We start from the raw sequence: 57,671 nt of genomic DNA, 5'->3' as shown, positions 1-57,671 counted from the left end.
TCATCTGGATAAACCCTCTCAAGCAATTCGGCATAGCTCGGTTCGCTTTGAGTCGGCTCGAATCCCCAGTGGTGAAACGTAGTTTCTGACCAAATAATTTTTTGGCTTTCTAGATCAAATTCCCAGCTACCAACTTGGGCAACTTTTTGAGCCATTGCTAAATGAGCTTCACTCTGGCGCAGAGCTTCTTCTATTTGTTTTTGGGCAGTAATATCCAAATCTATGCCTATCATCCGCATCGGTTTACCATTTTCATCGCGGTAGACACGCGCCTTGGATACCAACCAACGCACTGTGCCATCTGCCCAGAGACTTCGGTACTCAATGCTGTAGTCATTCTCGCCTGCGATCGCACCCTGTACTGAGCGATCAACTCGTTCGCGATCATCTGGATGCACTGCATTAAGGAAAATCTCATAAGTTATCTCGATATCAGCAGTTAGCCCAAACATGGTGTGACTGCCATCTGAGCATACAGTCTGCCCAGAGACAAGATCCCAATCCCACATTATTAAGCCAGCTCCTTCCACAGCCAAGCGCAATCGCTCTTCACTTTCTCGCAATTTTAATTCGATACGCTTGCGTTCAGTGATATCACGCAAAAAAACATTTAACCCATCTCTAGATGGATAGGCATGAATTTCCAACCAAGTATTGAGAGGTTGACAAGGAACTTCAAAATGGACTGGTACTTGCTCGGCAACAGCACGACGGTATTCTTGTTCTACTTGCGTTCCAGCCAGCCAATGCCAGTGTTCCCAATGATTTTTACCAATAATTTCCTCTGGCGTTTGTCCGTTTTTTCTGGCAGCTTTTTGATTGATATATACGATCCGCCAATCTTTATCTAATGCGACAAAAGAATCTGTAATACTTTCGAGGATGGAGTGAAGTTTGTCACGTGTGGCTGTGCTTAGTTGTCGTAACTGTTGCTCATACTCTGTGGCTTGTTGACGAAGTGCCGAGGTTTCGGTGCGTTTGTGTTCTTGTTCATAGACACGAGCATTGGCGATCGCATTTTTGATTTCTGTGGCGATTAACTCAAAAAAGTCCCAGTCATCTTTATCTAAGACACGTTTATTATTAACCCCTACTACCAAAATTCCAGTTAGTTGGTTTTGCCCAGGCTGTGCTATTGGTAAAGTAACAGCCGTCCAATTTCCGGGTGGTGAACAATTCCATTGATTAGGCAGATTATCGATTCTTATAGGCTGTCTTGTTTCGACTACTTCAGCAAAACGCCATATTAAATTATCTGTTAAATTTATTACTTCTATATCACCAAGATTTTCTGCTTTACAACCTACTGTTTCTATCAGTCGTGCTTGCTTGTTAGGTTCTATTAAGTACAATAATGCAAAAGGTATATCAGTAGTGTTACTACCTAAGCTTGCCATGAGCAAACGGCAGGCATCCCTGACTGTATTGGCATTACTGCCTTTCGCTGCTAAATCTCTTATAGTTTGCCAGCGACGTTGAGCGATCGCAGCTTGGGTTTTCTCGCTACAGCTAATAAAAATACCTGCTACCAAGCCGTTCTCATCACAAATTGGACTGTAGGAGAAGTTTATATATACTTCCTCCAGATACCCGTTGCGATTTACGAAAATTTGTATATCTTCTGAAGTACCCCCCTCCCCTGTATCTATGACTTTTTGAAGCACAGGTGCGATTGCAAGCCAAAGTTCGGGACACGCCTGGGGTATTGTTTGCCCAAGTGCGTAGGGATGCTTATCTCCAAGCAAGGGTATGTAAGCATCGTTGTAGAACAGGAGAAACTCAGAACCCCAAGCAATGACTATAGGATAGTGGGAATTAAGTAAAATACTGACAGATGTACGCAAGCTTGGCGGCCATTTTTCTACAGAACCAACAGAAGTGCTTGCCCAGTCAAAGCAATGCATTAGGGTACCCATCTGTCCACCACCAGCAAATATGCCTCCCAGGGAATTTGCTTGCTTTTGACTCATTTCAAGCACTCCTACTTGAACAAGAATACGATTACAAGGAATTGAGCACAATTTTGTTTCTGGAGCAGTGTGTCATTAATTTTTGCCATTGCTATTATAAGTTTTCCCTTCTATTAATATTTGGAAAGGTTATCCTCAAATTAATGGCCAATTCCCCATCAGTAAGTTCTAACTCCATATTTTGATTAGAGCTTATCTATAACTTTGGGCATAATGCCGTGAATATCTTGTCGTGCTGGTTTGAGACTTCCCCAAAAGAGAGTATTTAATTTCCCACTTTTAACATCTTCCCATAGAGAGGTTATCTTATTCTCTAAACAAAATCACATCTCTCAAAAGATATAAAGTAGAAACCTAGAACTGCTAAATACAGCATCTGAACTCTGAATTTTAACTCTTGTTGCTTTAGTAGCAATTAATTATGAATAGATTCTCAATTATTGCTCATAGCAACAAAAATTAATCTATGTTATTGGACTAGTACTACAAATTTAAAAATAGATAAATTTAAATCAAGTTTTCTATTATACAACATAAATATTTAGTTTAGGTATTTATAATTGCAGCATAAACTATCATGATAAAGGTCGATTAACATGACTGAACATACTCACAACACAACAGTAGCAGACCACAGTGTAGGTAACATAATTATTATTTCCCTTCTCGCATTGTGTGGTTTGACATTCATTTTTTTGTTAGGAATTTTTTAGTTAGGACTCAACAATTTGATATTGGCTAAACTTTTTATTAAACAGCAGTCCAGACATTTCAAACCGTGGACTGCTGTTTCATTTTGTAGACTAAGTAGAAGCTATATAAAAAAATAAATAGGAACTAATGCTCTGAAAAGGTAATCTGAGACAGTGAAAGAAGTATTTTTTAATTAATTCTGAACTCTAAATCAATCTGAAAAAGCAAAAAGCGCCGAGGAGTGTTGCCGTGTTTCCACCCTTAGCGCTTTTCGATTTACACTTGCTCCTCACACACAACTAAACAATATCACTGCTTCAAGACTATTACAAGTATCTAATATGAAGATTCAAGACCATTACAGGTATTTAATATAAAGATTGTGTAAACTATATAACCTCAAAATTAAAAAGCGCTTAAGAGTGTTGCCGTGTTTCCACTCCAAGCGCTTTTTGCTTCAAACTTACTCCTCACACAATCAAACATTAGCATCGGTTCTAAATCTCTACTTGCAGATTAGTGACACTTTAGCGAGTGTACTAAGTAAGGCAGAAGGCAGTCCCGATGAAAAAATTTTACCGCCAGGTATGAAAATGTTTTTCTCCTACACTCCTATACCCTTACACCCGCATTTAATGTAAAAAGTGACGTACACCAGTAAATACCATGACTAAACCTAGCTCGTTTGCAGCTTGAATGGAATCTTGATCCCGCAAGCTTCCACCTGGCTGAACAATTGCAGTAATTCCGGCAGCAGCAGCAGTTTTGACGGAATCATCAAAGGGGAAAAATCCATCACTGGCAACAAAGGCTCCTTTAGCTTTTTCCTGGGCTTGTTCGAGAGCTATTTTTACCGAACCAACACGATTCATTTGCCCTGCACCTACACCTAAAGTTGTGCGATCGCCACTCACAACAATGGCATTCGATTTGACGTGTTTGCAAACTTTCCAGGCAAATAACAATTCTTCTAATTCGGTTGGGGTGGGTTGTCGTTCGGTGACGACTTGCCATTTACTAGTATCAGCAACAATGTCATCTGCGGCTTGAACAAGAAAACCACCTGCTATAGTCTTCACTGCATCTTTAGAACCGCTACTCAAATCTGGTAGGATTAGTACTCGCACTTTTGACTTGGCTGCTAGAATTTCTTTGGCATCCTCTTCACATCCTGGAGCCACTACACATTCTAAGAATGTCTTTGTTAATTCAGTTGCAGTAGCGCTATCGATGGGATGGTTGAGTGCAACAATGCCACCAAAGGCAGACACGGGATCGGCATTCAATGCTTTTTGATAAGCTTCTAAAATAGTGTTTCCTAGCGCCGTGCCACAGGGATTAGTGTGTTTGATAATAGTTGCTGCGGGAGTGTCGGTGAATTCTGCAATAATCCGACGGGCTGCTTCTAAATCAACTAAGTTATTGTAACTAAGTTCTTTGCCTTGGAGTTTGGTAGCGGCTGCCCATCCGCTTGAAGTTGTGCCAGTTTGATACCAAGCCGCACTTTGATGGGGGTTTTCACCATAACGCAGAGATTGCAGTTGTTGCCCGGCAAGCATAAACTGTGACGGTAGCGTTGATTCTGAAGCAGACTGCTCGCTCAAATAAGATGCGATCGCTTGATCGTAACTAGAAGTATGCAAAAATCCTTTCAACGCACACTTTTGTCGAAATGCCAGCGAAGTTTCGCCGCCATGTTGCCTTAATTCTTCTAAATATTCGCCATATTGGGCGGGATCGCACAATACTGTCAGATGAGCAAAGTTTTTCGATGCTGCTCTTAGCATAGCAGGGCCGCCAATATCAATTTGTTCTATTGCCTCAGCTAAAGTCACACCCTCTTTAGCAATAGTAGCTTCAAAAGGATAGAGATTCACTACCACTAAATCAAGCGGACGAATTTGGTTATTTTCCAAATCTGTCATGTCTTGCGGTATATCTCTTCGCGCTAAAATACCGCCGTGAATGCGAGGATGCAGTGTTTTGACTCGCCCACCTAATATTTCGGGAGAGCCTGTGTAATCGGCAACTTTTGTAACTGGTAATCCTGCATCTTTCAGAGTTTGGGCAGTGCCACCACTACTGATAATTTCAAAGTCAAATTCTTCTACCAATCTTTGGGCAAGGTCAATTAAACCTGTTTTATTAGATACACTCAATAGTGCAAGGCGCGCCATAATTCCCCAGTTTTTTTAATCAAGATCATCAAGAGCAAATGAATATTGTATAAAACTTGGTGGTAAGGAAGCGCAAAACTTTTAAGACTGGCTTGAAATTATTGTTATTTTAGTTTTTGAGAGACTTTAGTAACTGTATGGGACGTACATTTCTCACATTTAGATAAAGCTTTGGATGGTGGATTAACATATAGTGCTCATATTCGTACCAATGCATTTCCCCTTTTTCTTTGTTACATCTTTGACAAATAACCCATAAGTTCTTGAATTCCATTGCCAACCAAGGATATTGCGATCGGGGTAACTTGTGATCGATTGTTTTGCCATCTCTTTGAGAGTATCTTTCCTCGCAGATTGGACATAACCAATCTGAATTTTCTCTTACCCAGTCTTTACTTTCTTGAGTTGTTCCACACTCACTATCACCATTTATATAACGCCACTTGTCAAATTTTCGATAATCTTCAAAATCTTGACGAGTTAGTTTGTGATATCGCTTTTTACCAATTTTGTTTGCGAGTTTAAATAATTCCTCAAGCTCTTTGTCTTCTAAATTCACAGTATCTCTCACTAAAATTTAACAGTTCGATATGACTTTTGATTGCGTTTCTTTCGAGAGTTATTGCTAATTTTTTTACTGAAGTCAATAACTTCTATTTCAGTGTCAGGAAACTGCCTATCTATCTCTTCCGCAATCTCATTAACTTCTTGAGCTAACTTTTGATTAAATTCTTCTCTTTCTTGAGCAGTAAGATATTTATTCCCAATGCGATCGGCTTCTATAAATAATTCTTCAAGAGTTAAATCTTCAAATGGATATCTGTCTACAATCTCTTCAATCTTTTGGTAGAGATTAATAATATTATCCCAACCAACATTTCTGTAACCATTATCTTTTAACCACTGCTTGTCTTCTTTGTGAAGCTTGTTGCGATTCTTGGAGTTAGCACCTTGAACCTTGCAATAACTCATTCCTTTAAAGGTTCTTTTTTGAGGTTTTTTGTTTGTCATTGCTTTAGCTCCTTAACCCAATGTCCAGCTGAACAACCTAATTAGCGCTTTTTTAATTTCACTGTCTTCATATTTAAGGAGCAATTTTGTATCTCTTGCTAATCTAAGCCTAATTTGATCGACTATATTTTTCAAGTCTTTGTTATCTTTTTTAAGCTGTTCATTTGCATCAATTAATTCATCATTTTGAGAAGTTAGGTTTTGAACTTTAGAAGCTAGAGAATTATTTTCAAGTGACAAGCTTTTGATGTCGGCTTCAAGTTCTATTCTTTCATTCTCTAATTGTTTTTTCTTGTTTTCAAGTTCTTGCTTAGAATCTTCTAAAGTTTTGATAGATTTCTCTAAATCTTGATGCTCCTTTTGTAAAGATTCTAATTTTTTCTCTGCCTGACTACGCATCCTTGAGAAATATGCGTTATTTTTCCCTAAATTAGAATTTTTCTGAGCAAAAGATTCAATAAGTTTTACTGTACTGGGTTCATGATTGAGAACATCAAGTAACCTTTCACATTCTTCCTTTGCTAGTGATTGACTGATATTCTTATTAATACCGTATTTTTCTTTTAAACTATTTTGAAGCTCATCCTTTGATGCCATTTAGCTACCGTCCAAAAATCAATTAACAGGCTGAGAAAATTGCTTTATAAAGACAAACAAACAGGTGTTTGTAACATTCACCACTTACCCTGACACTAAGCGAGTGATTTAGGTTCCTAAAGATATACGCTCGCGTCTTGTCCGTTAACAGGTAGAATTTTTAATTAAGCGATCGCTTCCTCAACAGCTTCTACTAACTGTCCAGGATTTTCAGGCGTGATGAGGACGCTTTTTTCTGTTACACGCTCGATCAGTACAAAGTTATCGAGTTGTGAAATATAGAACTCTAAAAAACCTCGACGATACGTCCACAGCCAACCGAAGCCGCCCCACAATCCTCCCACACCGATACGCATAGCCCAGCCAAACTCCTGTTGAAAAGCATCGTTGCTGATAATGCGGATACTGGATACATCTTGCATGGGGATCTTGCGCCGCCAGCCAGGAAACACAATCTCCACATAGTTGCGGTAAACTACAAAGTAAGATGGTCGGCACCATAACCATACGACCCCATAAAGAGTTATGAGGAATAGAAATACGATGCCTGCAATTAGCTGCCGCGATACAAGCGCAAATATGCCAAAGAAAAGCGGCAATGCCCAGAGTGCGATCGTAAGTCCTCTGATCAAAGGCGACATTGGTGCAAGTTTAAAGTAGCGACTCAAGCGAAGAATCTCTCTAAAGCGTGTATTATAAGTTCATTATATTATGCAGTTATTTATGTATATTTACTGAAAAATTGCTTGGATAAGTCTATATCTAACAATCGCTTTTTATCTTACCAATTGGCTGATGTAATACTTTCAATTCCCCAGTTTCTATTGAACGAAGTTGTCTGTGATTCTGTGGGTTCTGATTTAAGTATCCACATATGAGAATTTGAGCAACATCACCGTGAGTGACAAAAATAATTTGCTTATCTTTGTATAGACTGTCAATTTCTCTCACCGCAGATGTTGCACGTTCTAATACTTCATAGGTGCTTTCAACCCACCATTTTTTATGACATGGATTCTGGTAGTCTTCTAGCCAAACTTTTTGGTAATTGATATTTTCTGTGAGTTCCCATTCACCAAAAAAACGTTCTCGCAGACGACTATCGTAATAAATCTCCTTAGCTAAGAGAATTTCTGCAACCAACGATGAAGTTTGAACTGTTCTCAGAAATGGAGAACTATAGATAATATATTCACTTTCAGTATGAGTAGTTGCAATTAATTGATAAATACTATCTTTAATTTCTTGAATACCTTTTGCTGAAAGACCAAAATTTGTGATGCCATTCTTAATATCACTGACAATCAATCCTTGCTCGTTAGCTTCACTATGCCCATGCCGAAGAATATATAGAGTATTGGAGGAATTGTGTATAACTCCTAGATGGTTGTACATCCTCCAATTCAAGCAAGTCATACAACCTTTATGGTTGAGATAATTGTCGCTGTCTGCCAAGCACATAGGCATTTAGTCGATGTTAATCAACATTGCGTTTCCTAGATTCGCTGCATGGTTACAAAACTCTTTGACATATAGTCTTCGCCGAGGTATGTAAAGGATGTGAAAAAAAAGATAATTTATATATTTTGAACTATGGGGATTGAGGTGATCGCAGTTTAGTTTATCATTCCATTGTTCTTGTTTACTCAGTGTGATGAAGTTTTTCTCTAAGCAGAGTTTCTACCTTATTCTCTGGATTCTCAAGATCGAAAGGATAAGGTTGCTGTGTAGCGGGATCGCGACGACTCATCAAAACTTGCAACGCTGCCCAAATACTTCCTCGTCATTTCTATGTTCTGAAAGAAACCGCTTTAACTCAATATTAGTCATCTGGTTTAAGTCCTGAATCATAGAACAAAGTTCCAATTTCTATCTGGATCAATTATGACTGCAATTTCATCATTCATACCAGCCTGAATATAGAGCGTTTTCAGCTTTTGATCATAGCGGAAAACTTGAATAGACTGATACAGATTGAAGTTAATTTACATACTACTATCGATGTGCGATCGCACTCCACCAACCACAAGTCAATTTAGAACTTTACCACTTTTTGTATGGTAAAAATTTGCCAGACATAATAACTTTGACGCGATCGCCTTTTGGATCTTTTTCTTTCTCTACATCCAAAGTAAAATCAATTGCACTCATGATCCCATCGCCAAATTTTTCGTGAATTACCGCTTTCAAAGGCATTCCATACACTTGCATAATTTCGTAGAATCGATAAATGAGGGGATCGGTAGGAACAATAGGGCCTAATCCTTTAATCGGGTATTCAGTCAACTCTTCAATATAACTTGCATCTAACCCTAATGCCTCAACTAGTAACTTTGCCTCTTCGGGTGAAGCACTGGCTTGACGGTAGATAACAGCTGCAATCCATACCTCATCACGTCCTAGAATCTTTTCTAAATCAGCAAAAGAAAGTCCTTTTTCTTTTTTAGATGCTAAAAGCTTTTGAGCGATTTCGGGAATAGACATTGAAAACCTCAGAAAGTGATAGTTGTAATGAAAGCAACTGGCTGACCTTTGCAAGAAGTTTACTGGTTCGTTGTGGTGTAATGCAAGTTTTCTCAAGCGCCAGCATTAGAATTAAAAGGCAGGCTCATAACCACGATCAAATCTTGGTATCATATCAAGCCCGGCTAATCAATTACGATTAAAATTTCTCCGCGTCTTTTTGTCTCCGTGTCCCCGTGTCAACCTTAATGATAAGTCTTTAAGCGGACACAATGTCATCCTGCAACTCAAGCTATTAAGTTCATCAAGATGTCGGGGCTGTCAAAATCTTTGCAGTAGTATACTCTATATACGCAAAGACGCCCATAGGGCGTCTACAGCACTTTCTAGTTAATTTCTACTATCCCATGCCATCAACCACTGGATGGAAGTAGAAAGCAAATCCCAAGACTGTGTAGGCAGCTAACAGTAAAGTACCTTCTAGCCAGTTTGATTTGCCATCAGAACTAATGGTGTTAGCAATCAAAACCGAGACAGCTACAGCAACTAATTCAAAGGGGTTAAAATCCAAATCCATCGGTTGTCCGAGCAATCGCCCCGCAATCACTAACACAGGTGCGACAAACAAGGCAATCTGCATACTCGATCCCACTGCAACCGAAAGAGAAAGATCCATCTTATCTTTCATTGCCACGGTGACGGCTGTGGCGTGTTCAGCAGCATTACCTATGATCGGCACGATGATCACCCCTGTAAACAATGCTGTTAAACCGAGTTGGGAGGTGGCAACTTCCAAAGAATCCACGAGTAATTCTGACTCGAATGCCACCAGAAGTGTACATACTAACAACACCCCAACCCATAACGAAACATTGGGTTTTTCATGAGAAGTTTCTAGAGCCTCTGTTTCTGCTACTCCCACTTCGTAAAGATAAGAATGGGTTTTCATAGAAAACAGCAGAGTCAAGGCATAGACGAGGATTAATACTACAGCCACTGCTAAGGACAAATTTTGCAGTGTTTTTTCATCAATTCCTGGCGAAGTAAAATCCATCGCTGTTGGCAACAAAATAGCAACCACAGCCAAATTCATTGCAGCAGCATTCATTCGTGCCACAATCGGCTGAAATGTCTGTTCTTTGTAACGCAGTCCCCCCAACAGCATCGATAGTCCCATTACCAGTAGTAAGTTACCTATAATCGAACCGGTAATACTAGCTTTGACTACATTCACATATCCAGCTTTTAAAGCAATGAGAGCAATAATTAATTCTGTTGCATTACCAAAAGTAGCATTTAAGAATCCCCCTAGTGTAGGGCCAACTACTACAGCTATTTCTTCTGTGGCTGTACCCATCCAAGCTGCCAAGGGTAGAATTGCCAACCCAGCTGTGATGAAAACTATTAAATCTCCCCATTCTAAAAAGTGAGCCGCCAAGGAAATGGGGATAAACAGTAACAAAATTAAAAAGAGAAGATTTTTACCTGACATTTGCCATTTCAATTTGAGGGTATCAGTCACAGATGTACCTACAACCAAAAGTCCAAAGCTGTTGGCTGTTAACTATGGACAACCTTAACGCAGAATTTCAAAAATTCAATAGGTGAGTCTGATTGCAGACTCCAGAATACTCTTAAATAGGGGTTTAGTCATTCAAAAATTTTCTTATTTCAGTATTGACAGCAAGGTTTATAAAATTAGGTTGCTTTTTACTGAGCATTTGTAACTTTTTGTTATAAAAGTTTTTATTTTTCCGGGAATCTTACACCAGAAAATATGCTTAATATATTAAAAGACAATTAAATTTTGTAGCACTGCCAATGAAAAACTCATTCAATTATGGACTTTTTCAATGGCTTGTTATTGCCTAGTTTCGGGGAAAAAGGCTGCTTGTTAATCTAGACTATCTCCAATACTCAGATAGCTTTTTTTCCAAATTGCATCTGTCCTTATAGATTTTATCTAAGCTAACATTTGTAGGATGCCGCTATAAAAGGTAGATGGATGGTTGTTTGTCGGCACAACTGCAAGTATTCTTGATTTTGGATAACACTACATGACTTCTGCTGCTGAACTGCCAGCTGGTGCTGGCACAAATTTGACATCGCAAGAAAATATTAAACCCACGAAAATGCCTGAAAACAGGAAACTGGCTACGGGTGTTTACGTTACTGTCCACGGTCATTTTTACCAGCCACCACGGGAAAATCCTTATTTGGATGCGATTGAGCGCCAAGGAGGAGCAGCACCTTTCCATGACTGGAATGAGCGAATTCACCACGAGTGCTATCGCCCTAATGCCTTTGCTAGGGTGTTAAACGATCGAGGAGAAGTACTGGGGATCGTAAATAATTACGAGTATTTGAGCTTTAATATCGGCCCAACACTGATGTCATGGCTAGAACGCCACGATGTCGAAGTTTATCAGCGAATCTTGGAGGCGGATCGCAAAAGCTGCGATCGCTTGAATGGACATGGCAATGCGATCGCGCAGGTATACAACCATATCATCATGCCTCTTGCCAACGAGCGTGACAAATACACGCAGATTCGCTGGGGCAAAGCAGACTTCCGATCCCGATTTGGACGTGATCCCGAAGGAATGTGGTTGGCGGAAACTGCTGTAGACTACCCGACTTTAGAAGCTTTAGTCAAAGAAGGCATTCGCTTTATTGTTCTGGCACCTTCGCAAGCCCAGCGTTGCCGTCTCCTACCTACCCATGAAAATCCTCATCCAGAATGGCACGAAGTTGGTGGTAGTCAAATTGATCCCACACGTCCTTATCGTTGCTATCTCAAACCTACACTCAGCACTGCATCCTCACCATTAAGTGCGGTTTCTTTGTCTGCCAGGGATGAAGATGACGAGATCCCATCGCTCCCCGCGTCTGAAGAATCTCCATACATAGACATATTCTTCTATGATGGCCCGATCTCACGTGACATGGGATTTAGCGACGTCTTATTCAATTCCCATCACTTAATGGGGCGGGTTGGTGCAGCAGTACGTGGGGATCATCGCCCCGCCCAATTAATTTCTGTGGCGACAGATGGAGAAACCTTTGGACACCACAAGGGAGGAACCGAAAAAACTTTAGCTTACGCTTTTATAGAAGAGTTTCCCCGTCAGGGCTGGAAAGTTACGAATTTTGCCCACTATCTCAGCTTAAATCCTCCCACTTGGGAAGTGGAATTAAAACCAGTCACTGCTTGGAGTTGCGCCCACGGTGTTGATAGATGGCAAGATAACTGCGGTTGCGGTGGCGGCGGCGAGTGGCATCAACTATGGCGTCGCCCGTTAAGAAATACTTTAAATTGGCTGCGGGATCAACTTATAGAAGTATATGAAGAACATGGCAAACTGTTTTTTAACGATCCCTGGCAAGCACGAGATGAATATATAGAAGTAATTCGCGATCGCTCTCCTGCCAATGTTCACCGCTTCCTCTGTCGCCATCAAAACCACAAATTATCGGATGCAGAACGAGTAGATGCTTTGCGCTTATTGGAAATGCAGCGTCACGCGTTACTGATGTTCACTAGTTGCGGCTGGTTTTTTGAAGAAATCTCACGCCCAGAAGGAACGCAGATTCTACGTTATGCGGCTCGTGCCTTGGAACTAGCAGGAGATGTGGCAGGAGTGCAATTAGAAAAAGGTTTTCTCAAGCGCCTCACTCTTGCTCCCAGTAATGTCGATCTGTTCAAACACGGTGGCGAAGTATATCGCCAACTAGTGATGACTTCGCAGATTACCTTTAAGCAAGTTGCCGCTCACTATGCGATCGCTTCATTGTTTAACAATCACAAAGCCGAAACCCGTAATGAAGTAGCGGCAAACAATGGTGCCGTAAAACATCACCACCTCTATCAAAAGCGCGTCTATTGCTACAATCTTCACGAGCAAGATTACCAGCTACAACGCTTGGGATCGTTAACAATGGCAATAGGCCATTTGAAATTGGTGTCAGAAATTACTTGGGAAAGCGAACATTTGGTGTTTGCAGTTCTACATTTAGGAGGGTGGGATTTTCACTGTTGCATTCAACCATTTCAGGGAAGACGTGCTTACAGTCAACTCAAAGAAAAACTGTTAGCGTCTATGCAACAAGCTAGTGCAGCTCGCACGATTGCAGTCATGATGCAGTTGTTTGGGGATCAGGCATTTGGCCTAGAAAATCTCTTTGCTGAGGAACGTTACCGCCTGATGCAACTGCTCAGTCAGGAAACTCTGTCTCGTTTAGATCAGCTTTACACACAAACATATCGAGACAATTATGGTGTGTTAATGGCGTTCCACCGGGATGGGCTAGAAGCACCGCAAGAGTTGCAGGTAGCAGCAGAAATTGCCTTGGGTTATCGCTGTATGACAACATTGCGATCGCTAGAGCAAGAGCTAACCGAACTGCAATTAAGCATGAATTATATAGTGGAATTAGAAGCGATCGCGAACGAAGCAAAACATTTGCGCTGTCGGTTAAATAACCTCCAAGGCAAGCAGATGTTAGAGCAGATCATTTTGCGATTGCTTTGGCAACTGTTACACGATGCTAACGGTACCTTTGATGCAGATTTGTTGCGGTTGGAAAGGTTGATTGATGTAGCGTATCAGCTGAATATCGGCATTTCCTTAGCTCGCTCTCAAGAACTTTATTGGAATTGTCTGCACAATCAAATTCCATCCCAGTACAACTTGGAAATTGGCAAAAATGAGGATCTAACTAGATGCCGTCAATTGTTGAAGTTAGGACAAAAGTTAGGCGTTGATGTTGGTTGTTATTTGAATCAGTTGGGCTGATATTTTCTTAAATTGGGCTGACGTCTGTAGGCGTTAGCCTTTCCTTTACTTAAAATTGACACGTATCTATATCAAACTTTAGTTGAATAATATTTATTTCTACCTTACTCCTTGAGATTGCAAAAGCTCACTAACCCAATTCCAACTTTCTTGTGAAAGAGCAGGTATAGGTTGTTGAGTATAATCAATCACTAAATCATAATTTCCTTCGTAGTACAAATCATTAATTAAAGGTTGTATTTCTAACAATGGTTCTGAATCATCTTCGCGTAAAGGTAAGAAGAAAGAAGGGATAGGATTTTGTAAATTAAATGGATATAAATCTGCTTTGGGACGCTTGGATGCACAACTAACTAAAATCCGATAGTCAGTTTGGATATAATTTGGTAGTTTCTCAATTGGTTTACCATCTCGCAGTAAATCAATTTCGACTAAATTTGTATTAGTTGCTAGAATCTGCAACCGTTTTTTAATATAGGAATTTCGTCCTTCCCCAGGACGTTTATTTTTAGGAGAAAGAATTTCAATTACAGTCACAACTTCTTGTGTGGCTATATCTCGCACTTCTAAGAAAGTTTCTTTGACTGTTTGTGGCATTGTCAAATCAACAGTCACAGCTTCGACTATCGGAGATGCGATCGCAATATTAGCTGATGGTGTTAATTGTTGTTTTTGCAGACTTTCAACAGCCACATCTGCAACACCGACTAAAAGCGAATCATCATCTATTGTTTGGTATACTCTTTTTTCGATGGCAACTTTATATTTTGGACGCAATTGAGGATTAAGTTTACGAAAAATTGCAGCGATGAGCAGATTATGAACTTCCGACCAAAATAAGGGATTTTCTAAATAAGGGTTCATCCCCGGAAACAATGAAGTCATTACAGCACCTCAAAAAGTTACAGCCTACCAACCGTCTGTAGTGGTGCTAGGGTAATAGCTAAATTATATCGTCGTAAAGCGATCGCCTCACGGTGAGCCAGTTCATTTCCATATGCGATACGGGGATATGAACTCTAGCTTTAATGCTCTATTGCAGTTGAGCAGTCTTGGCCCGGAAGATAAAATTAGGATTGATCCCTGGTGGAGTGTCTACTGTGCCGAAGGCGTATCTGGTTGCGATTAGTAAACGATCGCTCTTTGCTGATTGCTGCTCCCAATATACATTCACTGCGATCGCAATGCCTGTACCGGATCGAGTTGACTGGCTCGCAGTGCCGGGGGAAATCCGGCTCCCACACCAACTACTAATGCCGAACCCAAAGCTAGAGCCGCAATCCTGACTTCAAACTGATAGGGTAAATCGAAGATCTCGGTGACGTTTGCCGCTACGACATGGACTACTCCCAACGCTACAGTACCGCCAACTAGGCTCAGAAGCGCCGCCTCCAAAACAAATTGGAGCGCTATATCGTGTTGAGTCGCTCCTACAGCTCGGCGAATGCCAATTTCAGATGTGCGTTCGGTAACGGAGGCAATCATAATGTTAGCAATGCCCACACCTCCTACTAACAGAGCGATCGCTCCTACTACCATCAGCCCTCTTGTTGCCAACTCAAGAGTTTTTTGCTGCTGGATTAGGTCTTCTACATTGTTCCAAGCCCAGAAGCTAAAACCAGGATAGCGTTGTTCTAACAATTCTACAGCGCGATCGCTCAAGTCTTCTAAATCTTCGAGTCTGTAAGGACGAATTTGAATGCTGCCAATGTCTTGTTTGCCGCGCAGAGCATTATAAACCGCCATCGGGACAAGAATTTGACTTTCGGGAGGAGAATCATCGTCTGGACGCATTTCTAGCACTCCTACAACCACGTAAACTCTGCGCCCAACTACAATTTGCTCTCCCACCGGATTGCGATCGCCAAACAGTTCTTTGACCAAAAATTCATCAATTACTGCTACAGGACGATAGTTGGCAAAATCGGTAGCAGTAAAAAACCGTCCCCTCACCAAATTTTTTCCCGAAGTTAATAAATAATCTTGGGTTACAGGCGACATTGAGGGCAGATATTCTTGATCTTGAAAGACTGTAGGCATCTGTCCTGCCCAATTCAGGGCGCTCATTGCCTGAACCCCGGTGAGTCGCTGGCGCAAAAATTCCATGTCCTCCAAGCGGAGTTGCAGGACAATGCGATCCGGTTTCCACTGGGGATAGAGCGTGATTTGAGGAGCGCCTCGTTCTGCTAATTGTCGGGCAATGACAGCGCGACTGATGCTGCCAGCTTGTAGCGTCGCACTCACCGCCGCTACTCCCATAAATACCCCCAACATTGATAAAGTAGAGCGCAAAGGATGACTGCGCAGGGAGCGGTAGGCAAGATTGAGTAAATCGAATGGTGAAATGCCCATGAATTTATACTCTACTGAGCAACTACAGGTGTTCCTGGCTCTAAATCGGACTCGGAGGTTGGTATAATTACGCGATCGCCTAAGTCTAAGCCAGAGGTGACTTCAACGTTTGTTAACCCTTCCAATCCCAGTTTCACCAAGCGTTTTTGGGCGTTGCCTTGGCTGTCTCGCACCCAAACAAATGGTTCAGACTCCTCGCGTTGAATGGCTTCAGTCGGCAATACGACTACGTTTTGCCGTTGTTTGAGCAGGATCTCGACATTGACGCGGCTACCTGGAATCAGCGTGCGAGTGGGAGTATCTAGCAGCACGATCGCTGGCACTGCTGGTTGCTCCGAGCTGCTCGACTTGCTCGTTTTTTGCGAGCCGCCCGATGGTTCTGCTTCCTCTGCCTTCACTGCTTGAGGATACAAACTTTGAATTCTACCTGTAAATGTCTGGCGATCGCTACCAATTGCCCTAACACGAGCCAATTGGTTCGGGCGGACTTGGGTAGCGTTGAGGGTGGAAAGTTGAAGTTTCACCAAGACTTGCCTGGGATCGCCGACAGTAAGTAGATTTGTGCGGAATTCAACTCCATCTCCATTTTTGACATTAACCCCTAGCACAACACCATCAATTGGTGCAGTCACAATCGAGTCTTGCACTTCTTGCTGAATCCGTTTGCGTTCCAACTGGAGTGCCTCTAGTTCGAGGGCAGCAGTACGCGCATCTGCTTGGGCATCGCGCAATTTAGCCCGTGTCTCGCGGAGTTTATCTTCTTGTTCGTAGACTTGTACTCGCGAGATCGCCCCCTCTTTTGCCCCAGCAACCAAAGGACGGAGTTTTAATTCATCTGCTCGAATTTGCTCTTTTGCTTCAGCAATTTGCAGGCGGTGACGTTCTAAAATTCGTCGCTGCTGTTGAATTTTTACCTCCTGATTGGCGAGGGCTGTTTGTCGCTCTGGGTAGCGCAGAGTAATCAGCGTTTGTCCAGCTTGAATGCGATCGCCAGGTTGTACCAAGACTCTTTCCACCGCTCCTTCTGTGGGCGAGGTGAGAATTTGCTGATCGCGCAGTTCCACTACACCACTTTCGTTGATTGTGGATTCTACAGTACCTCGCTTGACTGGGAGCAAGCGGACTGCCACTGGTTCTTCTCGGTTCAAGACAAGATTGGAAATTTGCCAACCGCCCACCCCAATCACAGCCAGTATAACTGCGCCAACCAGCCATTGACTGTTGAATTTAAATTTGCCGATTTTTACGTTGCCCTTACCGAGCATCGCCTTCCTCCTTTGCTGCTCCCAACAATGCGAGCTGGATTCCCAGCCACGATTGCATTGGCTGGTACTGTAAAATCAACTACCGCACCTGCACCGACAATTGCACCATCCCCAATCCAAGCACCCTGCAACAAGACTGCCCGCATACCAATCCAAACATCGTTGCCGATCGCTATACTAGTGAGTGGCTCGGACGGTTGAGCAGGCGTAGCAGCGAAAGTATCTGCAATCACCACTTCGCGGGAAATCAACACGTAATTACCAATCGTGACGCGGTTATTAGTAGCAATAATTGCTCCGGCAATCGTGCAGTAATCGCCAATTTCGACCTCACCACAAGGGCCAAGGTCGAAGAAAGTGTCAATATATATACCCGTATTATTGCCAACACGGAGACCACAGGGGCGTTGACTGCGATAGTGCAGAAATACATAAGCGCTGTGCAACCAACTGCGATCGCCAATTGATACATTGGGCGGCAGCGATCGCCCAAACCAGTCGTGGGATAGCCACAGCGAACTCATCGCCTCACCTCTCTAGCAGGATTGCCCGCCATAAACGCCCCAGCAGGCACGTTAGAAGTAACAACCGACCCTGCTCCAATCCGCGCCCCCGCCGCAATTTGCACGCCTTTGAGGATAATTGCGCCAATACCGATTTGGACGTCATCTGCAATTACTACCGGCTCTGTCACTAAGGGCGGGCGCTGGGTGTGATCGCCATTTGGGGCAATCGCGATCGCATCTAGTCGCCGCAAATCTGGATCGCGGGGATGGAAGTCGCTATCGGCGATCGTCACATTGTAGGAAATCAGGACGCGCCTGCCGACCGTAATCGATTCCGCGCACCAAAATACCGCCCCGACGAGGGTAGAATCATTTCCAACGACAATTTTGCCTTCTGGCTCTACCGAGAACACCGTCCAAGTATAAACTTGTACGTTTTTGCCCAGAATTAAACCCGGATTTTGTTGACTGCGAAACGGCTGAAAACTCTCTTTCCGCTCCAGATAGCAACCAGGCTCGATCCAAATATTATCAGGCAAGGTGCTGTAGTCCCACTCTCCCGTAAACTCGCGGGTGTCCATCTAGACCTCCTACTCAATTTGTTCCAAAATCTCCCCCAGTACCAAGCGGGAGTCAAACCAAGTTCGCGCCAATTCCCGTGCTGCCTGCTGGTGGCTGTTGTAGTCCCCTTCAACCATCGCGATCGCCTCTACTGCCTGATTAAGGTCAGTAAATGCCAACAGCCCCAGTTCTGTGGGAATATACTTAGTAAACCCCGTATCCTGTACTACTACAGGGCGACCAGCTGCTAAATAGCAGACCGAACGGCAACTAAACCAGCCGCAACGAGTAGCAACATAAACGTTTTTTGCCACTCCGAACTCCCCGCGAGACTGTTCTATATATGTGCGGTAAGTGGCAGCGGCAGCGGAGGTGGCTGTAGCATCGACTACCGACCAGCCTAGCGATCGCCAGCGCTCTAGGGGTGCTTCACCATTGACATTGATCGTCACCTCGAAGGATGCTGGCAAGCGTGCGGGAAGTGCCTCAATCCGCTCGAACTCTAACTCTTTGGAGCCGTATTTGACACCATTGTGAATAATCGGCTGCTGATAATGATTCCAAGTCATGACCGTTGTCCATTGCTGGGCGGGCGGTTGAGGATGCCAACAATCTAAGACAACTGGGGGGCGCGTCGGTTGCCAAGGAATGCCAAATGTCGGCAACGGACAATCTGCTTGCCCCAGGCGCAGGGCGTAAGTAAAAAAGCGATCGTGAGCGCGCCAACCCCAACGCTGCTGCTCAATTGGCTGCTTGTCCCATTGGGGAAAAATCACAAAGTGATTCCAGCCTGGATCGGTGTCGATTAATATTTTGTTGGCACAGTGCAGGTATTCATCCCGCAGCAAACTACCGCCAGAAACGTTGAGTAACAAAGCTGCTTCCGCCGCTACCTCTGCCATCGTCGCGGCATCTAACCCGTAGGTTTGCCCATCGACAGCGCGATAGTGCCAGCGTTGTGCCAGTGTGGGAGAAAGCAGGGCGAGCGATCGCACCAGAAATTCAATTCCATAACTGGGATCTTCTTCATACATTCCCGTTTCTGGGTTGTAGCTGTAGGAAGGGATACCAGGATCTTCCAGATAGTACACCTCAAATCCCAGTTGTTCTAACCCTAGCGCGTACTGTCCGTAATCCCAAGCCACACCGCCTACAGGGCTGGTAACAATCATACCAGTAACGATCGCTTTCATCGCCGCACCTCCAGCACTTGACGATAGAGCGATTCGTAGTCATCTACCATGCGGCGGTAGTCAAAACGGGCGATCGCTCCTCGGACGCGGTGGCGATCTAAAGCTAGTGTATCGGGGATGAGTGCAGCCAGTGTATCGACGTCGGCGGCGTAATATCCCGTTACCCCTGGTTCCACAATCTCGGCAACCGCACAGCGATTGATGGCAGCAACGGGTGTTCCACAGGCCATTGCTTCCACCATGACTAGACCGAAGGCTTCAGAGGCATTGATGGGAAACAGTAGCGCCGCCGCTTCTGCTAGTAGTTTGTTCCGTTCTGGCACGCCGACAAATCCAATATATTCCACTTGCTTGCCGTCTACCCAAGGTTTGACTTCCGTATGGAAGTAATCCCCTGCCTGTCCTGCCATCACCAGCCGCATTCCCACCTGCTGCGCGATTTGAATTGCTTCTAAAGCTCCTTTTTGGTGAGTTAAGTGTCCCAAAAAGACCAGGTAATCGCCACTTTTAGCTTGAAAGGGAAAAGCATCGATGTCAACACCGTTGTAAATAACGGGGACGCGATCAAGGGCGGCAAACTTGCTGCGGTGATACTGGGAGACTGCGACAACTTGGGTTTCAGGATAGCGACTGTAACAGCGAATAATATCTTTCGTAGGGTTGATATGGTAAGTGTGGACAACGGGTGTGTGTACCAATCGAGTGAATGGCAGGGCGTGATGGTAGGCGTGGCTGTGAATGATGTCAAAGCGATCTGCTTGCTCGAAGACATCTGCTACGTGCATAATTTCGTGGAACTCGTAGTAAGTCCACAACATCGAGTCTTCCTTGTAGCCACGGGGGTAGACAGCGTGCAGTGTCGCAGCAGTTTGGGAATCCCCCGTAGCAAATAGCGTCACATCGTGTCCTCGCTGCGTCAATTCTGCTGCCAGCAAAGACACGATTTGTTCGATTGAACTACCGATGTCAGGTCGAGTCGGAAGGGCGATCGGTGATACCAAGGCAATTCGTAAGCGATCGCTCATGGTTTTCCTCCTTATCTAGCCAGTACCAACGGTCGGCAATTTTGTCAAGTAAATCTTCGACACACGCAGTATTCCGACGGGGTGCGAGGCACCAGCGCAGATACCACAGTGTTTTGAGAATTTCGCAACCAGCCAGCGTCCGGTCGAAACTGGGGCGATCAAGTGGAGGGGCGTGTCGGGCAAACTCATCCAGGTAAACGGCAAGCAAGCGCGGCTTCTCTGCTCCCCAGCCTGCTAATAACCTCACCACATCCCACGCTGGTACGCCAATTGCTGCCCATTCCCAATCAATCGGTCGAATACCTACTTCCGGCTGAACGATCAGGTTATGGCAGGACATATCGCCATGTACCAGCGTGTGCGGTTGTTCTTCCAACTCCGCAATTAATTCATCCAATCGCGACATGAGAGAGTCGAAACGAGCGATCGCCTGCGGTTGATACTCTTGTATGCTTTGACGCGCCATCTCAGCCAGATAACGATAAAAAACGGCTTTGTGTTCAACTAAACAATCGAACTCGCGCAACTGCGCATCTCGACGGTAGTAGGTGGCGTGCATCCGCGCCAGCCAGCGAAAAGCAGCGAACCATTCCTCGACATCGCAGTATTCCAACTTCCATTCGCCCACATCTTCCAAAAACAGCCAGTAGCGATGGTTCGATTCGTCGTAGAGCGAGGCGTACAATGCAGGTGTACCGAGATGCCGATTGGCAAGCAATCGTTCGTAGATCCAGACTTCTTTACCGCAATGGCGGATGTGGCGATCGCATTTGAGTTGCAACTGTTTGAAAATGACACTCAACTGCTGATTGTCATCCAACGTCACTGTCAACCGTTCGATCGGATGAGTGCTGAAACTGTAGAGCGGCTGAGACTGAATCGCCACAATTTGTAGCGCTCGCCCCAAATAGCGACTCAACCCCTGTTCCAGTATAGCCGTGGGAGCAAGTAAATTTTCGTCGATTTGGGTTGCACTCATTGCGATCGCTCCTGCGTTGCGGTGGGATTGTGAGTCAGATTAACCAAGTGTCCGTGCTCGATTGCCAACCGCAGATCGCAGTTTTCCAAGGTACTGAGTCGATGGGCGATCGTCAAAGTCGTGCGTTTGTCCATCAGTCGCTCCATTGCCTCCATAATTGCAGCTTCAGTTTTGACATCAACCGAACTGGTTGGTTCGTCCAAAATCAATATTGGTGCATCCTTAAGAAACGCCCTGGCAAGGGAAATTCGCTGTCGTTCGCCCCCGGAAAGCCGCATTCCCCGTTCTCCCACCCGCGTCTCGTAACCGTGGGGCAAATCCAAAATAAACTGATGGGCGTTTGCTGCCTGGGCGGCGGCGACAATCTCCCCATGACTTGCCCCCGGACGGGCATAGGCGATATTTTCCGCAATACTGGTGGAAAATAGTACGGGTTCTTGCAGCATGATGGCAAATTGATTGCGTAAATCTTGCAGCTTGTAGTCCCGCAAATCTACCCCATCCAACAAAATCCGCCCTGCTGTTGGATCGTAAAAGCGAGTCAGCAAACTGACGAGGGTTGTTTTCCCCGCTCCCGTCGTGCCGGCAATTCCTACTCGCGCCCCAGGGGGAATGCTAAAGCTAATCTGATGCAGCACTTGGGTGTCGCCGTCATAGCTAAATGAGACGCGCTCGAAGACTACTGCACCCTTGGCTCGCTGCAACGGTTTGGCGTCGGTTTTTTCCAAGACATCTGGTGCTTGATTGAGTAAAGTAAAGGCACGCTCTGCACCGATCAAAGACCCTTGCAAGCTGGCGACATTCTTACTCATCGATTCGAGCGGTTTGTACAACTGTGACAGGTAGCCCAGCACTAGCAGTAGATTCCCCAAAGATAGCTCTTGACTTTGCACCAGCCGCACTCCCACATACAGCACTGCTGCCGTACCTACTGCTGTAGTTAAGGCAATCAGCACGCCCAAACTGCCCTCGATAAAATTGAGCCGCAGTTTCGCCCACAACGCATCCTGGGCGCGGCGGACAAAGCGATGCTGTTCTCTATCTTCTTGTGCAAATGCCTTGACGACGCGCATTGCTGCCAATACTTCCTGAACCACTGAGAAGGCAGCACTTTCCAGCTTTTTGGCTCCCCGCCACTGCTGGCGCAACCTTTGTCCGTACAGCCGCGAGAGGAAGTACAACAAAGGCGAAATCAGCAGCGCAATCATAGCAAGTTGTAGGTGAATGCGAGCGCTGACATAGAGCATACTGAAGAAAGTGGCGGCGGAGGTGACGAGGGGAATCACACCGTCAACCGCAATCCATTGCAGCGCGGGCGCATCGTGTTGTACCCGATAGTTAGTGTCGTGGGTTCCCTTGGAGTCGTGATAGGAAAGCGATAGCTTTTGAGCGTGGCGAAACAGCCGCGCCCGAAAATTTAAAACTAGCTTTGCACCCGTATAGGTTTGCAGCATCGATCGCCCTAGCCCCAACAGCTTGCCGCCGACGACGATCGCTACCGACAAAACTACGGCGAAAATCAAGACTGCCTGGTTTGAGCCAGTTATTGCTGCGGGGAGAATAACTTGCAAAAAGTAAGGCAATGGCTGCGCACCCAAAACACTATCAACAATGATCGCCACTGGTAGCGGTTGCAGGAGCGTGAACGGAATTGATAATAAACTCAAAAGCAACATCGCTCCCAGATGCCAGCGAAACGGTTGCACCTCGCGCCAGATTCGCCGATAGAGCTTGCGGTTGCTCTCAGGAATTGCTCCCACTATTCGCCTCCAACTGTCTTCACCTGTTCGATCGCCTCTAAAACAACAGCGGAGGCAACCGCACACTCGTAAAGTGATCGCACCAGCAACAACAATGCGATCGCCCCCAACTTAGCAACTGCACTCCAAACTTGATCGAGCGACGCTCCGACAGTAAGTCCGACAAACAGTAAAACCAGCATCCAACCGAGTCTCGACCACCTCGACCAAGTCCGCAACCGTACCAACTGTTGTCCGCCGCCGTGTTCTTCAATTGCCATCAACAGGCGAGTACTACCAAACAACCCACCTGGTACTTCCAAATCCCAACGATCAAAGTTACCGCCACGCTGAATGCGGTGTCCGGCAGATTGGATCGCCGTCTCAATTGCAGTCAGCCATCCTTCAGGCGCACGCCAACTTGTACTCCAAAGTGTTGATATTCTTTGTATGGGCAGCACTAAATTCGCCATCCCATACCAGCGCCAAGGTTGCAATCCGTAGCGGAACCGCCCTTTGAGACGAGCCAAGGGTTGCAGTAGATAAAGCACTGCAGTCAAGCTATAACGCCGCCAGCGATCGCACCGGGATTTCGGCTGACTGGGGAACGTGGCGCGTGCGGCACAGCGCCCAGCTTGCACTAGCGTTACCACCACTGCAACCACAGTAAGGGGCAATACTAACCACAAAGGAGTCCAGAAAAACCCCAGCAAGCTCAATCCCACTAATGCCAATACAACCAGATACCATTCCGGCATCAACAGCAATGTTCTTAGCATCCCTGGTACTGGCTGATAAATAGATTGAAACAGCGCCGAACCCCAAATGCCGTAGAATACCCGCTCCTGCACGCTCAGGGCGTACATGACACTCGGCCCGTAGATGCGTCCCGACCAGGTCAGATGTCCCAGGATGTTATATTTATCAGGCCATTTCTGCTCTAGGAGAGCTTCGGCTTTACCATAGCCCTGTTGTTGTTTCCAGTAACGCCAAACTGAGTTGCGGCGATGATGCCAAACCACAGCTGCCGGACTAAATCCAATCGTCCAGCCTTGGTTTTGCAATCGCCAGCAAATGTCAACGTCATCACCCGCCGTCCGAAACTGAGGATCGAACCCAGCGATCGCCTCCAGGCAAGATTTGCGAAATGCCATATTACAACCAGGAATATGCTCCGCCTCTTGGTCAGAAAGGAGGACGTGAGATGGGCCTCCTGGCGCATTGGCGACACACTGGGCTACCCAACCATCTTCTGGTGGGGGCAAATTGGGGCCGCCCACCCCTGCATGGGAGGTTTGCATAAAAGTGATAGCCAGATAAGTTAACCAATGCGGATCGGGATAGGCATCGTCGTCAATGTATGCTATAATATCCCCTTGTGCTGCTTGCATTCCCACGTTACGGGCATTGCTCAAGCCGCCCTGAGGAATGCGGATCAGCCGGACATCGTACTCGCTGGCGATCGCTGCTGTTTTATCTGTGGAGCCATCATCAACCACAATAGTTTCATAGCGTGGATACTCCAGTTCTGCCAGCCTTGCCAGACATTCGCGAATTGTGCGGGAGCCGTTGTAGCTGCACACCACCACCGAAATCTTGGGAAAGGACAAATCTGCTGGCAACGGCACTTGTGCAAATGCCTGACGCACAGCAGTCAAAGCAGGTTTAGGGCGGCGCTGACGGTCGGTGAGTCCAAAATCCCAGTCCTCAATGTCGTAGCCACCTCGATACCATTCATCCGTCCAAGCAAAAACAAACGCCCCCGCACAGCCCGATCCAAAAGTCGTGCGGATCTGCCAATCGAGGATTTCTGCCTGCTTTTGTTTACCATTGCGGCGGCTGTCCAAGCCTAGCTCCGCAATTAGTAAGGGGCGATCGCCTGCCAGATTTTGCAAGCGAGCAATATAAGCAGCCAAACGACTCTGTTGCTCCAGGTAGACATTGAAACAAACAAAGTCAACAAACCGCAGTTGTAAATACTCTGTAGTCGGATAATTGACGTAGGTAGTCAAGCTATCGGGATCTTCGCGTTTAACAATCTCATACAGGCGCTCTAAAAATTGCTCGACGCGGTGACGACTGTACCAACGCACGATTCCAGCCGGAATTTCGTTGCCGATCGCGTAACATAATAGGGCTGGATGCCCCGCACAACTACGTACGCTAGCACGAATACGCTGTTCGAGCGATCGCACCCGTTTTCGGTCGTCTAAAAACGCAATATGCTGCTCCCACGGCAGTCCTATCATTACCCAAAGACCGTACTTTGCTGCTAGATCGAGCAACCAAAGCGGCGGTACAGTGTAAGTCCGCACCGCGTTAATCTTATTCGTTACCATAGCAGCAAAATCGTCAGCGACGATATCGGGACTGGGATATAAATTGCCTGCTGCATCTGGGTGAAACGTACCGTAGGTCACACCTCGGATGTAGAGCTTTTCACTCCCCACAAAAATAAATTTACCCCGAACTTGTGGTCGCACTATTGGTGCTGCGACACCTGATGAGCTTGAGTAACCAGGAGAGGTTGCCAGTTGAGCAGGTATGCTGTTTGTTACCTTCTCGAACCGCATAAGGAAAATCAGTTGGCAAATAAACCCTAAATAACTAGGTTATGAGTCAAACCTTGAGAAAACCTTAAATCTACCTTCAAATTGGCTTAAGGTTTTCTTTACTCCTGCTCCTTGTCCCCACCTCCGGTGTGTCCTCTTTCAATCTGGTAAAGAGAATTAAGAGCCTCTGGCTCTTGTTGATCATGGAACAATAGAACCTACTCATAAACATTTAGCCATTGTTCAACATGAATAAAATCGCTATATTCTTTTCCTGTTCCCTTATTTATTTCCCGAATGCAACGGTAGCTCAACTCTGAAACACGCACCGCCCATTGGCTGATTAAACGCCACAATTATACCACCGTGGGCTTCCACGATCGCTTTGGCAATTGCCAAACCTAGTCCCGTGCCTCGCTGCTGCCCGCTATGAAAGCGTTCAAAGATGTGTTGGAGGAGATCGCTCGGAATGCCCCGTCCTGTATCCGCAATTTCAATCCATGCCATATCTCCAACGACTTTGAGCCGCAGATCGATGCGTGTCCCTTCGGGAGTATGGCGGATGGCATTATCCAAAATGTTTGACAAGACTTGTTCGAGCCGATCTGGATCGCCCCGCACCACGACTTTCTTGGCAATAGTCGTCTGAAAAACGCGCTGCCCCATCATCAGGCGAAACTGGGCGGCAACCTCAGTACATAACTCCGATAGCTCGACAGCTTGCAGATCAAAAGTTGCCGAGCGATCACTTCGTACCAGTAATAATAGATCTCTGACTAGCCGCTCGGTACGGTTGAGTTCGCGGCGCATCGTCCGCAGCAAGCGCGTGTTTTCTTCAGGAGTTGTTGCTACTCCTCGCAGCAGGAGATCGGCATAGCCGCCAATTACTGTCAGTGGTGTGCGGATCTCGTGTGATACATCCGCCAAAAACTGACGTAATCTGTCTTCCGATTGCGTTTTGACTGCTAGGGCGCTTTGCAGCCGCTCAACCATCTCATCAAACGAGCGAGCTAACCGACCAATTTCATTTGTACCTGGTTTTAGGTCGCTCCGTTGTGACAAATCGCCCTGGGCAATCCGATCAGCAACAGCAGTCATGGACTCCAGTGGGCGCAGGTTGGTGCGTACCATGAAAAAGATTGCCACAGTCGCGATCGCCAACAAAATCAGGCAAGATAAAATCGTCGAAAGCAAGTGTTGGCGTACCAATCGGTAGCTGCTCTCTAGCGAAGTACTTAGCACCACTACACCTCGCGGTGCTTGGCGGGGAGGAATTGGTACAAGCGCCACCAGGATATTGTGACCATGTCTATCATTGATAATGTAGTTTTGCTCCAATTTGCCTGCTAAAGCTGGCGCGTACCAATCTTTAGGTAACTCAGGCGGTGCTGGTTCGCCAATTGTACTATTGTGGCGACCAATTACTCGCCCGTAGCGATCAACAATTAACGCTCCTGTGTCAATTGAGGTGAGATCTATGGCAAGTTGGTTGGCAAGTGATCGAAGTTTTTCATCATTGACTGTCTGATTTAATAATTCTGCATCAATAATCGGCTTTGCCTGTGCTCGCAGACGGATACTCTCGCGCTCAATCAAAAAGTTACGCAAGTTGTAGTAGTCATGAGTCAGCAAGAACAATAGCAAAGGAGCAACCAACGCCAGAGTACTTAGCGTTAAGCGCCAGCGCAGTTTCATAAGCTGGTTTGGTTGTCTGAATGAATAGCAACTGTACTCGAATTACTTGTAGACGGGACTTTTAACATATAGCCGATACCACGTACAGTTCGAATTAAACCAGGTGGCTCTCGATCTAGCTTGTTCCGTAAATTGCTAATGTAAACTTCGATTACCGTCGTGTCACCGTAATAGTCATAGCCCCAGACGCGATCAAGAATCGTTTGACGCTCTAACACGCGATCAGGATGCAGCATGAGTAGGTGCAGTAGGTTAAACTCTTTTCGAGTCAGTTCCACAGGTATACCCGCACGCCAGACTTCTCGCGTATCAGCATTCAGTGTGATCGTTCCCACAGTTAATATGTTGCTTGTTGGAGCTAGATGTCGTCGCAAAGCGGCACGAATCCGAGCGAGTAATTCGGAAAAATGAAAGGGTTTGGTAAGATAATCATCAGCACCAAGTTCTAAACCCCTAATTTTATCCGTCAACTCGTCGCGTACTGTGAGCATAATAATTAGTACGTCATTATGCTGGCGGATACAGTGACAGACACTAAAACCATCTAAATCGGGCAAATTTCCATCTAAAATTACAAGCTGTGGAGACCAGGCGTTAACCATCTCAATGCCAGCATAACCACTCTGTACTGATCGCACTTCAAATCCTTCGTAGCGCAAACCTAGCTCAATCAAGTCAATAATTGACTGTTCATCGTCTACAATTAATACTCGAATCGGTTGACTGCTTACTTCTGGTTCTGATAAATGTAAATACTTTAGTTGTGAATGATTTGATGCACCTGAGTTATTCATCATTTGGACAGGGATTAGCTAGAGATTCTGGTTAATACAATTTGTGTGTCTGCGTTCATCACAGTTGATTTAATTAACCCGAAACAAACAATTAGCTGTAAGCTCTGGGTTTCAAAGCCCACTAAACAAGCCGAGTATAGTTTCCTCCATGTTACCTAATCCGAATATAAGATTCCTTGTTGTGGACTGACACAGCTAAATTGGTGCATTAGAAAATTTTTTGTGGGATTGGCTTCTAGCCTGTCCTCGTAGCGGGCTTCTAGCCCGCACCACAAAACCATTTATTCCATCATTTTAGTCACCAAAAAAGTCGTGTCACGCCACTACCTTTCTCTTCCCAAAGTGACAAAAGAAAGCTACTTAATATTTACTGTTTTGAAGTACTATTAAATAGGCTGAGGCTGTTTTTGACAGAAAAGATAATCGCAATATACTGCCCAAGCAGCTCCAAATAAACCTGTTAAGGAACCTGCGATCGCTGCTCCTACCACCCATCCCATTGGCCCAAGCCAGTCCGTAATTTCACATAATACAGCTGTGCTAACTTTAGAAACGACATAGGCCGTACCTGCTGCGGCTGCGGTTACTAAACCTAATTCTGCTAGCATTTCCATGACATTCTTGTCGGATAAATCCTCTTGAAAATAGATTTTCCAGATCGAGGTGTACATGGCAATATCAGAAGCAGTTAAAACTACCTGTTTTGGAACTTCAATCCCAGGGGTTGGCGCTGCTGAAGCACCACCACTACCGATCGCGCAAGTGGCGATCACTAAAGCAACTTCTAATCTTTTTTTGCCCAGACTACTCACGGTATTATCTCCTGCGACTTTTGCGGAGGTTTTGAGAGTTGATATAAATGCAACTCTCTACAATCATTTTCTCTAACTAGGGTAGACTATTTCCTGAGCAGGCTTGTAGTTAAAAAGCCAATCGTGAAACTCATAGTTCTTTTCATAATTTTCACAGGCGATCACTATGATTTCTGTTGAGCTATGGCAACGGAAGCGATCGATCGCTCACCCTTTCAGGTGATGTCGTTTATATTTTCTGAACGATATCTTAAAAGCATCTAGAGTTGGTGAACTCTGGAGGCTAATTTTATGAAAAAAATTATTATGGCTAGTGTAGTAGCTTTAGCTACTACTACTGGATTACTTCTGGGCAATCAACCAGCCCAAGCTCATAGGCGTTACCATTATTATCGCCCATATCCTCTGTACCCATTGAGATCCTGCTATCCAGTTACTCAATGGTTTGTTGATGAAGATCCTGCCTATCATCCTCAAGCCTACGCTGATGGTTACCGTCAAGGAAGTCAGAGAGCTAAACAAGGAAAGGCTTATAAACCCCGTACTGCCGGAGGTGAATTTGCCCGTGGTTTTGATGATGGGTTTTACGGAAGGGAATTTGCTGGGCAAAAACAAATCGTTCCTAATGTGTACAAGCCATACACTAGAACAGACTGTGGTTGGTTTTGATTGTTCTTTTAGGTAGGAGTAGGAAGAAAACTATCCTGCTCCTAATTAAATCAAAGGCAGAAGTTTTAAGTTTAATTATGTCCATCTAACTACTAGAGGCAATTGCTTCTTTTTGCTCCTCTTTTTTTACGTTCCGTCTACCCCAGGGCTTGATTACTGAAATAGCAATGATGGCTAAAAGGCACGATGTCTGAATTACTGCACCCACAAGTATTGCTTTTTGGTCAAACACATACAATGGATTTTGCAATGCTTGTAACCTTTGTACGTCTGAAATGGCAGTCATTGCATTTGTCCACGGCCCCAGCCACAATGTACCAAAAACAATGAGTGTTACAGTCGCCACCCACTTCACAATTACCCAGTAGTGTTTGAAAAACCCCCAAATTGTCAACCAGCAGAGCAGCCCACCTGTTAATAATGCCAGATTAGCAGCAGGGATAATCACAAAGTCATCTAGCAGTTTTAAAACTGAGTTGATCGCATACAACTCATCTCCGTTGAGAGTGTTGCGGTTGCTTAAAGCGATCGCAATCATACATAAAGCTGTTCCAAACCAAATTCCTCCAAAGGCAACATGAAAGGACAGCAACCAATTTTTTTGCTTGACACTTAGCTTGTTCATAGTGATTTTATTTTGCTAGTTATAATTAGTTGGCTTATAGTTAGGTACCTAATTAAAATTTACAATAAGCTAGACTCTTTGGCAATAAATAAGCTAATTTAGTTACGGTTCAAGCATTGCAGGAGTTCCAGACTTTAACTTCGCCAATAGTTCAATCAACGTCTTTTTCTCTTTGTCAGTCAGATTCGCCATTAAACCAGTGGTACGGCAAAAATGATCTGGTAACATTTGAGACAGTAGTTGCCGTCCTTTGTCCGTTAATTGCACGCTCAACATCCGCCGATCATCTGGGTAAGGCTGACGTTTAACTAATCCATCTCGTTCTAATCCATCTAAAAGTCCCGTGATAGTTGCTCTTGTTACACCTGCACGTTCTGCACATTCGGATGGTGTTAACCCCTTTTCGTCAACGACAAACAACTGCATTAGTAAAGTAAATTTTCCCATCGAAAGACCATAGCGAGCAAAGTGAACGTCTAAAGCTGCATAAACATCAATAGTAGTAGCAAGAAAAGCTAGACAACTCTCTACAGAAGCTAGATCTAATTCTGGAAAAATATTGGCAAGTTGTTCTAAAGCTTGGCGATTGACAAAGGGGCGTAACGTAACCACAGTCTTGAATCATTTTAATTAGCTGACTAACTATAAGTTAACTTAAAAGATTAATAGACGAGAGCAATTCTTAAAAAGACTCATAAACCACAGAAGCAATTCTCCTCCAGAGAGACTTCGCCAACACCCAAACCAACTAATTTTAATAAGATAATTTCTTATTAAGAGTTAAAATTTTGATCTCTCTCAAGCGATCGCTATGACAATCACCCTTTCCCAGCAAGCCTTTGATGAACTATTTCATGAGATGGTGGAACCTTCCCAACACCCAGATCCAGATGATAAGTTGGACGTAGTATACAAATATCCGCGCCGACTGGGACAAGGTTACTGGCGAAGAATCGAGTTGCGTCAAGGCTTGGAGTTGATCGTTGGCAATGTACAAATGCGCACTCGCATGGTCATCATACAGCCAGAACAGGAACATGAGTTGTTAGAGTATCACTTTCATTTTTCTGGGGAGCATCATGATAAATACAGAACTGTTAGCGGAGGTGAATATAGTTTCCTGGGGAGTGGACTAGATCCAAAGCAAACCAGTTATTGTTCAGATCAAAACTCCTTTCTGGAGATAAGTATCTATATGCAGCCTCAACTACTATATTCTTTTGCTGCCAATTCAGAAGGACAATTACCCCAGGCACTGCAACCGTGGATTCGGCAATCTCATCAAACGTATTACTGCCGTTGTGGAACTGCAACACCTGCAATGCGAACTGTTGCAAAGCAAATTATCCAGTGTCCTTATCAGGGAATTGCCAAGCGCCTGTATTTGGAAGGTAAAGCTTTAGAGTTAATGGGGCTGTTGGTTGCACAGGAGATAGAAATAAAGGATGGTAATAACCACCTACACACTTTGAAGCCAGATGTAGTAGAAAGAATTTACCATGCCAGAGATATTTTGCTAAAACGATTGAATAATCCGCCTTCGTTTATGGAACTGTCAAGGGCAGTGGGTTTAAACGATTATTTGCTTAAACAGGGATTTCGTCAGGTATTTGGCACAACCGCTTTTAATTATTTACATCACTATCGCCTAGAACAAGCCCGTGAACTCCTAGAAACTGGAGATTTGAAAGTGTCAGAAATTTCTAACATGGTTGGGTTTGTTAGCCATAGCTACTTTGCCACAGCCTTTAAGAAAAAATTTGGTCTTTGTCCAAAGCAATATCAAATGCAGCAGAAAAAATCCTTCCAGCGATAAAAAAAAATCCCTCTAGCGATAAAAAAGTCTTCAAATCACACCAAGAAATTAAGTAAGTTTGTTGACAATTAATATCAACTTTGGTGTGAGCAGTGTTGAATTTGTGGCAGCGATCGCTTTTTCTAACAAGTATGTTTTGTGTTCTGGGTGTACAAGCGGTATGGGCAGAGAATGCTAGTGTGGTTGCAAGCGATACCTGCGGCGCGGAATGCCAACGCACAGAGCCGTCAACTGTTGCCACACCAGCACGATTACAACAGAGGCAAATCCCCATCCGTCGAGTCAGAGATTTAGAGAAGGTTTCTAAGCGTGTGGAAGATTTGTTTGCTCAACAGCCAAATACCCCAGCACCCGCACTCATCCAAATCACAGGAGTGAAAGCCAATCCTACCGACAAGGGTGTGGAGGTAATTTTAGAAACAGATCAAGGGCAACAACTGCAAGTCATAAATCGCAGTACGGGTAATAATTTTATTGCTGATATTCCTAACGCACAGTTGCGTTTACCATCGGGCGATGCTTTCACATTTCGCTCAGAAAAACCGCTTACGGATATTACTGAGATAGTAGTTACAAATGTTGATATAAATACTGTTCGCGTGACAGTGGTAGGTGAGAAAGCTTTGCCAACGGTTGAGTTATTTGATGACAATGTAGGGCTGGTTTTTGAGATTACTTCTGCTGCAACAGCAACGCAAAACCCCACCCCGCCTACGGCACCCCTCCCCTTGGTAAGGGGAGGAGAAGGGGAGGGGTTACCACAACCAGAGGAACCAACAGCCCAGGAAGATGAGCCGATTGAGTTGGTGGTGACGGGAGAGCAAAATGGGTATCGCGTACAAGAGTCGACAACGGGAACAAGAACTGATACACCTTTGCGTGACATTCCTCAATCGATTCAGGTAGTACCACAACAAGTTTTGCGCGATCAACAAATTAACCGCTTAGATGATGCGCTCAGAAATGTTCCCGGTGTCACTCAAGATTTTAATTCTGGCCCTTCCCTTACTTATAGAATTCGTGGATTTGAGGCATTGAATAATAACTTGCTCAGAAATGGACAAGTTGACGCGGGGGCTGGGGAAGTGGTTGAACTTTCCAGTGTTGAGCGAGTCGAAGTTCTCAAAGGGCCTGCGTCTGTGTTATTTGGTTTAGGTAATCCAGGTGGAAGCATCAACATAATTACTAAACGTCCTTTGAGTGAACCTTTTTATGCTATTGATGCAACTGTTGGTAACTACAGTTTCTACAGGGGTGCAATTGACTTATCAGGGCCGTTAAATGACTCAAAAACTGTATTGTATCGCTTCAATACAGCCTACAGAAATTCAGGTAGTTTTATTGATTTCTACAATAGTGAACACTTCAATATATCACCTGTCGTCAGTGTGGCGATCAGTGAAAGAACTAACTTGACTTTAGACGGAGACTATATCTATACAAGAGATTCTGGATTCACACCTTTCGTACCCGTCGTTGGCTCTGTACTATCTAACCCCAATGGTAAAATTCCCCGTCATCGCAACGTTGGTGAACCATCCGATGAAATAAACGCATCATTGACAAGGCTGGGATACCAACTAGAACACAAATTTAGCGATAATTGGTCATTACGTAGTGCTTTTCTCTACAATTTTCGTGATTACAGTGACAAAAGAACGCTTCCCGGAGCATTGCAAGCAGATAGCCGTACCCTGAATCGTTCCTACCGAGAATTCGACTTTGAAAGCACGTCTTATAATCTAAGTACAAATGTTGTTGGCAAGTTTTCTACTGGTTCAATTGGGCATCAACTACTATTTGGGGTTGATTTGAATAGTTATGAGAACAAAGTGCCAAGTTTTAGAAGTGCTACGGCTGCACCACTTGATATCTTCAATCCTGTTTACGGTCAATTACCAGGTGAGCTTGGTGATGAATTTATTAACACAACACTCACCAACTCATTAGGAATTTATTTGCAAGATCAAATTTCATTGACAGATAACTTCAAGGTGCTACTGGGTGTGAGATTTGATGCTTTTGATCAAAAATCGGAAGATTTCTCTGCTAACACAGAAAGCAACTTGTCTGATAGTGCATTTAGCCCTCGGTTTGGAATTGTTTATCAACCTATCCCTGCTATTTCGCTGTATGCCAGCTATGTCAGTTCATTTACTCCTGGCAGCGGTGTATTTCTTTTTGGCGGCAGTCTGGACAATAACGTTGAGCCAGAACGCGGTAGACAGTATGAGATTGGGGTGAAAGCAGATTTAAGCGATCGCCTTTCAGCAACACTGGCATTCTATGATTTAACTCGTACTAATGTCTTAACAGATGACCCCGATAATCCAGGGTTTCAAATCCAAACTGGTGAGCAAAATAGCCAAGGTATTGAACTGAGTTTGACGGGTCAAATTTTGCCAGGATGGAATATTTTTGCAGGCTACGCCTATACCGATGCCCGCATTACTGAAGATAATACTTTTGAAGTTGGAAACCAATTGCCCAATACCCCGTATCATTCTTTTAACTTATGGACAACCTACGAAATTCAAATGGGTGAATTACAAGGTTTAGGCTTTGGTTTAGGTTTGTTTTTTGTAGGCGATCGCGCTGGAGATTTGGACAATACTTATGATATACCTAGCTATCTTCGGACTGATGCAGCTATTTTCTATAACCGAGATAGATTTAGAGTAGGACTCAACTTTAGAAACCTATTTGACATAAGCTATTTTGAAAATGGATCTAGTGCTACTCGTGTTAACTATGGGCAACCTTTTACGGTTTTAGGAACAGTTTCCTGGCAGTTTTAATAATTGAGAAATCATGCGATATTTTTTGCGTTGGCTAATATTGGGTATTTTCGGATTTACTTTAGTTACAGCCTATAGTCATCACACATCCCAAAATATATCCTCTCCCTCTAGATTACCAGCCGCACAATGTCGCATGGTTAAACATACAATGGGGAAAACTTGTGTTCCTATTAACCCTCAGCGTGTTGTCACTTTATCTTTAGCTACTTTAGGCAATGTATTGGCACTTGGTGTTAAACCCATCGGTACTACCAACGAAGTTCAGATAGAAAACAACTCTTTGACATACCTTCAAGAAAAAACAGAGGGAATAAAACTCATCGGACTTTCTCAACCGAATTTAGAAGCAACATTACTACTTAAACCAGATTTAATTATAGGTGTAGATTGGTTCAAACCAATTTATCCTTTATTATCCAAAATTGCTCCTACAGTCTTAGGTGAACTTGATTACTCAACTTGGGAAAAACACCTGAGTTTTGTGGCTGAAGTATTAGGAAAGCAAGAAACTGAAAAAGCACTTTGGCAACACTATTATCAGCGCATAGAAGAACTAAAACAAGCTTTAGGTAATCGCTATCAAGACAAAAAAATATCTTTTATATATATTGGGCGCAACCAAATAAACATTGATGCCAAAAACTCTTATGCTGGCTCAATTATTAGTGATGTGCTTTTACAACGTCCAGCCTCACAGAATGTTGACGCACCCTATGGAGCTTTTCCTATTTCTCTAGAGGAATTAAAAAAAGCAGATGGTGATATTTTATTTGTGACAACTTTTTCAATTAATGGCAATGAATTTCTTAAAAAACAACAACAAAAGCCACTTTGGAAAACCCTTAAGGCTGTTCAAGAAAATCACGTTTATTATGTTGATTTTATGTCATGGGCGGCAAGCAATATGCTGGGAACTGATGCAGTAATTGATGACCTCTTCAAATACCTAGTCAACACACACTAAAACTATGTCTAATATCAAGTTCAGTTAATTACTTATAAATCTTTAAGCACCCCACCCAGCTAACGGTACCCTCCCCTTGGTAAGGGGAGGGTTAGGGAGGGGTAACACCAAGGTGGTAATCATAACTAATCATGCGAACTTGATATAAGAAGATATCTGAAGAAGTATTAAATATTTCGCCTGATCCCCTAGCCCCCTTAAAAAGCTACGGTTTACACACAAATGATTTAATCACCCCAAATCCCATTTTTTCTCTTTCCCAGGCTCCAGCCTGGGAAACTATGATTGAGGCTTGGCCTCTTTTTCAGGTAGAGCCTTCCAATTTTCATCACCATGCAGAGCGTGGTAATGAGAAAAATAGACTTGTGTATACACGGTAGCTTACCAAAGGCAGGGTATGTGTATAACTCCAAATGATAAGCACGATAGGCAAAGTTATCTCAGAAGCGATCGCATTCATGCAACTTTAGCCTTTTACGACCAAACTCGTACCAATTTCCGAACTGCAGGCACAAGCGATACATTCCAGAAATTAATTATACGTTACCTAAAATCAGCCAACAGTTATCAATACATCAAAGGAGTCTTCCAGTTTTAATTGAGAAATAGTATCATTAAATCTAAAGCTAGCAAGCACCAGCGATGACGATCACACTCACACCACACGAAGATGAGGAACTTTGGGATGAGGCAGCACAGAATAGTCTGCAACCTTCATTTATAGAACCGTTTGAATCCTATTCAGAAATGCCTAGTTTCTTAGGAAGTGGCTATCGTAAAGAGATTGAACTACATCCCGAACTTTGGCTGACGATTATTGATTGTGAGTTACGCGATGATTATGTGCTCAAACGTCCAAGTTCAAATCATCCCTTGCAATTTGGTGTATTGCTTTCTGGGATCATGAAAGATGATGATTGTGGATGGATTGGGGAAAAAAATACGTTTATTTCTGGGGGTGGAATTCAACGGAAGATGAAGGTAAAGTCTTTTCAATCTTTTCGGATGGTTGGCATTGATATTGAGATGTCCCCCGATTTATTAGCAACTTTTTTCCCTGGTAAAGGTGGAGGGATTCCGCCAGAGTTAAAGTTATTAGCAAAGGAGAATGATTGGCAAACCCTAATTTATCCAGAAATGACTCCATCAGTGAGATTTTTGACACAACAAATATTTAATTGTCCCTATCAAGGAATTACAAAACGAATTTATTTACAAGCGAAAGTATTGGAGTTAACCGCTTTACAAATATCTCCTATCCTTACAGGTGGAGATTTTCCTCAAGCATCACCATTAAAATCGGATACCATTGCCCGGATTCATCACGCTAAACAAATTATTCTTTCTCGCTTAGAAAATCCTCCCTCGTTAATAGAATTAGCTGCATTGGTGGGGGTGAGTGATAGAACTCTCCGCCGAGGATTTCGAGAGTTATTTGGCACAACTGTATTCGGTTATCTCACTCAGATGCGGATGGAGAAAGCCGAGCAATTTTTGCGCGGAACTAATATGACAGTTGCCGAGGTTGCAAATCTGGTGGGTTATACTCACCTTGGACACTTTGCCGCAGCCTTTAAGCGCAGATATGGCATTACGCCCAGAGAATGTTTGTTGGGTAAAAAGTCCGTATCGGGACTGTGATGCCGTTTGAGGATAGACTTGGCTAACTGTACTCTTCTACACTCTGGTTTATTGCAATTAAGAAATATACGCAATAAATAATATTGTTAATTGTGTGGGGAGTGGTATGAAAAGTTGGCGATCGCTCAACGTTTATCTTTGGTTGGTGGTGAGTACAGTAGGAATCATCACTGCTACATTTGCTCAACCTGTGCAAGCATTAGAATTAGGAAAAAAGCAGAACACAATTGTAACGAGAATTAAAAGAGTCAGTGAAACCGAGTTTCCTGCTACTAGCGTCAAAGATTTACTTTCTCAATCACCAACTAACCCCCCTGTTTCCCCCCTTACCAAGGGGGGACGGAAGGGGGGTGTTGTACCAATCACGGGAGTAAAAGCAAATCCCACAGACAAAGGTGTAGAGGTGATTTTACAGACAACTCTTGGAGAGCAACTACAAGTCACAAATCGCAGTACAGGTAATAATTTTATTGCAGAGATATCTGGCGGGCAATTGCGTTTACCATCGGGAGAGGCTTTCACCTTTCGCTCCGAGAAACCCATTGCGGGAATTACCGAGATAACAGTTGCGAATGTTGATGCAAATATTGTTCGAGTGACAGTGATAGGTGAGAAAGCTTTGCCCACAGTTGAGTTATTTGATGATAATGTCGGGCTGGTTTTTGGAATAACTTCACAGACAACGGCACAAAACCCCACCCCACCTGCAGCACCCCTCCCCTTACAAAGGGGAGGGGAAGGGGTGGGGTTAGAGAAACCGGCGGCGCAGCAAGAAGATGAACCGATTGAGTTGGTGGTGACGGGTGAGCAAGATGGATATCGGGTGCCGAATGCGAGTACTGCGACACTGACGGATACACCGATTCGGGATATCCCCCAGTCGATTCAGATTGTACCCCAGGAAGTATTGCGCGATCGCAATGCCCAAACAGTGTTTGAGGCAGTGGAAACCGTTAGTGGTGTTCTTGATGGTTCAAGCAATTATGGCGCGCCTGGTGGAGCTAACATCATCAGAGGATTTAATTCATTTGATTCAGGAAGTTTACGAAACGGTTTTCGAGATTATGATTACTATTCCGTGTCATCAATTGGGACAATTGAGCAGGTAGAAGTACTTAAAGGCCCAGCCTCAGTTCTATTCAGCACTCAGGAACCTGGTGGAGTTATTAATATTGTCACCAAGAAGCCCCTAAGTACACCTTTTTATAATGTCGCATTTGAAGCAGGTAACTATGGTTTCTACCAACCAAGTATCGACTTTTCTGGCCCATTAACAACAGATGGCAATGTGTTGTATAGATTTATCGCCAGCTATCGGGGTGCTGGAAGTTATCAGGATTTCTTTAACTCAAATACAACTACAATTGCACCTTCAATTACCCTGAAATTAGGAGATCGGACAGATCTGAATTTATCTTATGAATATGTTAGATATTTTGCAGATGCACCACAATTTGAAGTTCCGTTACTTAGCGATGGCAGCTTACCACCTCGAAGTTTTTATCCTGCTTATCCTGATTTAGTCTTATCAGATATCACAACCAACAGAATTGGCTACACTTTAAACCACAGATTTAGTGAAAATTGGCAAATTCGTAATAATCTGGCAATTGTTCTGAATCAGAGGGTTCTAAATCGAGTTATTTTTGGCACAGTCGTTGATGAGCGCATTTTAACAGACGCATTTGCTGAAGAATCTAGCTCTTATGCAGACAACTATTTTGGGCAGATTGACTTGCTTGGAAAGTTTAATACTGGATCAATTTCTCACCAACTTTTAGCAGGCTTTGATGTCAACTACCTTGAAGGTGGATTTCGATCTGATGGTGCCACCACAGTACCTGATTTAGATATTTTTAACCCAAACTACGATATTCCGAAACCTGAATATTTACCAGGTTTTGCAGCTGATGATTGGAGTAAAAATTACGGATTCTACCTTCAAGATCAAATTGCTTTTAGCGATAACTTGAAGCTACTAATTGGTGGCCGCTATGATTGGGTATCTTCTGAGTATGAAATACTAAATAATGATATTGATGAGCAAGTAGAAGATAATGGTGCCTTCAGCCCCCGGATTGGCTTAGTGTATCAACCCAGTGACACTGTTTCTCTCTACGCTAGCTACAGTCGCTCCTTCAAACTAAGCCCTGGATATTTAAAAAATCCAGATGGGAGAGGATTTGAACCAAGCAGGGGAACTCAATATGAAGTTGGTGTAAAAACAGACTTTTTAGACCGAAAGCTTTCGGCAACCCTAGCCGCTTATCATATCACCAAAACAAATGTGACTACTCCCGATCCCAACGATCCTAGCTTCTCTATTCAGACTGGAGAAGTTAGGAGTCAAGGAATTGAGTTGGATGTTGCAGGTGAGATTTTGCCCGGTTGGAAAATTATTGCCTCTTATGCCTATACCGATGCAGAAGTCACCAAAGATAACGCTATTCCTGTTGGCAATCAATTGGAGAGTGTACCATTTAATCAAGCCAGCCTTTGGACAACTTATGAAATTCAGAAAGGCAATTTAAGAGGCTTAGGGTTTGGTTTAGGATTATTTTATATTGGCGAGCGACAGGGCGATCTGGCAAATTCATTTGAACTACCCAGTTACTTACGCACCGATGCAGCACTTTACTATCGTCGAGATGGGTTTAATGCAGCGATTAACATTCGCAACTTGTTTGATATAGACTATGTCAGCTATTCCGCCGGAAGGTTCGTTCAGAGGGGTGCGCCGTTTACAATCATTGGCTCAATTGGTTGGACATTCTAACTTTTGGGCAGTCAGATTAAGCATCAGTTCAACATCATGCCCCAAACAGTTTGATTTTATCTGCAACCGAAAAAACGAGCGTGATGAAAAAACAGTCATACCGTCTAATTAAGCCATTTTTACTAATGGCTTTTTCTTTACTTGTAATTACAGCTTGTTACCATCCTGTCATCCAAACACCTCATCTCTCCTGGAAGCCTGCTGTTGAGTGTCGAGTCATCCAGCACAAACTTGGCGAAACCTGTGTTCCATTTAAACCACAGCGTATCATTGCATTAGCTCCTCGCGAAACACTCGATCCCTTGATTGCTCTCGGTATCAAGCCCATCGGTTTTACATCCTACAATAGCGGAGGAAAAGAAGGTCTTTTTGGTGTATCTTTTGAAGAGGTTAAAGGAACTAAGAATGTCGGGGACTCATTGCAGCCTTCATTAGAAAAAATTTTGATGCTCAAACCCGATTTGATTTTATCCTCAGATTTCGGCAACGCTCATCAAAAATATAAGTTATTATCAGCGATCGCACCTACTGTTTCAGTACCAAATGATGCTGACATCCCAGCTATAGATTGGGAAAATAAAGCTTACTTTAAAGAAAATCTTCGATATATTGCTAAATTAATTGGTCAAGAAACAAAAGCAGAGGAAGTTTTAAATAAATACCAAAAACGAACTGAAGAATTGAAGAAACGTTTGGGAAACCAGTTGCAGCAAATAGAGGTTTCCGTACTTTTTTATGGTGAGGGTTATATTTGGACAATGGATAAAAGCGCCACCGTTTCTCATGTTTTAACAGATATTGGACTACGTCATAAATTTGTACCTCGTGGCGAGTGGAATCTCAGCATTGAAACCATCAACGAATACGATGCTGATGTCCTATTTATTGTTGATGTTGACGAGCGATCGCCAAGCTTTTATTTCCAAAACCCCATGTTTAGCGCTCTAAAAGTAGTCAAAAACAATCGAGCTTATATTGTCAGTCAAGAAAATTGGCGAGGCTTCGGTATATCAGGAGCTAATAAGATATTGGATGACTTGTTTAAATACTTGCCGGAAGGCGGATAAAATCTGTTAGTTATCAGTTAACTTTCAAGTCAATCATACTGCTAAAATCAAGCCACTCTAAAATCTCACAAAGCCTCTGTCAGACATTATCATCAGCGAGTCGAAAAACTCAAAGCAGCTTTAGGCGAACGCTACAAAAATCAGGAAATTTCTCTTGTCTTTTTGGCTCCCGGCGTGATATTTAGCGAAGGTAAAAACTCATTTCCAGACTCTATTCTACAGGATGTGGGGTTGCAACGTCCCCAAGCCCAAAATGCGATCGCACCGTATACACAAATTTATTTCTCTCTAGAAGAATTAGAAAAAGCTGACGGTGATATTATGTTTGTGGGAACTTTGACTGATGATGATCAAGAGTATCTTGAAAAACTCAAGCAAAAACCCCTTTGGAAAAAACTTCGCGCCGTTCAACAAAATCATGTTTACCCTATAAATTACCTCACTTGGAGAGCAGGCAATTTACTTGCGGCTGATGCAGTAATCGATGACTTATTTAAATATCTAGTTAACATACCCTAACCCGTATCAAAAAATACCTTATTCGTTTAAAAATCCTGTCATATTATCTAGATGTCAAGGCGATCGCAACTTTAAAAACACCAAGCCAGCTATTATTCCCAGTCGATATGCTTCATCTAAGCAGATACCAAGCGACAAGAAAAGCTAAAGCTGAATAAAAAAGACAATTTTAGTCATTGGTTTTTGATTCTTAACCAATGACCAAAACCTAATCCAACTCTCGCCTTCCTTCCAAAGCTCGTGCTAGCGTTACCTCGTCGGCGTACTCCAAATCTCCACCGACAGGTAAGCCAAAAGCAATCCGCGTCACCTTGGTAAATGGCTTGAGTAGCTGACCGATGTATAGTGTTGTTGTCTCCCCTTCTACACTGGGACTAATTGCCAAAATTACTTCTTGTGGCTTTTGCTGACTGACTCGTTGTATCAGAGGCTGGACAGTGATTTGTTCTGGCCCTATACCATCTATGGGAGAAATTACTCCACCTAATACATGATACTTGCCTTTGTACTCTCTAGTTTTTTCTAAGGCAATTACATCACGAGAATCAGCGACAACACAAATAGTTTTGTTATCACGGCTGGGGTTGCGGCAAATTTCACAAACCGGTTCAGCAGAAAGATGAAAGCACTCTTTACACAAGCCTATTTGTTTTTTGGCTTCTATTAAAGCTTGTGCCAAAGCCTGTACTTCTGTTTCTGGACGTTTCAAGATGTGCAGCGCCAGCCTTTGGGCAGTTTTAGGGCCAACTCCTGGCAAGCGTTGCAATTGCTCGATTAACCGTGCTAAAGGACGTGCGTAAACCGTGGTTTTGTCTCCAGTATGTTCTTACCTTAACTATGATGACATTCTTGCAGGATTTTGGGTGTTGTGCTGAATTTCAGTATTAATCCTAATGTAGAGACGCAATACATCGCGTCTCTACTCAGGCAATTACGCAGGATGAAATTGACACAATAACAACCCAAACCATTGATTTTCGTCAGTCCACACTTTTCGTGGAATCAAGCCTTTAGCTTTCAGATCCTGTTGAATAGAGTTGAGGTTGAATTTGCGGGAAATTTCAGTACGGATAGTTTCATCTGATTCAAAATTTACTTTGAGTTTGAGAGCACTTAAATCGACAGTTTGCGATCGCTCACTTTTTAGATGCATCTCAATTTGATGTGCAGTTTCGTTATAAAATGCCCAGTGGGTAAACTGCGTCGGATCAAAATTGCCTGCAAATCGCCAATTTAGATGCTCAAGCATATTCAGGTTAAAAGCAGCCGTCACTCCTTGAGCGTCGTTATAAGCAGCCTCTAAAATATGTTTTGGCTTTTGCAAGTCTATTCCCAACAGGAAATACTCTCCTGCCTGCAAGGCTGCTGTGATTTGAGACAAGAAAACATTACACTCTTGAGGATGCAGATTACCCAAAGTACTACCGATAAAACAAATCATCCGAGTTGGTAATTGTCTGGGTTCGAGTTGAGAAAGCGCCAACTCATAGGTTCCTGCTAGTGCATAAACTTGGAGTGAAGGATAATCACCTAGCAGTTGTATGGCACTGCTTTCCAGCATACCTGCACTCACATCAATGGGAAGATAGCGCAGAGGTAATCCTTGCTGTTGGTAAGCATCTAACAAAAGACGAGTTTTAGTTGAGCTACCACTACCTAGTTCAACGATTTCACAAGCACCAGTTATTGCAGCAATTTCGCAGGCACAATTTTGTAAAATTTTTGTCTCTGTTCGAGTCAGATAATATTCTGGTAATTCACAGATTTGCTCAAATAACTCAGAACCGCGATCGTCGTAGAAATAACGTGGTGGTAAAGTTTTAGGTGTCTGAGCTAATCCTTGAACCACATCACTTCCAACACCAGAAGAAATAATCAAAGTTGGTTCTAGCAAACGTTGTATTTGTAAGCGGTTTTCTATGCTGTGTTGAGAACTAATACCGCTGTTGCCAGGTTGAGATCTTGTCATTACTCCTCCGTTAGCTTGGTTTGGCAGGATGCTTAAGGATTGCAAACCTCAAACCAGAAATAGTGAAACATAAAGCCATATTTGATAACATCACGCCTGAGCTAGATTTATTCAGCGCTATAGTTAACTTTTCGGATCTTCCAATTAAATAGGCAAAGATTTGTGATTTTCTGCTGGTTAGTAGATTGATGGTTAGTAGTTAGTAGTTAGTAGGGGAGCCAGCGCGTTGCGGAGCCAGTGCGCCCTTGCGGGTTAAGCGCGTTGTAGCACCTGGCGTCGGGTTAAGCGCGTCGAGTGCGACTGCCGTGCGGGTTTTATTGATGATCTTTGGGTTAAAACCGACAATTTATCTTCTAAACTCGCCCATACAGTAGTTAGTGGTTCTCCCCATCTTCCCTATCCCCTATTCCCCATTTTTGGCACAGCGAAACCCTGCCAAAATTTGGCGTACACCAGGATGATACCAGTTACGAAAGCTACCTCGTAGCGCCCAGGGACGGGTTGCCCAACTACCACCTTTTAAAACGCGATGCTGATGGTCAAAATAAACTTGCGAGTAACCAATGTAAGGGTAATACTGAAAGCCTTCGTAGCCATCAAACCAGGTAGCTGTCCACTCCCAGACATTACCTAAAGTATCGTACAAACCATAGGCGCTTTGTCCACTAGAATAAGCATCCACTGACGTAGTTTTACCAATTTCTGTATCATGGTTGCAATATTTAGGTTTTGGTTCTTCATCCCCCCAAGGATAGGTGCGACGATGGTTAGCTTTTGCATCCCAAACTACAGCTTTCTCCCATTCAGCTTCTGTGGGTAAACGCTTACCGACAAATCGTGAGTAGGCTTGTGCTTCGTACCAACTGACACCACAAACTGGATGACTATCAAAGGCTGGATTGTCACACCAATAAAGAGGCTGCATTACTTTCTGTGTTTGCAACCATTCCCAACCAGCTTTTGACCACCATTGTGGATTATTGTAACCTCCTGCTTCCATGAATACTTGATAGTCCGCGCAAGTCACAGGGTAACGGTCAATTAAATAAGTGTCGAGATATACACGATGTGCAGGACGCTCATTATCTAATGCATCTGGCGAGTCGTTACCCATCTCAAATTCACCACTGGGAATTTGGATCATCTCAACGGGAGGGGTGCAAGGGTATAAGAGTGTAGGGGTGTAGGGGAATTGTTTGATACTTGATTGTTGCCTCTTGCACATTTCCAGCACAAAGCAAATAATCTCACTATGCTGGCTTTCATGCTGAAGCAAAAATCGCCAAAGACTTTCTTCTGCTTCTAAATCAGCTATTTCCAGGTAATTTAACACTTTGTCTCTAACTGTGTCTAAGTAATAACGAATTTCCTCTAGATTAGGTAATTTGACACGTTCTGATTTCGGTAAACCATCAGCTGCAAATAGCTTCCGATATTGTGGAAACATACAGGGCAATCTAGCACTGCGTTCTAGTATCCATAAAGACTCTGTGTAAACAATATGTCCTAAGTGCCAACCAACAGGGCTAAAGTCATGATGGGGCTGACAACAGAAGGTTGCTTCGTCCATTGTCTCGAACAAGCTAAGAGTTTTGGTGCGGCACTGAATAAAGGCACGAGTAAATATTTTTTTTAGATCAGATTTGTTCAATTCGGATATCACAGTCTTTTCCTATACTAATCATGCTATTTTCTGGACAAGAATTCCAATTTCCCGCAAACAGAGGTTCTGATGCAATAATGGCGGCATTGGGGAAATTTGAATCGTTAGCTGTCCAATAAAGAGAAGGAACTGGTGACTTTGTACCAAAGCGAGAAGCGACGAGGCGATCGCCATCGCTGATAACTAAATTGGCATAAACATAGGTTTGATAACTTTGTGCCATTTCTGTCAGTTGCAGCAATGTTGCGTGTAAAGCCTGTTCCAGGCTTTTGCCAGGGTTAGCTTGCCACTGAGACAACACTAGAGCAAAAATATGTTCGGAATCAGTGGTTCCACCAAGCCATTGATAAATTTCATCGTTTAACTGATTGCGAATTGGGCGATATAATGTTTGTCGAAATTTATTGATACGACCATTGTGAATGAACAATAGGCTTTGATACTGAAATGGCTGAGAATTACTAAAATCTAAAGCTTGACCTGGTGTAGCACTGCGAATATAAGCAAGTATGCATTTCGACTCCACATAGCGGCTCAGACTGGGCAGGTTAATATCATTCCAAATTGGTAATGTGTTTTTGTAAATAAAAGGTTCAATATCTTTTTGTAGATGATACCAGCCGACACCAAAACCATCAGCATTTACTACCCCAGAAAGCATCTCGCGGGGTTGATAGCTCTGGATAATGAGCGAGTGTTCTGGTTTATATAACAGAGGTTCCAAAGATACGGGTGAACCAAAGTAGGCGAGTAGACGGCACATAGTTAAGGAATTTGCTCCCGAATAGTTTAGATAATAAGCTTGTAGTCTGAGAATTCCCTGAAAATTATATAAATTTACTCATTGTTTGTGCTTGCTTGCTGATTGTTTTTAGAAGTAAAAATAGAAACCTAGTAGCAGTCTCTGTAAAAATCATCTGGGCATAGTAAGCGATCGCATTGATTCTAATTACTGCACTGCTTTTGTTGATGTCATCACTATCCTTTATTAAATCTTTAGCTAATTCACAATGTCATTCCAGTATTCCAGTAGGGGAGCCAGTGCGTTGGGGAGGCAGCGCGCCCTTGGGGGTTCGGTTCCCCCGTTGTAGCACCTGGCGTCGGGTTAAGCGCGTTGTAGCGACTGTCGTAGACACGTAGACACGGTAGATGCAAAGCAGCTACTTGCACCAAGTCGCTACGCGCAAGAGCGTAGGTACGGCGTATCCGTTGGTAGTGGATAAGCGAAAGTAAGGGTTCCCCGACTTGGGGCGACTGCCGTCACCTGGCATTGTGTTACGGCTATGCAAGGACTTGAGAGTTTAAGAATGTGGGAGAATTAGCCGTAACGCACCACAATTGTGCGGACTGCAACCATCTCCACGACTGAAGGCTCAAACTATTGCTCGTATTCATCATGCCAGGGAAATTTTATTGGCACATTTGGAGAATCCGCCCTCATTGCTAGAATTGGCACAAATTGTCGGGGTGAGCGAGCCTCTTTCAGAGGAGCAACGCTTACGCACTTTGCGTTATGGATTTCCAGAATTATTTGGGACAACTGTCTTTGGTTATCTCACTGATAAATGCATGGAACAAGCAAATCAACTTTTGCGCTTTGGGAAGCTGAAGTTGCAAATTTGAGCGGTTATTCTCAGCCAGGAAGTTTTACTACTGTTTTTAAAAGGAAGTTTGGCATTACACCCAGTGAATGCTTGTCAGGAAAAAAGAATATTTTACAAGCATAATGCCAAGGTTTAGCCGTGCTGCTCAAGTCGCTCGGCAATCCATACTTTTATGATTGATTGTCGGGTTACACCTATTCGCGCAGCTTCTCGGTCAAGTGCTTCAATCATCCATATTGGAAAATCAACGTTTACCCGTCGTTGCTCATAACCTGGACGACGAATCGTGTTTAGAGCCAGGTATGCAGTAACGTCCTCGCCTGCATCAAATTTTTCATCAAACTCTTCAGCCTTCATATAATTTTACCTCTTTATCTCTTGCTCGGCGTACTGAAATAATTCGCACTCGCTCTGATCTATATGTGATGACGGCAGCTCAATGCTTTTGGTTTATCTGCCCAATTACGAGAAATCTAGGCTCCTCAACAACACGAGCAGCAATTTCTACCCTGTTAGTATCTAGCCATAACTCTTGTGCCTCAATGAAATCAATACCGTGTTTTACTTTATTTGAGCTACTTTTTCCCTCATCAAATTCAAATCCATAAGAGCAAGAGCATTACAGCCTTTAGTCTAAAAAGGTATATTTAATATACTATTTATATTCTATTTGAGCAAAATTGTCTGATAGATTATTCCCAACCAGGAAGTTTTGCTGCTGTTTTCGCAAGAAAATTTGGCATTACACCCAGTGAGTGCTTGTCAGGGAAAAAGAATATTTTTGGCGGATAGTGCCGTTTTGCAGAGTTTTCTCACAGTCAACTTCATGAGATAATTAAGAATATTTCTTATTTAAAGATGAGATAGTTTTATCTTGTCGCCATTTCTAGCATCTATGCGATCGCTAATGACTGTCACATTTTCACAATCAGGATACAAGGAGCAACCATGAGCATCCTACCCATTATGGGCTTTGCATTCTAGATAATTGCAATAAAGTGCCTTTGTCCTAACCATGTATTAGCTAGATAATGAAATTAATTATCATTAAACTATGACAAACATTTTTACACCAGCACATTGGGATGAACTGTGCCAAAAAACTTTTTATCAATCAAAGGGTTTTGAAGCTATCTATCAAGGGAAGATTCCAGATATTTGTAATTCCTATGACTGGTGTGTACAGTTGCGCGGTGGATTATCTGTTTGTGTATACGAGATAGAGATATTTGATGATCTTGTGTGGATTCGCGATAGGTCGGATGATTATCTATTTGGGTTAAGTTTTTTTCTCTCTGGAAAAGTGAGAATCCAGCGCCACGGTTTAACTGATGAGATTGACGAACCAGTAGGAAAATACTATTCAGAATGTCACTACGACATCAAAGAAACTGAATGGTGGAAAGCTGGAGAGAAATTTTCAAGAATTTATTTGGAAATTGAACCACAGGAATTTTTTCAAAGTTTTGGCGAAGAAGATTTAGAACAAGTACCAATCTTCCTGCGTCAAGCAGTAACTGATAGTAAGGTGCAGCCTTATTATCGTCAAGGGGAAATCACACAGCAAATGTGGCTAGTGTTGTGTAATATTCTACAATGTCCCTATCAAGGCTTGATGAAGCGAATGTATCTGGAAAGTCAGGCAATGGAATTGATTACGCTTTATTTCCAGCAATTTCAAGAGCAGGAAATACACGATCATGGTTTTCCAGGGAGGAAGTTGAGAGATGTTGACAGAATTTACCAAGCTAAGGATATTTTGCTGAGTAATTTAGAGAATCCACCCAGCCTAATAGAGTTAGCACGAGAAGTAGGGCTAAATGAATTTAAATTGAAGCGCGGGTTTCGCCAAGTTTTCGGGACATCTGCGTTCAAATATTTGCACGACTATCGACTGGAAAAAGCCAGACAACTTTTAGCATTAGGAGAAATGAAAGTTGAAGAAGTGGCATTGATGGTGGGTTTTGATAGTCGCAGTTACTTTGCCTTAGCTTTCCGTAAAAAATTTGGCTTGAATCCCAAACAATACTTTCAGCATCGTCAAAAATCCCTCTAGCGTTCAGAAAAAATCCCTCTAGCGTTCAAATAGAAAAACTGATTCCCCTATGATACATACACTGCCAGTTTAGTTAAGAAATTTTCTTAATACTGTAAGTGGTGTGAGGGAGTGAGGGTGGATAAATGAAGTTAGATAAATTGTTTCAAAGCCTGCTGCTGACAAGTGCGATCGCTTTTTTTCTTGGCGCTGCTGCCAAAGGAGAGGGTGTTCCACAGGCCAACAAAAACATTTCCCAACTGAGCGAAATTAAACTTCCTGCGACAAACGCTCAAATGTTGGTACAACAACCCGCACCAACCAACCCACCTGTTACCCCCCTTATGAAGGCAGGTGAAGTTATCGCAATTACGGGAGTGAAAGCCAATCCCACCGAACAGGGTGTAGAGGTAATTTTAGAAACAACCCAAGGAGAGCAACTGCAAGTCACAAATCGCAGTACGGGGAATAATTTTATTGCAGATATACCTGGAGCGCAGTTACGTTTACCGACGGGTGAAGCGTTCACGTTTAAATCAGAAAAACCGATTACGGGAATTACTCAAATCACAGTTACAAATATTGATGCGAACACTGTGCGAGTGACCGTGGTGGGAGAGAAGGCTTTGCCCACGGTTGAGCTATTTGATGATAATGCCGGGCTAGTTTTTGGTGTAGCTTCACAGGCAACAGCACAAAACCCCACCCCGCCTGCGGCACCCCTCCCCTTACCAAGGGGAGGGGAAGGGGAGGGGTCAGAACAACCTGTTGCACAGGAAGATGAGCCGATTGAGTTGTTAGTAACGGGAGAGCAAGATGGATATCGTGTGCCGAATACCTCAGTAGGGACGAGAACCGATACGCCCTTGCGCGATATTCCTGCTTCTATTCAAGTCATCCCTCAACAGGTGCTAGAGGAACAACAAGTTGACAGCCTCAATGAAGCACTCAAAAATGTTCCTGGAGTTATTCAAAATACCCCTAATGACACCCCTATATTTAACTCGTTCACGATTCGAGGATTTTTTGCTGGCGAGGGACAAAACTTCACTAGAAATGGATTAAATTTGCCGTATGCAGATTCGACAACAACTATTTTCTCGAATATTGAACGGGTTGAGGTTCTTAGAGGCCCTGCTTCAGTTTTATTTGGTGGAGGTAACCCTGGTGGTACGATTAACATTGTCACCAAACAACCCCTGCGCGATCCCTTCTACTCGGTTGAAGCGTCTGCTGGTAGCTATAACTTTTATCAAGGTGCGATCGACTTAACGGGGCCGTTGAATGATTCCAAGACAATTCTATACCGACTGAATGCGTCTTATGAATCTGCCGAAAGTTTTGTAGATTTTGTCGAACGGGAAATTCCAGCTATTGCAGGTGCCTTAAAGTTTGAAATTGGCGAAAATACCGAGCTAACGTTCGATGTGCAGTATGTCGCAGCCACTCAAGGTGGAGGTTCTGGTCTTCCCCTTGAAGGAACGATATTACCTAACCCAAATGGACAAATTCCCCGCAATCGGAATCTTTCGGGAGCAGATGGTAGATTTATCCTAAATACTATCATCGTTGGGTACAACCTAGAGCATCGCTTCAGTGAAAACTGGTCGTTGCAAAATGCGTTTTACTTTTCCGACTATGATTATGCAATCAGAGATGCTATCTTTCCTTCTAGCCTCGAACCTGATCTAAGAACTGCACAGCGCTTATCTGATGAGGTTGATGTCGAGGCACAATCCTTCGACCTCAGCACGAATATTGTTGGTAAGTTTTCCACAGGAGCGATTCAGCATCAGCTTCTAATAGGTGCTGATTTAAGACGATTTGATTCTAACTTCTCTACCTCTGGGGTTTTCCGAGCAGCACCCATTGACCTTTTTAACCCAGTTTACAGTACGGAAATATTTGAGCAAACCGATCCCCCTAGCGCAAGCAACGACTTGACTAATTCGTTAGGGATCTATGTTCAAGACCAAGTAGCCATCACAAAAAATCTCAAGTTACTCTTAGGTGGTCGATTTGATACTTTTGAGCGAACGGATCAAGATTTAATTAATGATTCTGAAACATTTCAATCTGGCAATGCTTTTAGTCCCCGTCTGGGCATCGTTTATCAACCCATTGAGCCGATTTCCCTTTATGCCAGCTATAGTCGCTCGTTTATTCCTACTATCGGCAGATCTTTCGATGGTGAGCCATTCAAACCAGGACGGGGGACGCAATATGAGATTGGAGTTAAGGCAGATATTAACGACAAACTCTCTACTACGCTGGCTCTGTACGATCTGACTCGCACAAATGTAAACACTGTTGATCCGAATAATCCTAACTTTGAAATTCAAACCGGTGAACAAAATAGTCAAGGCATTGAACTCAACATTGCCGGAGAAATTTTGCCTGGTTGGAACGTCATTGCAGGCTATGCTTATACCGATGCGCGAATCACGAAAGATAATACCTTCCCAGTGGGAAATCGGATCAATAACGTTCCAAGAAACAGTTTCAATCTCTGGACTAGCTATGAATTTCAGAAAGGCACCCTACGAGGACTTGGGTTTGGCTTGGGGTTTTTCTATGTGGGCGATCGCCAAGGAGACTTAGATAATACCTTTACACTGCCGAGCTACTTTCGCACCGATGCGGCTATCTTCTATAAGCGAGATCGATTTAGGGCATCGCTGAATGTCAATAATTTATTTGATGTCGAGTATTTTGAAAATTCTAATGGTGCTCTGGCTATTTATCCAGCAGATCCGCTCACCGTGCAAGGAACACTGTCATGGGAATTCTGAGAACTAGACAAAACCAACGCGATGAAAGAACAGGCAGATCGTATAACAAAACTAGTTTTACCGCTGGCTTTTTCCCTATTTTTAACGACAGCTTGCCATCAATTTGTCAGTCAAAAATCTCATCCCTCTTTGAAGCCTTCTGTTGAGTGTCGAGTCATTCAGCACGAACTCGGCAAAACCTGTGTCCCAATGAAACCGCAGCGAATTGTAGTATTAGAGCCTGATTTCATACTCAATCCCCTAATCGCGCTCGGTATCAAGCCCATTGGTTATGCTTCTATTAACTTCGAGGGGAAAGAAATTTTTCTGGGGCTATCCCCTGATGATGTCACAGGAGCGACGAATGTTGGAAATTACCAGCAGCCTTCATTAGAGAAAATTTTGATGCTCAAACCGGATTTAATTTTATCAACCGAACACAACCCCTATTCGTTGTTAAACGCGATCGCACCGACTGTTCCAGTGCCTTCTGATACGGCAGTAAGTGGAGCTTTCTTCAAAGAGAATCTACGCTATGTAGCCAACGTCGTTGGCGAACAGACAAAAGCAGAGGAAGTTCTAAGGCAATACCAGAACCGAATTAAAGACTTGAAAAACCGCTTGGGAAACCAGTTGGAGCAAATTGAAGTTTCTGTAATACATTATGGTAATGGTTATGTTTATACACCTGCGACAAATCATGATGCAGTTGGTAATGTTCTAATTGATGCAGGAATACGACATAAACTTCCACCTCCTGGTAAAACCATCAGCCTTGAAACCATAGAAGAATACGATGCTGATATCTTATTTATTATCAACCTTGAACGAAGATCACTAGGCTTTTTTCTTCAGCATCCCATCTTTAGTTGCTTGAAGGCAGTCAAGAATAAGCGAGTTTACCTTGTACCTTCAGAAAGATGGGACGTAAGAGGTATGTTAGGAGCGAATAAAATATTGGATGACTTGTTTAAATACTTGCCACATTAGTAGAACTCTTCACAATTATCGTAGGTAATTTCTCAACTGGTGATGGTGAGTCATTCAAGCCAAAGACGGGGTATGCAATATGAGATAGGTGTCATGGGAATTCTGAGAACTAGACAAAACCAACGCGATGAAAAAACAGGCATACTTTATCACTAAACTAGTTTTACCGCTGGCTTTTTCCCCATTTTTAACGACAGCTTGCCATCAATCTGTCAGTCAAAAATCTCATCCCTCTTTGAAGCCTTCTGTTGAGTGTCGAGTTATTCAGCACGAATTTGGCCAAACCTGCGTCCCACTCAAACCAAAGCGGATTGTTGCGTTAAGCCCTGACAGAAACCTCGATCCCCTAATCGCTCTCGGTATCAAGCCAATTGGTTACACAGCTGATAACGTGGGGGGAAAAGAAATTATTGGTAGCGTCTCACTTGATGACGTTAAAGGAGCTACGAATGTTGGGAAGTCAGATCAGCCTTCATTAGAGAAAATTTTTGTACTCAAACCGGATTTGATTTTAGCAACAAAGTACCATCCATACAAATTATTATCTGCGATCGCACCCACTGTCTCAGTACCCCATGATGAGTCAGTGAATGAAGCATTATTTAAGCAGGATCTTCGATATGTCGCCAAAGTCCTTGGTGAAGAAGCAAAGGCAGAGGAAGTTTTAAGTCGATACCACAGACGAATTGAAGACTTTAAGAAACGCTTAGGAAACCAGTTGGAACAAATGGAAGTTTCCGTAATTTATTATTCTGCTGGTTATGTTTATATGCCTATGAAAAACGGTGATGCAAGTGCTGACGTTCTTATTGATACAGGACTACGCTACAGACGTGCAGTTCCTGGCAAGACCTCCAGTATTGAAACTATTGAAGACTACAATACTGATGTTTTATTCATCATAAATCTTGAACGAAAACCACTCAGCTTTTTTCTTCAACATCCTCTATTTAGTCGCCTCAAAGTATTCCAAAACAATCGATTTTATCTTGTGGATTTGGAAAGATGGGACACAAGAGGTATTCTAGGAGCGAATAAAGTATTGGATGATTTGGAAAAATATCTCGTTAGCCTCCCTTAATCTCATGACTAAACCAACTCTTTTCATCTGTCAATCTTGCTGTTTTTCTGAAGATCGCCCTGAAGGGCAACCTGCCGACGGTGCCATCCTCCTCCAACAACTCCAAACCTATCAGTCTACCCATCCCGAACTTAACAACATCCGAATTCAACCCGTCGGTTGCCTCTGGGATTGTGGCCGTGCCTGCGTTGTCGCCTTCTCTGCCCCCCGTAAACCTACCTACCTCTTTAGTACCATTCCCCCAGAATCTACCCCAGCACTCCTACAATTCGCCCAACAATACACCCACAGCAAAACAGGCAACATTCCCTATGAAAAATTTCCTGAAGTATTAAAAGAAGTAGCCATTGCTAAAATCCCCGCCATTACACGCGAATCGCTTTAGAGTTAGCAGCAGCGGTGCAATTAACCCAAAATATCATGAGCAATTTAGCATCTTGTTGGATAAAGTCATTTCTCTTAATAGCTTTTATGTTGCCTTTGGTTACAAATTGTGCCAAATCTTCCATCGAGGAGAATCTGACTTCAATCCAGCAGCGAGGTGCAACTACACAATGTCGAATAATTAAACATAAGTTTGGCAAAACCTGTGTTCCTCTGAAGCCACAGCGTATTGTTGTACTAGATCCTCACGCCACACTCGATTCCTTGGTTGTTCTCGGTATCAAGCCAGTTGGTTTTGCGTCGTTTGATCACATTGACGGGAAAGAAGTGATTCATGGTGTATCACTTGATGATATTAAAAAAGCGAATAGTGTTGGGAATGCACAGCAGCCTTCGTTAGAGAAAGTTTTGTTGCTCAAGCCGGACTTGATTTTAGCAACAGAAGACAATCCGTATCAGTTGTTGTCCGCGATCGCACCTACTGTCCCCGTGCCGCCTCCGAATCTTGATCTGCCAAGGAGTGAAGCTTTCTTTAAGGAAAATCTTCGCTATATTGCCAAAGTACTTGGTGAAGAAGCAAAAGCGGAGGAAGTGTTAAGTCAATATCAAAACAGAATTGAAGACTTGAAGAAAGGTTTAGGAAACCAGTTGGAACCAATAGAAGTTTCCGTGATTTATTATGCTGGTGGTCTTGTTTATACACCTGCAAGAAAATATGATGCAACTGCTGATGTTCTAGTTGATACGCAGCTAGATTATAAACTTCCACCTCCTGGCAAGACCTTCAGCATTGAAACCGTCGATGAATACGATGCTGACATCTTATTTATTATTAATGTTGAACGAAGACCACTAAGCTTTTTTCTTCAACATCCCATATTTAGTCGCCTCAAGGCAGTCAAAAACAATCGAGTTTATCTTGTGCCTTCACAAAGATGGGACACAAGGGGTATTGTAGGAGCCAATAAAATATTGGATGACTTATTTAAATACTTGCCGGAAGTGAATAGTTATTAGTGCGATCACAATACAAGCGTAGTTTGGGTGAACAGAAGCGGAGCCCAACAAAACTGATATAGCAAACGAATAAACTTCCAACTACCGCAAATATCTGCAAGTTAGCGATCGCCTCTTCTACTCACTTTTACGGTAATACTGGGGTTAGTATATTCCTATGTTAAAAGGCGCGGTGAAAGCGAATTGTGCGATCGCCTCAACATTCCTATTGCCATAACTTATTGAGAATTATTACTGTTAAATTGAAAATTCATGTAAAATAACAATAACTTTTGATAACCATACTATTTATTATCAGCCCTTTATTTATGACCATCACCCTGACCCTAGCGGAAGAAGATGAACTATGGGAAGAGACACAACAAAACCGGATATGTGAATCTGCGTTTACACCCTTTGAATCTTGGCGCGAAATGCCCAAGCAACTGGGTAAAGGTTATGGACAATATATTGAAGTGTATCCCAAACTTGAACTAAAAATAGAGGAATCTGAATACCATGATGATGTCATAGTTCAAGTCCCTGAATCGCAGCACCCTTTGCAATTTGGTGTTTTCTGCCCACAGACATCCAGAGGTGAATTGGGGGAAGTAAGAATAGGGGAAACATTTATTTCCGGTGGAGGAATTCAACGAGCTAATGATGTTTTCTGTCCCAAATCCCAGAAATTGATCGGTGTTGATATCCATCTGCCACCAGAATTACTGGCAACTTTTTTCCCTGGAGAAGATGGAGAAATCCCCCCCGAATTGAAAATCTTTGCTAAGGATAACGACTGGCAGACATTAATTTCTGCTCAAGCTACAACCGCTATCCAGTCAGTAGTAGAGCAAATTGTCAATTGTCCCTACCAAGGAATCAGCAAGCGAATATATTTGCAAGGGAAAGTAGTGGAGTTAATGGCACTGCAACTAGCTCCCATCCTTGCAGAACAGGGGAGAACGCAACCATCCCCACGTTTACGCACACAAACCATCGATTCGATTTATCACGCCCAGGAAATCTTACTCTCTCGTCTAGAAAATCCGCCATCATCATGGGATTTAGCTCAAACTGTGGGAGTGAGTGAAAGAACTCTCCGCAGGGGATTTCAGGAGTTATTAAGTACCACAGTTTTTGGTTATTTAACTAGCCAAAGAATGGAAAAAGCCAAGAATTTATTACGTTCTGGGAAAGTTACTGTGGCAGAAGTAGCAATGATGGTAGGTTATTCCAACTGCTCACATTTTGCCGCAGCTTTCAAACGTCAATTTGGCATTACCCCTAGACAATGCTTGGCGGGTAAATTGTCCGTTTTGCGATGATGCTTGCCGTTGCGGGGTAGATTTTACTCCTAACTCTCTTTTATACTCGGCATCACTCAAGTTAATAATTTTTCGCAATAATTATTGCTTTAGTTATCCAATAAACACTTAGGTTGAAGCTGGATAAATTTCTTGAGATGGTGTGTGAAGAATAAAAATAGGGAGTGATTATGAAGCGTTGCGACTTGACCGCAAGTGTGAGTTTGTGGTTTTTCGTTGGTTGTTGGGCATATTTGAGTATTATTGCAGCACAGCCTGGATGGGCTGAGGAAAAAAGGCTAAACATTCCCCAACTAAGCGACATTGAACTTCCTGCAACCAGCGCGCAAATGTTAGTACAACAATCAACACCAACCAATCCCCCTGTTTCCCCCCTTACCAAGGGGGGACAGAAGGGGGGTATTACAATTACAGGAGTGAAAGCTAACGCTACCGGAAGGGTGTGGAAGTGATTTTAGAGACCACCCAAGGAGAGCAACTGCAAGTCACAAATCGCAGTACGGGAAATAATTTTATTGTTGATGTGACTGGTGGGCAGTTGCAATTACCTTCGGGTGAAGCGTTCATGTTTAAATCGGAAAAACCAAGTGAGGGAATTACGGAAATTACAGTTACGAATGTAGACGCAAATACTGTGCGGGTGACTGTAGTTGGAGAGAAAGCCTTACCTGCGGTTGAGTTATTTGATGATGATGCAGGGTTGGTTTTTGGTATAACTGCTGCTGCAACAGCACAAAACCCCACCCCGCCTACGGCACCCCTCCCCTTACCAAGGGGAGGGGAAGGGGAGGGGTC

The 57,671-nt window shown here is 43.5% G+C and carries 47 protein-coding genes and 4 pseudogenes (1 of these 51 running past the window's edge); 19 read left to right on the top strand and 32 right to left on the bottom strand.

The features are described 5' to 3' along the window. From QUB80_RS03815 to cax, 11 genes are all read right to left on the bottom strand, one after another. Positions 1-1,970: the 5' end (the start) of a PAS domain S-box protein gene (locus QUB80_RS03815; protein ID WP_289788174.1), read on the bottom strand. The gene continues 2,500 nt to the left of window position 1, outside the view; only the first 1,970 of its 4,470 coding nucleotides appear in the window; it begins with the start codon at positions 1,968-1,970; its stop codon lies off the left edge, out of view. Between the two features lie 1,325 nt (positions 1,971-3,295). Continuing rightward, positions 3,296-4,840 carry a bifunctional phosphoribosylaminoimidazolecarboxamide formyltransferase/IMP cyclohydrolase gene (purH, locus tag QUB80_RS03810; protein WP_289788173.1) on the bottom strand — a complete coding sequence of 515 codons (1,545 nt, stop codon included), beginning with the start codon at positions 4,838-4,840 and terminating at the stop codon, positions 3,296-3,298. 109 nt (positions 4,841-4,949) lie between these two features. Continuing rightward, on the bottom strand, positions 4,950-5,399 hold the full coding sequence (locus tag QUB80_RS03805; protein ID WP_289788172.1) for an HNH endonuclease: 450 nt from the start codon (positions 5,397-5,399) through the stop codon (positions 4,950-4,952). An 11-nt stretch (positions 5,400-5,410) separates the two neighbouring features. Next, entirely contained in the window at positions 5,411-5,851 is a 441-nt protein-coding gene (locus QUB80_RS03800) for an SGNH/GDSL hydrolase family protein (RefSeq protein WP_289788171.1), read from the bottom strand. 12 nt (positions 5,852-5,863) lie between these two features. Then, positions 5,864-6,448, bottom strand: coding sequence for a hypothetical protein (locus QUB80_RS03795; RefSeq protein WP_289788170.1), 585 nt, complete (start codon positions 6,446-6,448; stop codon positions 5,864-5,866). Between the two features lie 164 nt (positions 6,449-6,612). Beyond that, entirely contained in the window at positions 6,613-7,089 is a 477-nt protein-coding gene (locus QUB80_RS03790) for a PH domain-containing protein (RefSeq protein WP_289788169.1), read from the bottom strand. A gap of 121 nt (positions 7,090-7,210) precedes the next feature. Beyond that, positions 7,211-7,843, bottom strand: a complete 633-nt coding sequence (locus tag QUB80_RS03785; protein WP_289788168.1) for a histidine phosphatase family protein — start codon at positions 7,841-7,843, stop codon at positions 7,211-7,213. A 354-nt stretch (positions 7,844-8,197) separates the two neighbouring features. Beyond that, positions 8,198-8,278, bottom strand: coding sequence for a DUF6887 family protein (locus QUB80_RS35185; RefSeq protein WP_502875280.1), 81 nt, complete (start codon positions 8,276-8,278; stop codon positions 8,198-8,200). Between the two features lie 17 nt (positions 8,279-8,295). Next, positions 8,296-8,421, bottom strand: coding sequence for a DUF6888 family protein (locus QUB80_RS35180; protein ID WP_502875279.1), 126 nt, complete (start codon positions 8,419-8,421; stop codon positions 8,296-8,298). A gap of 70 nt (positions 8,422-8,491) precedes the next feature. After that, entirely contained in the window at positions 8,492-8,932 is a 441-nt protein-coding gene (gene cynS / locus QUB80_RS03780) for a cyanase (RefSeq protein ID WP_289788167.1), read from the bottom strand. A gap of 379 nt (positions 8,933-9,311) precedes the next feature. Further along, positions 9,312-10,403 carry a calcium/proton exchanger gene (gene cax, locus QUB80_RS03775; RefSeq protein ID WP_289788624.1) on the bottom strand — a complete coding sequence of 364 codons (1,092 nt, stop codon included), beginning with the start codon at positions 10,401-10,403 and terminating at the stop codon, positions 9,312-9,314. 565 nt (positions 10,404-10,968) lie between these two features. Here cax and QUB80_RS03770 point away from each other — a divergent pair. Continuing rightward, positions 10,969-13,707, top strand: a complete 2,739-nt coding sequence (locus QUB80_RS03770) for a DUF3536 domain-containing protein (RefSeq protein ID WP_289788166.1) — start codon at positions 10,969-10,971, stop codon at positions 13,705-13,707. Positions 13,708-13,806: 99 nt separating this feature from the next. On the opposite strand, the gene QUB80_RS03765 is transcribed toward QUB80_RS03770, so the two are convergent. The 13 genes from QUB80_RS03765 to QUB80_RS03705 all read right to left on the bottom strand — a co-directional run bounded on the left by QUB80_RS03765 (position 13,807) and on the right by QUB80_RS03705 (position 29,180). Further along, positions 13,807-14,592, bottom strand: a complete 786-nt coding sequence (locus QUB80_RS03765) for a DUF4058 family protein (RefSeq protein ID WP_289788165.1) — start codon at positions 14,590-14,592, stop codon at positions 13,807-13,809. Positions 14,593-14,877: 285 nt separating this feature from the next. After that, entirely contained in the window at positions 14,878-16,059 is a 1,182-nt protein-coding gene (locus QUB80_RS03760) for an ABC transporter permease (protein ID WP_289788164.1), read from the bottom strand. An 11-nt stretch (positions 16,060-16,070) separates the two neighbouring features. Next, on the bottom strand, positions 16,071-17,324 hold the full coding sequence (locus QUB80_RS03755; RefSeq protein WP_289788163.1) for an efflux RND transporter periplasmic adaptor subunit: 1,254 nt from the start codon (positions 17,322-17,324) through the stop codon (positions 16,071-16,073). Further along, positions 17,303-17,848, bottom strand: a complete 546-nt coding sequence (locus QUB80_RS03750; RefSeq protein WP_289788162.1) for an acyltransferase — start codon at positions 17,846-17,848, stop codon at positions 17,303-17,305. The genes QUB80_RS03755 and QUB80_RS03750 overlap by 22 nt, the downstream gene beginning before the upstream one ends. Further along, positions 17,845-18,411, bottom strand: coding sequence for an acyltransferase (locus QUB80_RS03745; protein ID WP_289788161.1), 567 nt, complete (start codon positions 18,409-18,411; stop codon positions 17,845-17,847). Before QUB80_RS03745 ends, QUB80_RS03750 begins: the two co-directional genes overlap by 4 nt. A gap of 9 nt (positions 18,412-18,420) precedes the next feature. Then, complete coding sequence (locus tag QUB80_RS03740; RefSeq protein ID WP_289788160.1) at positions 18,421-19,584, bottom strand: hypothetical protein; 1,164 nt, start codon at positions 19,582-19,584, stop codon at positions 18,421-18,423. After that, a complete protein-coding gene (locus QUB80_RS03735; protein ID WP_289788159.1) occupies positions 19,581-20,609 on the bottom strand; it encodes a glycosyltransferase family 4 protein in 1,029 nt (342 codons plus the stop codon). Before QUB80_RS03735 ends, QUB80_RS03740 begins: the two co-directional genes overlap by 4 nt. After that, positions 20,551-21,588, bottom strand: coding sequence for a phosphotransferase (locus QUB80_RS03730; RefSeq protein ID WP_289788158.1), 1,038 nt, complete (start codon positions 21,586-21,588; stop codon positions 20,551-20,553). The genes QUB80_RS03735 and QUB80_RS03730 overlap by 59 nt, the downstream gene beginning before the upstream one ends. Continuing rightward, positions 21,585-23,348, bottom strand: a complete 1,764-nt coding sequence (locus QUB80_RS03725) for an ABC transporter ATP-binding protein (RefSeq protein WP_289788157.1) — start codon at positions 23,346-23,348, stop codon at positions 21,585-21,587. Before QUB80_RS03725 ends, QUB80_RS03730 begins: the two co-directional genes overlap by 4 nt. Further along, positions 23,348-25,900, bottom strand: coding sequence for a glycosyltransferase (locus QUB80_RS03720; protein ID WP_289788156.1), 2,553 nt, complete (start codon positions 25,898-25,900; stop codon positions 23,348-23,350). Before QUB80_RS03720 ends, QUB80_RS03725 begins: the two co-directional genes overlap by 1 nt. 261 nt (positions 25,901-26,161) lie before the next feature. After that, positions 26,162-27,574 carry a sensor histidine kinase gene (locus QUB80_RS03715; RefSeq protein WP_289788155.1) on the bottom strand — a complete coding sequence of 471 codons (1,413 nt, stop codon included), beginning with the start codon at positions 27,572-27,574 and terminating at the stop codon, positions 26,162-26,164. Then, positions 27,571-28,371: a response regulator transcription factor gene (locus QUB80_RS03710; RefSeq protein ID WP_289788154.1), complete on the bottom strand. Its 801-nt coding sequence runs from the start codon at positions 28,369-28,371 to the stop codon at positions 27,571-27,573. Before QUB80_RS03710 ends, QUB80_RS03715 begins: the two co-directional genes overlap by 4 nt. 383 nt (positions 28,372-28,754) lie before the next feature. Beyond that, the gene (locus QUB80_RS03705; RefSeq protein WP_289788153.1) at positions 28,755-29,180 is read right to left on the bottom strand and encodes a hypothetical protein; all 426 of its coding nucleotides are present in this window, start codon (positions 29,178-29,180) and stop codon (positions 28,755-28,757) included. Between the two features lie 291 nt (positions 29,181-29,471). Between QUB80_RS03705 and QUB80_RS03700 the strand changes: the two genes are divergently transcribed. Beyond that, positions 29,472-29,849 carry a FliH/SctL family protein gene (locus tag QUB80_RS03700; RefSeq protein ID WP_289788152.1) on the top strand — a complete coding sequence of 126 codons (378 nt, stop codon included), beginning with the start codon at positions 29,472-29,474 and terminating at the stop codon, positions 29,847-29,849. Positions 29,850-29,934: 85 nt separating this feature from the next. Here the strand turns inward: QUB80_RS03700 and QUB80_RS03695 are convergent, their stop codons facing one another. Next, a complete protein-coding gene (locus QUB80_RS03695) occupies positions 29,935-30,474 on the bottom strand; it encodes a hypothetical protein (RefSeq protein ID WP_289788151.1) in 540 nt (179 codons plus the stop codon). A gap of 102 nt (positions 30,475-30,576) precedes the next feature. Beyond that, positions 30,577-31,086 (bottom strand): MarR family winged helix-turn-helix transcriptional regulator, encoded by a 510-nt coding sequence (locus tag QUB80_RS03690; protein WP_289788150.1) that lies wholly within the window; start codon positions 31,084-31,086, stop codon positions 30,577-30,579. Between the two features lie 199 nt (positions 31,087-31,285). Between QUB80_RS03690 and QUB80_RS03685 the strand changes: the two genes are divergently transcribed. The 8 genes and pseudogenes from QUB80_RS03685 to QUB80_RS03650 all read left to right on the top strand — a co-directional run. Then, on the top strand, positions 31,286-32,290 hold the full coding sequence (locus QUB80_RS03685; protein WP_289788149.1) for an AraC family transcriptional regulator: 1,005 nt from the start codon (positions 31,286-31,288) through the stop codon (positions 32,288-32,290). Between the two features lie 131 nt (positions 32,291-32,421). Beyond that, entirely contained in the window at positions 32,422-35,088 is a 2,667-nt protein-coding gene (locus QUB80_RS03680; RefSeq protein ID WP_502875278.1) for a TonB-dependent siderophore receptor, read from the top strand. A 13-nt stretch (positions 35,089-35,101) separates the two neighbouring features. Continuing rightward, positions 35,102-36,055 (top strand): iron-siderophore ABC transporter substrate-binding protein, encoded by a 954-nt coding sequence (locus tag QUB80_RS03675; RefSeq protein WP_289788147.1) that lies wholly within the window; start codon positions 35,102-35,104, stop codon positions 36,053-36,055. A gap of 397 nt (positions 36,056-36,452) precedes the next feature. Then, positions 36,453-36,653, top strand: a complete 201-nt coding sequence (locus QUB80_RS03670; RefSeq protein WP_289788146.1) for a hypothetical protein — start codon at positions 36,453-36,455, stop codon at positions 36,651-36,653. A 44-nt stretch (positions 36,654-36,697) separates the two neighbouring features. Beyond that, complete coding sequence (locus QUB80_RS03665; protein WP_289788145.1) at positions 36,698-37,696, top strand: helix-turn-helix transcriptional regulator; 999 nt, start codon at positions 36,698-36,700, stop codon at positions 37,694-37,696. Between the two features lie 106 nt (positions 37,697-37,802). Continuing rightward, positions 37,803-40,472, top strand: a complete 2,670-nt coding sequence (locus tag QUB80_RS03660) for a TonB-dependent siderophore receptor (RefSeq protein ID WP_289788144.1) — start codon at positions 37,803-37,805, stop codon at positions 40,470-40,472. Between the two features lie 83 nt (positions 40,473-40,555). After that, positions 40,556-41,539: an iron-siderophore ABC transporter substrate-binding protein gene (locus QUB80_RS03655; RefSeq protein ID WP_289788143.1), complete on the top strand. Its 984-nt coding sequence runs from the start codon at positions 40,556-40,558 to the stop codon at positions 41,537-41,539. A gap of 87 nt (positions 41,540-41,626) precedes the next feature. Further along, positions 41,627-42,058, top strand: a pseudogene (locus QUB80_RS03650) (ABC transporter substrate-binding protein); the annotation flags it as partial. Between the two features lie 208 nt (positions 42,059-42,266). Here the strand turns inward: QUB80_RS03650 and recR are convergent. The 4 genes from recR to egtC all read right to left on the bottom strand — a co-directional run bounded on the left by recR (position 42,267) and on the right by egtC (position 46,453). Next, positions 42,267-42,824 carry a recombination mediator RecR gene (gene recR / locus QUB80_RS03645; RefSeq protein WP_289788142.1) on the bottom strand — a complete coding sequence of 186 codons (558 nt, stop codon included), beginning with the start codon at positions 42,822-42,824 and terminating at the stop codon, positions 42,267-42,269. Positions 42,825-42,989: 165 nt separating this feature from the next. Further along, positions 42,990-44,027, bottom strand: a complete 1,038-nt coding sequence (egtD, locus tag QUB80_RS03640) for an L-histidine N(alpha)-methyltransferase (protein ID WP_289788141.1) — start codon at positions 44,025-44,027, stop codon at positions 42,990-42,992. Between the two features lie 403 nt (positions 44,028-44,430). Next, positions 44,431-45,690 (bottom strand): ergothioneine biosynthesis protein EgtB, encoded by a 1,260-nt coding sequence (gene egtB, locus QUB80_RS03635; RefSeq protein ID WP_289788140.1) that lies wholly within the window; start codon positions 45,688-45,690, stop codon positions 44,431-44,433. Next, entirely contained in the window at positions 45,665-46,453 is a 789-nt protein-coding gene (egtC, locus tag QUB80_RS03630; protein ID WP_289788139.1) for an ergothioneine biosynthesis protein EgtC, read from the bottom strand. Before egtC ends, egtB begins: the two co-directional genes overlap by 26 nt. A 587-nt stretch (positions 46,454-47,040) precedes the next feature. Here egtC and QUB80_RS03625 point away from each other — a divergent pair. Then, positions 47,041-47,417: pseudogene (locus QUB80_RS03625) on the top strand (helix-turn-helix transcriptional regulator); the annotation flags it as partial. Positions 47,418-47,426: 9 nt separating this feature from the next. Here the strand turns inward: QUB80_RS03625 and brnA are convergent. Together brnA and QUB80_RS03615 are read right to left on the bottom strand one after the other, a co-directional pair. Further along, a complete protein-coding gene (gene brnA, locus QUB80_RS03620; protein ID WP_289788138.1) occupies positions 47,427-47,651 on the bottom strand; it encodes a type II toxin-antitoxin system BrnA family antitoxin in 225 nt (74 codons plus the stop codon). Positions 47,652-47,730: 79 nt separating this feature from the next. Then, positions 47,731-47,877 (bottom strand): annotated as a pseudogene (locus tag QUB80_RS03615) (BrnT family toxin); the annotation flags it as partial. 471 nt (positions 47,878-48,348) lie between these two features. Here QUB80_RS03615 and QUB80_RS03610 point away from each other — a divergent pair. From QUB80_RS03610 to QUB80_RS03575, 8 genes and pseudogenes are all read left to right on the top strand, one after another. After that, a complete protein-coding gene (locus tag QUB80_RS03610) occupies positions 48,349-49,350 on the top strand; it encodes a helix-turn-helix transcriptional regulator (protein WP_289788137.1) in 1,002 nt (333 codons plus the stop codon). Between the two features lie 125 nt (positions 49,351-49,475). Further along, a complete protein-coding gene (locus QUB80_RS03605) occupies positions 49,476-52,121 on the top strand; it encodes a TonB-dependent receptor (protein ID WP_289788136.1) in 2,646 nt (881 codons plus the stop codon). Positions 52,122-52,142: 21 nt separating this feature from the next. Beyond that, positions 52,143-53,090 (top strand): iron-siderophore ABC transporter substrate-binding protein, encoded by a 948-nt coding sequence (locus tag QUB80_RS03600; protein WP_289788135.1) that lies wholly within the window; start codon positions 52,143-52,145, stop codon positions 53,088-53,090. 127 nt (positions 53,091-53,217) lie between these two features. Continuing rightward, a complete protein-coding gene (locus QUB80_RS03595; RefSeq protein WP_289788134.1) occupies positions 53,218-54,171 on the top strand; it encodes an ABC transporter substrate-binding protein in 954 nt (317 codons plus the stop codon). Positions 54,172-54,175: 4 nt separating this feature from the next. Continuing rightward, positions 54,176-54,556, top strand: a complete 381-nt coding sequence (locus QUB80_RS03590) for a DUF1636 family protein (protein ID WP_289788133.1) — start codon at positions 54,176-54,178, stop codon at positions 54,554-54,556. 86 nt (positions 54,557-54,642) lie between these two features. Beyond that, entirely contained in the window at positions 54,643-55,572 is a 930-nt protein-coding gene (locus QUB80_RS03585) for an ABC transporter substrate-binding protein (RefSeq protein ID WP_289788132.1), read from the top strand. A 308-nt stretch (positions 55,573-55,880) separates the two neighbouring features. Continuing rightward, positions 55,881-56,876, top strand: coding sequence for an AraC family transcriptional regulator (locus QUB80_RS03580; protein WP_289788131.1), 996 nt, complete (start codon positions 55,881-55,883; stop codon positions 56,874-56,876). A gap of 170 nt (positions 56,877-57,046) precedes the next feature. Further along, positions 57,047-57,671, top strand: a pseudogene (locus tag QUB80_RS03575) (AMIN domain-containing protein); the annotation flags it as partial.

It is taken from the genome of Chlorogloeopsis sp. ULAP01, assembly GCF_030381805.1.
Lineage (GTDB): Bacteria > Cyanobacteriota > Cyanobacteriia > Cyanobacteriales > Nostocaceae > Chlorogloeopsis.
Note: the sequence above shows the minus strand (reverse complement) of the source record. Positions and strands in the feature narration are given on the sequence as shown.

Excerpts from the sequence above, each read along its gene's own strand:
- purH (WP_289788173.1), bottom strand. The coding sequence starts at position 4,840 with ATGGCGCGCCTTGCACTATTGAGTGTATCTAATAAAACAGGTTTAATT.
- QUB80_RS03800 (WP_289788171.1), bottom strand. The coding sequence starts at position 5,851 with ATGACAAACAAAAAACCTCAAAAAAGAACCTTTAAAGGAATGAGTTAT.
- QUB80_RS03795 (WP_289788170.1), bottom strand. The coding sequence starts at position 6,448 with ATGGCATCAAAGGATGAGCTTCAAAATAGTTTAAAAGAAAAATACGGT.
- QUB80_RS03790 (WP_289788169.1), bottom strand. The coding sequence starts at position 7,089 with ATGTCGCCTTTGATCAGAGGACTTACGATCGCACTCTGGGCATTGCCG.
- QUB80_RS03785 (WP_289788168.1), bottom strand. The coding sequence starts at position 7,843 with ATGTACAACCATCTAGGAGTTATACACAATTCCTCCAATACTCTATAT.
- QUB80_RS35185 (WP_502875280.1), bottom strand. The coding sequence starts at position 8,278 with ATGACTAATATTGAGTTAAAGCGGTTTCTTTCAGAACATAGAAATGAC.
- cynS (WP_289788167.1), bottom strand. The coding sequence starts at position 8,932 with ATGTCTATTCCCGAAATCGCTCAAAAGCTTTTAGCATCTAAAAAAGAA.
- cax (WP_289788624.1), bottom strand. The coding sequence starts at position 10,403 with ATGTCAGGTAAAAATCTTCTCTTTTTAATTTTGTTACTGTTTATCCCC.
- QUB80_RS03770 (WP_289788166.1), top strand. The coding sequence starts at position 10,969 with ATGACTTCTGCTGCTGAACTGCCAGCTGGTGCTGGCACAAATTTGACA.
- QUB80_RS03765 (WP_289788165.1), bottom strand. The coding sequence starts at position 14,592 with ATGACTTCATTGTTTCCGGGGATGAACCCTTATTTAGAAAATCCCTTA.
- QUB80_RS03760 (WP_289788164.1), bottom strand. The coding sequence starts at position 16,059 with ATGGGCATTTCACCATTCGATTTACTCAATCTTGCCTACCGCTCCCTG.
- QUB80_RS03755 (WP_289788163.1), bottom strand. The coding sequence starts at position 17,324 with ATGCTCGGTAAGGGCAACGTAAAAATCGGCAAATTTAAATTCAACAGT.
- QUB80_RS03750 (WP_289788162.1), bottom strand. The coding sequence starts at position 17,848 with ATGAGTTCGCTGTGGCTATCCCACGACTGGTTTGGGCGATCGCTGCCG.
- QUB80_RS03745 (WP_289788161.1), bottom strand. The coding sequence starts at position 18,411 with ATGGACACCCGCGAGTTTACGGGAGAGTGGGACTACAGCACCTTGCCT.
- QUB80_RS03740 (WP_289788160.1), bottom strand. The coding sequence starts at position 19,584 with ATGAAAGCGATCGTTACTGGTATGATTGTTACCAGCCCTGTAGGCGGT.
- QUB80_RS03735 (WP_289788159.1), bottom strand. The coding sequence starts at position 20,609 with ATGAGCGATCGCTTACGAATTGCCTTGGTATCACCGATCGCCCTTCCG.
- QUB80_RS03730 (WP_289788158.1), bottom strand. The coding sequence starts at position 21,588 with ATGAGTGCAACCCAAATCGACGAAAATTTACTTGCTCCCACGGCTATA.
- QUB80_RS03720 (WP_289788156.1), bottom strand. The coding sequence starts at position 25,900 with ATGCGGTTCGAGAAGGTAACAAACAGCATACCTGCTCAACTGGCAACC.
- QUB80_RS03715 (WP_289788155.1), bottom strand. The coding sequence starts at position 27,574 with ATGAAACTGCGCTGGCGCTTAACGCTAAGTACTCTGGCGTTGGTTGCT.
- QUB80_RS03710 (WP_289788154.1), bottom strand. The coding sequence starts at position 28,371 with ATGATGAATAACTCAGGTGCATCAAATCATTCACAACTAAAGTATTTA.
- QUB80_RS03700 (WP_289788152.1), top strand. The coding sequence starts at position 29,472 with ATGAAAAAAATTATTATGGCTAGTGTAGTAGCTTTAGCTACTACTACT.
- QUB80_RS03695 (WP_289788151.1), bottom strand. The coding sequence starts at position 30,474 with ATGAACAAGCTAAGTGTCAAGCAAAAAAATTGGTTGCTGTCCTTTCAT.
- QUB80_RS03685 (WP_289788149.1), top strand. The coding sequence starts at position 31,286 with ATGACAATCACCCTTTCCCAGCAAGCCTTTGATGAACTATTTCATGAG.
- QUB80_RS03680 (WP_502875278.1), top strand. The coding sequence starts at position 32,422 with ATGTTTTGTGTTCTGGGTGTACAAGCGGTATGGGCAGAGAATGCTAGT.
- QUB80_RS03675 (WP_289788147.1), top strand. The coding sequence starts at position 35,102 with ATGCGATATTTTTTGCGTTGGCTAATATTGGGTATTTTCGGATTTACT.
- QUB80_RS03670 (WP_289788146.1), top strand. The coding sequence starts at position 36,453 with ATGTGTATAACTCCAAATGATAAGCACGATAGGCAAAGTTATCTCAGA.
- QUB80_RS03665 (WP_289788145.1), top strand. The coding sequence starts at position 36,698 with ATGACGATCACACTCACACCACACGAAGATGAGGAACTTTGGGATGAG.
- QUB80_RS03660 (WP_289788144.1), top strand. The coding sequence starts at position 37,803 with ATGAAAAGTTGGCGATCGCTCAACGTTTATCTTTGGTTGGTGGTGAGT.
- QUB80_RS03655 (WP_289788143.1), top strand. The coding sequence starts at position 40,556 with ATGAAAAAACAGTCATACCGTCTAATTAAGCCATTTTTACTAATGGCT.
- egtD (WP_289788141.1), bottom strand. The coding sequence starts at position 44,027 with ATGACAAGATCTCAACCTGGCAACAGCGGTATTAGTTCTCAACACAGC.
- egtC (WP_289788139.1), bottom strand. The coding sequence starts at position 46,453 with ATGTGCCGTCTACTCGCCTACTTTGGTTCACCCGTATCTTTGGAACCT.
- brnA (WP_289788138.1), bottom strand. The coding sequence starts at position 47,651 with ATGAAGGCTGAAGAGTTTGATGAAAAATTTGATGCAGGCGAGGACGTT.
- QUB80_RS03610 (WP_289788137.1), top strand. The coding sequence starts at position 48,349 with ATGACAAACATTTTTACACCAGCACATTGGGATGAACTGTGCCAAAAA.
- QUB80_RS03605 (WP_289788136.1), top strand. The coding sequence starts at position 49,476 with ATGAAGTTAGATAAATTGTTTCAAAGCCTGCTGCTGACAAGTGCGATC.
- QUB80_RS03600 (WP_289788135.1), top strand. The coding sequence starts at position 52,143 with ATGAAAGAACAGGCAGATCGTATAACAAAACTAGTTTTACCGCTGGCT.
- QUB80_RS03595 (WP_289788134.1), top strand. The coding sequence starts at position 53,218 with ATGAAAAAACAGGCATACTTTATCACTAAACTAGTTTTACCGCTGGCT.
- QUB80_RS03590 (WP_289788133.1), top strand. The coding sequence starts at position 54,176 with ATGACTAAACCAACTCTTTTCATCTGTCAATCTTGCTGTTTTTCTGAA.
- QUB80_RS03585 (WP_289788132.1), top strand. The coding sequence starts at position 54,643 with ATGTTGCCTTTGGTTACAAATTGTGCCAAATCTTCCATCGAGGAGAAT.
- QUB80_RS03580 (WP_289788131.1), top strand. The coding sequence starts at position 55,881 with ATGACCATCACCCTGACCCTAGCGGAAGAAGATGAACTATGGGAAGAG.